Genomic DNA, 55606 nt, shown 5'->3' with positions numbered 1-55606 from the left:
GACTGGGCATCGACGACGTGGCCGGCCGCAGCGAACGCTGGCGGCCCTGGCGGTCCTACGCGCTGATCCACCTGTGGTCGTCACTCGGCCACACCGATCCCGAGCACATCGAAGAGAAGGAGTCATAGGGTGACGACGACGAGCGAGAAGACGCAGAGGACGAGCACCGTGTGGACCGTGATGCCCTCACCGATCGGTGACCTGCGGATCGTCGCGCGCGACGAGTCGATCGTCGCGATCGAGTTCAGCCCGTTCCGCGGGCTCGCCGACGGCAGGCCGATCGGCGAGCGGGCCGACGAAGACGCCCTGCTGCGTCGCGCGGTCGACCAGCTCACGGCGTACTTCGCCCGTGACCTGAAGGAGTTCGACCTCCCGCTGGCCCCGCAGGGGAGCACGTTCCAGCGTGGCGTGTGGGACCAGCTGCGGCTGATCGGCTGGGGCGAGACCGCGTCGTACGGCGAGGTCGCCCACCGGCTCGGCCACACCAACGCCGCGTCTCGCGCAGTCGGCCTCGCCAACGGGCGCAACCCGATCCCGATCGTGATCCCGTGCCACCGGGTGATCGGCGCCAACGGCTCGCTCACCGGGTACGCCGGTGGCCTCGACCGCAAGCAGCTGCTGCTCCAGCTCGAGCAGGACGCCCTGTTCTAGACGCGTCGGTCACCTGGTCGGGGCGCGTTCTGCGAGGCTGGGCCGGCCGCGACCGGCGGCCCGATGTCGAGGAGGACCGCAGTGACCAGCGCACCCTGGCTGCCCGAGGACTGGCAGCACCCGACCACCGTCCGGCTGGACGAAGGCCACCACCTGCGGCCGATCCGGGCCACCGACGTGGAGCTCGACATGCCGGCCGTGATGGGTTCGCAGGAGCGGCTGTGGTCGATCTACGGCGAGGCGTGGGGATGGCCGCCCGCGACCATGACGACCGAGCAGGACCGCGACGACCTGGCGCGCCACGAGGCAGAGATCGAGGCGCACGAGTCCTTCAACTATGCCCTCTTCGACACCGACGAGACCGAGCTGCTCGGGTGCGTCTACGTCGATCCGCCGCAGAAGGCCGGTGCGGATGCGGAGATCTCGTGGTGGGTCGTCGACCGGCTGGTCGGTGGAGCGGTCGAGCAGGCCCTCGATGCCTTCGTGCCCCGCTGGATCGCTGAGGGCTGGCCCCTCCAGCGGCCTCGGTACGTCGGCCGCGACCTGTCCTGGGCGGACTGGCTGGCTCTTCCCGACGCCGACTGAGGAGCGGACAGTGCTCAGTCGCGCTGCTCGCGCGAAGCGTTCTCCTGGGCGATCCGCCGCACCGCCAGCAGCACCGGCTCCTGGAGCAGCGTCCCGACGACGGCCGCCTCGGCACTTGCCTCACGGTCCGGCGAACGGACCGCGGCGACCTCGTGCGCGGCGACCGGTCGCATCGCCTCGGCGTACAGGTCGAGCAGCTCGTTGCTGAGCGGATGGTCCAGGCCCGCGAGGGCATCCAGCGACCGGGCCAGCAGCTCGCGCTGTGGGCTGTCCTCGCCAAGTGACCAGCGTTGGCGCTCGAGGAAGTCGTCCACGCGGCGCCTGGACTCCTCGGTCGCAGGAGCGGAGTCGGCCGTGGCGAGCCGGACGTGGGCGCTGCCGACCGCCTCGTGCCAGGAGTCGGCGCTCTCGATGTCCTCGAGGATCTGCCCGACGGTGTCGAGACGCAGCCCGGCCACCTCGGTGAGGGAGCGGATCAGACGCAGCCGCCGGACGTGTGACTCGTCGTACCGGGTGCGCGTCGCGCCGGTCGCCTGACCGTGATGGAGCAGGCCCTCGCGGAGGTAGTACTTGATCGTCGCGACACTGAGCCCGGACCGCGCGGCGAGCTCGGCCATCCACATGGGATCCATGTTGACATTGGATAGTGGAACTGTCCAATATTGGGGAGTCGCACTATCCAATGGAGGCATGATGTCCGATGAGTCCCGGATCCTCGCGGGGATCCTGTTCCTGTCCCTCGTCACCGTCGAGACCGGTGGTCTCTACCTGGTGAAGCTCTGGAAGGACGCGGCCGGCGCCACGCCGTTCCAGATCGGGTTCGCCCGCGCCGGGCACGCCCACGCGGGCGTGCTGCTCGTGCTCGGGCTGCTGGCCCAGGTGTACGTCGACCAGACCGATCTCACGGGCGTTCTCGGGTGGCTGGCCCGCTCCGGCGTGCCGGTCGCTGCGATCCTGATGCCGGCCGGCTTCTTCGCCGCGTCGGCAGGCAGGGCGCTGACCCGGCCGAACGGCTTCATCGCGGTGGTGTACGCCGGTGGGCTCGTGCTGGCCGCGTCCCTCACGACTCTCGGGGTCGGCCTCCTCGTGGCTTGAGGTGACTACTCGGCCGCTGCGCGTCGGAGCGACTCGGAGAGCCGGTCGGCCGCGGCGAGCACCGCCGGTGCGTGCATCCGGCCGGGCTGCCGCGAGAGCCGCTCGAGCGGGCCCGACACCGAGACGGCGGCGATGACCTTGCCGCTGGGGGAGCGCACCGGAGCGGAGACCGAGGCGACGCCCTGCTCGCGCTCGCCGACCGACTGTGCCCAGCCGCGCCGGCGGATGCCGGACAGGGCGGTGGCCGAGAAGGCAGCGTTCTGCAGGCCGCGGTGGATCCGCTCCGGATCCTCCCAGGCGAGCAGGATCTGCGCCGCCGAGCCGGCGCGCATGGTGAGCTGCGAGCCGACCGGGATCGTGTCGCGCAGCCCGCTCGGCCGCTCGGCGGCCGCGACGCAGACGCGGTACTCGCCCTGCCGGCGCCACAGCTGGGACGACTCGCCGGTGATGTCGCGCAGGCGTGCCAGGACGGGGCCGGCAGCAGCGAGGAGACGGTCCTCGCCGGCGGCAGCGGAGAGCTCGGCCAGACGCGGCCCGAGCACGAAGCGTCCCTGCATGTCGCGCGCGACCAGACGATGGTGCTCCAGCGCGACGGCGAGCCGATGCGCGGTCGGCCGGGCGAGGCCGGTGCCGGCGACCAGGCCGGCCAGCGTGGCGGGTCCGGACTCGAGGGCAGCGAGAACGAGGGCGGCCTTGTCGAGCACGCCGACTCCGCTAGAGTTGTCCATATACCAATACTGCCGTCTCAGATCATGGGATGCAAGAGTAGGTTGGGTCACGTTCGACGGCGAGGCGGCCACCACGGGAAAGGCCGCCGTGGAAGGGAGAGGTCATGGGCAAGACCCTGGCGGAGAAGGTCTGGGACGAGCATGTCCGTCCGCACTGCCGACGGAGAGCCCGACCTCCTCTACATCGATCTCCACCTCATCCACGAGGTGACGTCGCCCCAGGCGTTCGACGGGCTGCGCCTCGCCGGCCGCGCCGTACGCCGACCCGACCTCACCCTCGCGACCGAGGACCACAACGTTCCGACGCTGGACTGGGACAAGCCGATCGCCGACCCGGTGTCCCGCACCCAGGTCGAGACGCTGCGCCGCAACGCCGAGGAGTTCGGGGTGCGGCTGCACCCGCTCGGTGACATCGAGCAGGGCATCGTGCACGTGGTCGGCCCTCAGCTGGGCCTGACCCAACCGGGCATGACGATCGTGTGCGGCGACAGCCACACCAGCACCCACGGCGCGTTCGGCGCGATCGCCTTCGGCATCGGCACCTCCGAGGTCGAGCACGTGCTGGCCACGCAGACGCTGATGCAGGCGAAGCCGAAGACGATGGCCGTCACCGTCAACGGCAGCCTCCCGCCGGGCGTCACCGCGAAGGACCTGGTGCTCACCCTGATCACGCACACCGGCACCGGCGGCGGACAGGGCTACATCGTCGAGTACCGCGGCCAGGCCATCGAGGAGCTTTCGATGGAGGGTCGGATGACCGTCTGCAACATGAGCATCGAGTGGGGTGCGAAGGCCGGGCTGATCGCACCCGACCAGACCACGTTCGACTACCTCGAGGGCCGGCCCGAGGCGCCGAAGGGCGCCGACTGGGACGCTGCCGTCGCTCACTGGAGGTCGCTGGTCACCGACGAGGACGCGCAGTTCGACGAGGAGATCGTCCTCGACGCCTCGCAGATGACCCCGTTCGTCACCTGGGGCACCAACCCCGGGCAGGGTGTCCCGCTCGGTGGGGTCGTGCCCACCCCCGCGGACTTCGAGGAGCCGCAGGACCAGGTCGCAGCCGAGAAGGCGCTGGAGTACATGGGCCTCGAGGCCGGCACCGCGATGCGTGACATCAAGGTCGACACCGTGTTCGTCGGCTCGTGCACGAACGGCCGGATCGAGGACCTGCGCCTGGCCGCGGAGATCATCAAGGGTCACAAGGTCGACCCCGACACCCGCCTGCTCGTCGTGCCCGGCTCGGTGCGGGTGCGGATGCAGGCCGAGTCCGAGGGCCTCGACGTGATCTTCAAGGAGGCCGGCGCGGAGTGGCGCGGTGCTGGCTGCTCGATGTGCCTGGGCATGAACCCCGACCAGCTCACGCCCGGCGAGCGGAGCGCGTCGACGTCGAACCGCAACTTCGAGGGACGCCAGGGCAAGGGCGGCCGCACCCATCTGGTGTCGATCCCCGTCGCCGCGGCGACCGCCGTGCGCGGCACGCTCTCCTCGCCTGCCGACCTGGTCTCGACGGGCTCGACCACCGCTCCGGAGGCCTGAGATGGACAAGTTCCTCACCCACACCGGTGTCGCCGCTCCGCTGAAGCGCAGCAACGTCGACACCGACCAGATCATCCCGGCCGTGTACCTCAAGCGGGTCACCCGCACCGGCTTCGAGGACGGCCTCTTCGCAGCGTGGCGCAGCGACCCGGCCTTCGTCCTGAACAGGCCGGAGTACGCCGCCGCGTCGATCCTCGTCGCCGGCCCGGACTTCGGCACCGGCTCGTCGCGCGAGCATGCAGTGTGGGCGCTGCAGAACTACGGCTTCAAGGTCGTGATCTCCTCGCGGTTCGCCGACATCTTCCGTGGCAACTCCGGCAAGGCCGGTCTGCTCGCCGCGCAGGTCGACGAGAAGGTCGTGCAGAAGCTCTGGGATCACCTCGACGACCACCCGGGTGCGACGGTGACCGTCGATCTGGAGACCCGCACCGTCAAGGCGGGCGACGGACCGGACGCCATCATCGACTCCTTCGACATCGACGACTACACGCGTTGGCGTCTGCTCGAGGGCCTCGACGACGTCGGCATCACGCTGTCGCGTGAGGAAGAGATCGCGTCGTACGAAGCAACTCGTCCGAGCTGGAAGCCGGCGACGCTCTGAATCGCTGACGCGGTTCTTTTCGCTTCACCTGCGACTGACGCGTTTCGCCGAAGCAGAGTTTTCCCATCCCTGTAAGGGGAAACTCGGCCATTCATGAGATGGCGATGCCCGTTGCGCGTCAAATGCGTTTTCGTACGCCTCGGATTGCGTCGCAATTTCGCGGCGCGACACGCGCCGACATGCATTGTGGGCATGGTCACTATTGCCTAGCGTGCAAAGGGAAAGTCGAGCAAGGCGCTCGATGCCAGTCGTTCATGAAGGGGAATCCTGTGAACAAGAGTCAGTTGATCGACGCTCTTGCTGCCCGATACGAGGGCAACAAGAAGGCGGCGGCGCACGCTCTGGAGTCGGTGCTCGACACCATCACCCGCGAGGTCGCCAAGGGCGAGAAGGTCGCGATCACCGGTTTCGGGTCGTTCGAGAAGCGCGTCCGCGAGGCCCGTTGGGTGCGCAACCCCGCCACGGGACAGCGGATGAAGTCGAAGCGGACACAGGTGCCGAAGTTCAGCGCCGGTGCGGAGCTGAAGGCCGTGGTCTCGGGCGCCAAGAAGCTCCCGGCTGCTGCAGCGGCGTCCATGCCGGTCGCCGCCGTGAGCCGGACCGCCGCTGCCGCGAAGAAGACGGCGACCAAGTCCGCGTCCGCCGCCAAGAAGACCGTGGCGAAGAAGACCACGGCCAAGAAGGCGACGGCGAAGAAGGCCACGGCGAAGAAGGCACCTGCGAAGAAGGCTGCTGCGAAGAAGGCTCCGGCGAAGAAGGCCGCTGCCAAGAAGGCTCCGGCCAAGAAGACGGCGGCCAAGAAGGCCCCGGCCCGGAAGACCGCCACCAAGAAGACGGCCGCCAAGAAGGCACCTGCGAAGAAGACCGCGGCCAAGAAGGCTCCGGCCAAGAAGACCGCTGCCAAGAAGGCACCTGCGAAGAAGACGGCGGCGAAGAAGGCTCCGGCCAAGAAGACCGCCCGCAAGCGCTGACGACTGACTCGGGCATCATCGAACGGCGGCGTCCCTCAGGGGGCGCCGCCGTTCGGCTGTTCGCGGCCGTGGGAGAGCCGGCGCGATGTCCAGCCCAGGCGGTCGAGCGCAGCCGCGGTGTGGGCGCCCACCCCGAGCGCCAATGCGTCGTCGAGGTCGTCGCTGGTGTCCACGTCGAGCCGCAACGAGCTGAGCTCGCCGGCGACGTGCGCCGCGCCGCTCGCCGCGTGCGCCCGGGCCGAGTCGCGACCGAAGTGCGGGTCGAGCTCTGCCCCCGGCGGTGTCAGCAGCAGCGTGGTTCCGGTGCCGGAAGCGTCGGCCACGTAGGCGCGTCCGTCGCGGGAGAGGGCGAGCTCGAGGTCGTCGGTGCGCAGGCAGGGAAGGTCGCCGAGCATCACGGCGACACCCCGCCCCGGCATCGCGACGCGCGCCGCTGCGCGGCGCAGGGCCTGGTTCAGGTCGCCGTCTCCCTCGTCGGCGACGATCGGTACGTCGAGCTCCCGGCCGAGCTCGCGCAGCGCGGAGGCATCGCCGACGACGTACACCTCGACCAGCGGTGTCCGGCGAGCGGCACTGATCGCGTCGCGCGCGAACGCGGCCATCAGGTCGCCGCGCCCGTCGGCCTCCATCCCGGCGAGCCTGGTCTTCGCGCCGTGCCCGTTCTTGACCGGGACGAGCAGGGAGAAGCGCGGTGTCGTCACGGGACGATCCTCCCAGCCGCGTCGGTACTCTCTTCCTGCACGGGTAGAGCGGGAGGAGGAGAAGGCACATGCTGAAGGTCCGCAAGCTCCAGGAGCGGCGTGGCTGGGCCTGGACCACAGCCGTCTCGATCCTCAAGCCGCTCCTGCTCACCACGACCAAGCACGAGTGGATCGACGGAGAGAAGATCCCCGCCACCGGCGGCTGCGTGATCGCGATGAACCACGTCTCCCACATCGACCCGCTCACCCTGGGCTGGCTGCTCTACGAGCACGGCCGGCTGGTCCGCTACCTCGCGAAGGACGCACTGTTCGAGACGCCGCTGATCAAGTACATCGTCCGCGACGCCCGGCAGATCCCGGTCTCCAGGCTGACCACGAATGCGGCGAAGGCGTTCGAGGCGGCGTGCGACGCGGTGCGCGACGGCGCGTGCGTCGGTGTCTACCCCGAGGGCACCATCACCAAGGATCCCGGCGGCTGGCCGATGCGGGGCAAGACCGGCGCGGCCCGGATCGCGCTGACCACCGGCTGCCCGGTGGTCCCGATCGGGCAGTGGGGGGCGCAGGACATCCTGCCGGCGTACTCGCTGCGCTTCCACGCCTTCCCGCGACGCAAGGCCCGCTACAAGGTCGGTGACCCGGTCGATCTGAGCGACCTGCTGGGACAGCCGATCACCAACGAGGTCCTCCACGAGGCCACCGAGCGGATCATGGTGGCGATCACCGAGCTGGTCGCCGACCTGCGTGGCGAGACGCCGCCGCCCGAGCGCTTCGACCCGCGCTCCGCGGGCGTCCGGCAGATCGGCAACCCGCAGAAGGACGACACCGGTCACCACGGCAGCAAGGACAAGAAGAGGAGGCGTGCCTGATGGCCCGAGTGGCAGTCTTCAGTGCAGGGTCGTGGGGTACGGCGTTCGGGCTGGTGCTGGCCGACGCGGGCAACGACGTCACGATGTGGGCCCGTCGCGACGACGTGGTGGCCAACGTCAACGACAAGCATGAGAACACCGACTACTTCCCGGGCATCGAGCTGCCCACGCGCGTGCGGGCCACCACCAAGCCTGCGGAGGCGCTCGACGGCGCCGAGTTCGTCGTGCTGTCGGTGCCCTCGCAGACGTTGCGCGAGAACCTCGCCGAGTGGGCGCCGCTGCTGCCGGACGATGCTGTCCTCATCTCGCTGATGAAGGGCGTCGAGCTCGGCACGACGAAGCGGATGAGCGAGGTGATCGCCGAGGTCACCGGAGCCGGTCCCGACCGGATCGCGGTGGTGAGCGGGCCGAACCTCGCTCCGGAGATCGCGTCGCGCGAGCCGGCGGCGAGCGTCGTGGCCTGCGAGGACGAGCACGTCGCTCGACGGCTGCAGGCGCTGTGCCACTCACGCGCGTTCCGGCCCTACCGCAGCACCGACGTGCTCGGCTGCGAGCTCGGCGGCGCCTACAAGAACGTCGTCGGACTCGCCGTCGGCATGGCCGTCGGCCTGGGCTTCGGCGACAACACCACGGCGTCGGTGATCACGCGCGGACTCGCCGAGACCGCCCGGCTCGCGATGGCGCTCGGCGCCGACCCGTTGACGCTGATGGGCCTCGCCGGGCTCGGTGACCTGGTCGCCACCTGCTCCTCACCGCTGTCGCGCAACCGCACGTTCGGCGAGAGGCTCGGGCAGGGCATGAGCACCGAGGAGATCTACGCGAGCACCAAGCAGGTCGCCGAGGGCGCCAAGTCGTGCTCGTCGCTGCTGCAGCTCGCGCGCAACACCGGCGTCGACGCGCCGATCGCCGAGCACGTCGACGCCGTGGTCCGTGGTGAGATCAGCGCCCGCGACATGATGGACGCGTTCATCGCGCGCGACACCAAGGCCGAGCGCGACTGAGTCCGAAGGTCTGGTCAGGCCGTCGACGGCAGCGCCGCCGCCAGGTCGTCCCAGAGGTCGTCGACGTCCTCGATACCGACCGAGAGCCGAACCAGCCCCTCGGGGATCGTGACCGGTTCGGACCGCCAGCGTCGGCGACGCTCCAGGGTCGACTCGACGCTGCCCAGGGACGTCGCGTGCACCCAGAGCGACGTACCGAGGCAGAGCGCGTCGGCCGACTCGGCGTCCGCCAGCACGATCGAGACCATCCCGCCGAACCCGGGGTAGCGCACCTCCACCACCGACGGGTGCTGCTCGAACCGCCGGGCGAGCTCGGCGGCGTTGGCCTGCGCCCGCTCGACCCGCAGCGACAGCGTGCGCAGCCCGCGAAGTGCCAGCCATGCCTCGAACGGGCCCGGGATCGCACCGATGACGTCGCGCCGACCCTTGAGCACGTCGTGCAGCTCGTCGTCGCGCGTGACCACCGCGCCCATCACCACGTCGGAGTGACCGGCGAGGTACTTCGTCGCCGAGTGCACCGCCAGGTCGGCGCCGAGGTCGAGCGGTTGCTGCAGCAGGGGAGTGGCGAACGTGTTGTCGACGGCGACGCGCGCTCCCGCTGCGTGGGCGGCCGCGACGATCGCCGGGATGTCCGCGACCTCCATCGCAGGGTTCGTCGGCGACTCCACCCAGACCAGTGCCGCGTCGTCGCACGCGGCGACCACCGCCTCGGTGTCGGCGATGTCGACGAGCAGCGCACGCACCCGGCCGCGGGCCTCGAGGTCGGCGAGCTGCCTGGTGGTGCCGTTGTAGGCGTGCCGGGGCGCGACCACCGTCTCTCCGTTGCCGACGAGGTCCAGGACCGTGGCGACGACGGCGAGCCCGCTCGCGAAGGCCAGGCACCGTCCTCCCTCGAGCTCGCCGAGAGCGTCTTCGAAAGCGGTCCACGTGGGGTTCGCGTAGCGCCCGTACTCGAGGTCGCCACCGGCGACGTACGTCGAGGCCATCGTGATCGGGACGTTGAGGGGCTGGTCGGCCGCGTGGGGCGGGCGGCCGGCGTGGACGACGCGAGTGGCGGGACGCATGGGCCAAGGCTAGGCGGTCGCTCGATAGGGTCGGCCGGGTGAGTGAGCAGGGGAGTACGCCGCGCAAGCCTCGGGTCGCCGTCGTCTTCGGAGGTCGCTCGAGCGAGCACGCGATCTCCTGCGTCTCCGCCGGCGGGGTGCTGGCGGCGCTCGACCGGGACAAGTACGACGTGATCCCGATCGGCATCACGCCCGACGGCCGCTGGGTGCTCGAGTCCGGGGAGCCCGGCAGGCTCGCGCTCGGTCCGGCCGGTGAGCTGCCGTCGGTGACCAGCGACCGGGAGGTCGCCCTGCGACCGGCACTGGACTCCCCCGGAGGCCTGGTCGTGCAGGCCGCGGGCGACGTACCGACCAGCCTGGGCGAGGTCGACGTCGTGTTCCCGGTGATGCACGGACCGTGGGGCCAGGACGGCACCCTCCAGGGCCTGCTCGAGCTCGCCGGCGTGCGCTACGTCGGCGCCGGCGTGCTGTCGTCAGCGGTCGGCACCGACAAGATGTTCATGAAGCTGCTCTTCTCCGCCCAGGGCCTCCCCGTGCTGCCGTGGGTGCCGATCCGCCCGGGCGAGTGGGAGCGTGACCCGGCCGCCGTCACCGAGTCGGTGCAGGCGCTGGGCTACCCGGTGTTCGTGAAGCCCGCGCGCGCTGGCTCGAGCCACGGGATCAGCAGGGTCGACTCGCCCGCCGACCTCGGTGACGCGATCGCCGAGGCCGAGAGGTTCGACCCCAAGGTGCTGGTCGAGGCCGCGGCCGTCGACGCGCGCGAGGTCGAGATCGGTGTGCTGCAGAGCCTCGCCGGAGGTGCCCCTGAGACCAGCGAGATCGCGGAGATCCGCGTGGACGGAGCACACCAGTTCTACGACTTCGAGGCCAAGTACCTCCCCGAGGAGAACACCGTGCTCGACGTGCCCGCCGACCTGGAGTCGGCGGTCGCGGCGAAGGTGCGCGCGCTCGCCGTCCAGGCCTTCGCGGCGCTCGACGTCGAGGGCCTGGCACGCGTGGACTTCTTCGTGTTCCCGGAGGGGCGCGTCGTGGTCAACGAGGTCGAGACGATGCCGGGCTTCACCAGCACGTCGATGTTTCCGCGGATGTGGGCCGCCTCCGGAGTCAGCTATCCGGAGCTGGTCGACCGCCTGGTCCAGTTGGCGCTCAACCGGACGACCGGCCTGCGCTGAGACGGCGCGAACCGCGACGAGGATCGTCTAGGTGCACTTCCCGTGCGCGGTCGTGTGGGCCCGGACGGCGGCGTCGAGGTCGGCCATCACGTCGGCCGGGGCGTCCGGCCGGTAGTGCGCCGGGACTCGCACCTGCACCACGGGACTGCGGAAGGCCAGCGTCATCACCAGGTCGCGACCGAGGTCGTCGGCCGCGGCCACCGGGATCGACCAGCCGATGCCGTTGCGCGTGAAGCAGGGGTCGCCGGCGAAGCCCTTCGGGAGTGCCACGCCGCAGCGCAGCACGATCACCGGATCGCCCCATGCCGCGGCGTACGTGCTGCCGGTGACCGTGCGCCGGGGCTGGTCTGCCAGCTTCCCAGGCAGGGCGGCCAGGAATCTCTGGCAGCCGGCGTGCCCGGCGGCGCTCACCGGGAACCGGTCGACGGACACCGCGTCGCTGCCGCACGCCGACAGCAAGAGGCCAGCGAGCAGCATGTGCGCGACGACGCCCGCCACCCAGCGGGGTGACGGGCGTCGGGAAGTCGACAGGGCGCGGGCCGGGTCAGATGTGCACGACGGGGCAGGTCAGCGTTCGCGTGATGCCGTCGAGGGTCTGCACCTTCGCGACCACCAGCTTGCCCAGCTCGTCGACGTTGCGTGCCTCCGCGCGGACGATCACGTCGTACGGACCGGTGACGTCCTCGGCGAGGATGACGCCCTTGATGTCGGTGATCGCGGCCGCGACCTCGGCCGCCTTGCCGACGTCGGTCTGGATCAGGATGTAGGCCTGGACAACCATTGCGTCTCCCTCGTTGCGCGTGAGTGGACCGACTTGCAACCTACCGGACCCCGCTGGCCGGTGGAACACGGAGACCACGTGGCCAGCGTGGCCCCACCGGGATGGAAGAGTTGCGTCCATGACGTCCCCGACACCGGTCGCCGCCGGAGCCACCGTCGCCGACCTGGGCGAGTTCGGTCTCGTGCGACTGCTCACCGGTCGCTTCGAGCAGAACGCAGCGGTGTACGTCGGCCCGGGTGACGACGCCGCCGTGCTCCGCACCCCGAAGGGCCACGTCGTGGTGTCGACCGACCTCCTCGTCGAGGGCCGGCACTTCCGCCGCGAGTGGGCCAGTGCCGGTGACATCGGCCGCCGGGCCGCGGCCCAGAACCTCTCCGACATCAATGCGATGGGCGGTCGCGCGACCGCGCTCACCGTGGGCCTCGCCGTCCCGCGCGACCTCCCGGCGCAATGGGTGCTCGACCTGGCCGACGGCCTGGCCGAGGAGGCCGCACTGGTCGGCGCCAGCATCGTCGGCGGCGACCTGACCGCGAGCTCCGAGGTCGTCATCGCGGTGACCGTGCTCGGGGAGTGCACGGTCGCTCCGGTGCTGCGTTCAGGCGCCCAGCCGGGCGACGTGCTGGCGATCGCAGGTCGTCAGGGATGGGCAGCGGCGGGCCTCGCCGTGCTGGGCCGCGGGTTCCGCTCCCCACGGGTGCTGGTCGAGGCACACCAGCGGCCGGAGCCGCCGTACGAGGCCGGACCGGTCGCGGCGGAGGCCGGGGCGACCTCGATGATCGACGTCTCCGACGGCCTCGTGGCCGATGTCGGCCACCTCGCGGAGGACTCGGGTGTCTGCATCGACATCGACAGCTCCGCGTTCACGCTGGACGAGCCGCTGCAGGCGGTGGGCGCCGCACTCGGCGTGGACCCGATGCAGTTCGTCCTCGGAGGAGGGGAGGACCACCCGCTGGTGGCGACCTTCCCCGCACGCACCGCCCTCCCGGACGGCTTCCGCGAGATCGGCAGGGTCAGTGCCGCACAGGAGGGAGCCCCCGCGGTCACCGTCGACGGCGCCGCCTACGAGGGCGTGCCGGGGCACACGCACTTCTGAGATCCGGAGAGCAGGCTCAACCACCGGGACCACCGGGTGGTCGAGCAGCGACCGGACCACAGGTGGTCGAGCAGCGACCGGACCACAGGTGGTCGAGCAGCGAGCGCAGCGAGCGATCAGACGAGACCTGGCGACCACCGGGTGGTCGAGCAGCGAGCGCAGCGAGCGATCAGACGAGACCTGGCGAGGGTTTCGACAGGCTCAACCACCGGGGGCTCAGACATGCAAGACGGCGCGGGTGCCGCAGCACACGCGCCGTCGCAGGAGCCTCAGGTCAGCGGGTGACCTTGCCGGCCTTGAGGCAGCCGGTGCAGACGTGGAGGCGCTTCGGGGTGCCGTTGACGGTCGCCCGGACGCGCTGGATGTTCGGGTTGAAACGGCGCTTGGTGATCTTGCGCGACCACGGCCGGTTGTTGCCGAAGCCGGGCTTCTTCGCGCAGATGTCGCAGACGGCAGCCACCGGGCACTCCTTGGGTTCTGATGCGGGTCTCGAAGTCGTGAGCCCGGGCACCGCAGGCGGGTCGGGGACCGCGCCTGCTACTCGGGCAACCGAAGAAGAATAGACGACGGACGGCCCTCGGCGCGAATCGAGGACCGAGACACTAGCGTGTGACCCGCATCGTCGAGCGAGGACAGGACCCACGAGGAGACATGGGCAGCGACAGCCGGAGCGGGACCAGGACGGGCGAGCAGATCGCCACGTTCGACCTGGCTGCGGTACGCCGGTTCGCTGCCCTCTCGGTCGAGGCGCTGTCCGAGGCGCGCGAGGAGATCGACGCGCTCAACGTCTACCCGGTGCCCGACGGCGACACCGGCACGAACATGTACCTGACGATGGACGCCGCTCACGACGCCCTCGAGGAGCACCTGGCGGCCGCGGGCGAGGGTCCCGACCTCAAGGCTGCGCTGCACGCCTACGCACGCGGCGCGCTCCTCGGTGCCCGGGGCAACTCCGGAGTCATCCTGAGCCAGCTGATCGGCGCGCTCCTGCGGCGGATGGGACAGGGCGGCCCCGACGACCGGTCCGCGGACCTCCTGGCCGAGGGGATGGTGCTCGCCACCGAGGCGGCGTACGCCGCGGTCGGAGAGCCGGTCGAGGGCACCATCCTGACGGTGGCCCGCGCGGCGACGCTGGCTGCCGTGAGCCGGGCGAAGGACCCCGAGGCACATCTCGGCGACGTGCTCGCCGCGGCGGCGAACGAGGCGCGCGAAGCTCTCGCCCGCACGCCCGACCAGATGAAGCTGCTGCACGACGCCGGCGTCGTCGACGCGGGCGGGCGTGGGCTGTGCGTGATCCTCGACGCGGCCGAGACCGCGGTCACCGGCCACCGTCCCGTGGGTGCGCCCGCCACCATGGGCCGCCACGTCATCCCGCAGCCGGTCCCCACCGGTGACCTGAGTCCGGACGGCCCGGCGTACGAGGTGATGTACCTGCTCGACGCCGAGGACGACGCCATCGCCGGCCTGCGGTCGCAGCTGCAGGCGCTCGGCGACTCGCTCGTGGTCGTCGGCGGCGAGGGTCTCTGGAACGTGCACGTGCACACCGACGACGTCGGCGCGGCCGTCGAGGCCGGCATCGACGCCGGACGGCCGCGGCGGATCCGGGTAACGCACTTCGCGGAGCAGATGGTCCGCGCTCGTGAGAAGCGCGCCGAGCCCAGGGGTCGCGCGGTCGTCGCCGTCGCGGCCGGCAGCGGGCTCGCCTCGATCTTCCGCGAAGCGGGTGCCGTGGTGATCGAGAGCGTGCCGGGTCGCCGCCCGAGCACCGGCGAGATCCTCGCCGCGATCGAGGAGACCCGTGCCCATGAGGTCGTGGTGCTGCCGAACGACCCGGACTCCGTCGGGGTCGCGGGCGCCGCTGCGGCGGCGGCCGAGGAGCACGGGGACGTCCGGGTGGTGGTCGTCCCGACCCGGGCCCAGGTGCAGGGCATCGCGGCGATCGCCGTCCACGAGCCGGGGCGGCCGTTCGACTCCGACGTGGTGCACATGACGTCGGCAGCGCGCGGCACCCGGCACGGCGCGGTCACCGTCGCCTCCAAGCAGGCGATGACCACCGCCGGGCCGTGCGAGCCCGGTGACGTGCTCGGCGTGCTCCAGGGCGACTTCGCCGTCGTCGGCGACGACCTGTTCGAGGTCGGCACGGCCGTGCTCGACCGGTTGCTCGGTGGTGGCGGCGAGCTGGTCACCCTGGTCACCGGCGAGGACGGTGACGGCCTCGCCGAGCGTTGCCAGGCCTGGGTCGAGGCACACCACCCCGGCGTCGACGTGCTGGTCTACGAGGGCGGCCAGGCGCGCTACCCGCTGCTGGTGGCGGTCGAGTGACGTCGGCTCTCGAGAGGCGCTGACATGGTGCGCGTGTCCTGGGACTCCCCGCTCACGACGGTGACCGGCAAGGCCACGACGAAGGTGGTCAAGGAGACCGGCTTCGGGACGGTCGGCGAGCTGCTCAGCCACTACCCACGCAGCTACGTGGACCGCGGGCGGCTCAGCGATCTCGGCGAGCTCACCGAGGGCGACTACCTCTCCCTGGTCGGCGAGATCGTGCACTGCGAGCAGAAGAGCTACCAGGACCGACGTACCAAGCGCACGGCGTACCGGCTCGAGGTGCGGGTGAAGGCCGAGGACGGCGCCCTCGCGATGACCTACTTCGACCGCACCAAGGGCGCCTCCGACTGGCACGCGAAGGAGTACGCCGTCGGCCGGGTCGGGATGTTCTCGGGGAAGCTGAAGTGGTTCAACAACCACTGGGAGCTGAACAACCCCGACTCGCGGATGTACGTCGAGGACGGCGACGCGCTCGACGCGATGCCCGCGCTGATCCCGATCTACAAGACTCCCGGCAAGCTCACCACGTGGCAGATCGAGGAGACCGTCGGGTTCGCCCTCGAGCTCCTCGACGACTTCCCGGACCCGCTGCCCGGTGGCGTGCGCACCGAGCAGATGCTGATCGGCTTCGAGCAGGCGTTGCGCTGGATCCACCGCCCCGACGACCACCAGCAGCTGGGCGCGGCCCGCAAGCGGCTCAAGTACGACGAGGCGTTCGTGACCCAGGCGGTGCTGGCCAGGCGCCGGGCGGCCCTGCGCGCGTTCCCGGCCACCCCGCGGCCCGGCCGTGACGGCGGGCTCCTCGCGGCCTTCGACGAGCGTCTCCCGTTCACGCTGACCGACGGCCAGGCCGCCGTCGGGGCGGAGATCGCGGCCGAGCTGGCCGCCGTGCACCCGATGCACCGCCTCCTCCAGGGTGAGGTCGGCTCCGGCAAGACCTTGGTGGCGCTTCGCGCGATGCTGCAGGTCGTCGACTCAGGTGGCCAGGCGGCGCTGCTCGCCCCCACCGAGGTGCTCGCCCAGCAGCACCTGCGCTCCATCCAGGCGATGCTCGGGGACCTCGGCGAGGGTGGCCGGCTCGGCGCGGCCGACGGTGCGACACGGGTCGCCCTGCTCACCGGCTCCATGGGCACCGCAGCCCGGCGCCAGGCCATGCTCGACGCAGCCTCGGGCGACGCGGGCATCGTGATCGGCACCCATGCCCTGCTCGAGGAGAAGGTGCAGTTCTTCGATCTGGGCCTGGTCGTGGTCGACGAGCAGCACCGGTTCGGGGTGGAGCAGCGCGCCGCGCTGACCGGCAAGGCGGGCAACCCGCCGCACGTGCTGGTGATGACCGCGACGCCGATCCCGCGGACCGTCGCGATGACGGTGTTCGGGGACCTCGACACGTCCACGCTCACCGAGCTGCCGGCCGGTCGGGGCGACGTGCAGTCGACCGTCGTACCGATCCGGGCGCAGCCGACCTGGCTCGACCGTGGCTGGCAGCGGATCCGCGAGGAGGTCGGCCAGGGCCGGCAGGCCTACGTGGTGTGCTCCCGGATCGGCGACGAGCCGCCTCCCGAGGAGGGACCGGAGCTCTTCTCCGTCGAGGACCTCGCACCCGAGCTGGCCGCCGGGCCGCTGAGCGGCCTGCGGGTCGAGATGCTGCACGGGCGGATGACGCCGGACGACAAGGACCGCGTCATGCAGGCCTTCGCGGCCGGGGACGTCGACGTGCTGGTCTCGACGACCGTGATCGAGGTCGGCGTCGACGTCCCCAACGCCACGGTGATGGTGATCCTCGACGCCGACCGCTTCGGTGTCTCCCAGCTGCACCAGCTGCGCGGCCGGATCGGCCGTGGGGGTCATCCTGGGCTCTGCCTGCTCGTGACCGCGACCTCACCGGAGAGCCCGAGCATGGAGCGGCTGAGCGCGGTCGCGTCCACCCGCGACGGCTTCGCGCTCTCGCGGATCGACCTCGAGCAGCGCCGCGAGGGCAACGTCCTCGGTGTCGAGCAGAGCGGCCGGCGCTCGGAGCTGAGGCTGCTGTCGGTGCTCCGCGACGAGGACGTGATCGCCTCCGCCCGCGAGGCGGCGACGGCGTACCTCGCGCAGGATCCGGAGCTCGACGAGGCGCCCGACCTCAGGGCCGCGGTGCTGGCCGTCGAGGAGTCCGAGCAGGCCGACTTCCTGGACAAGGGCTGACGGCCGATGACGCGCATCATCGGCGGCACCGCCGGCGGCCGGCGGCTGCAGACGCCGCCCGGCGACGCCACCCGACCGACCTCCGATCGCGTGCGCGAAGCGCTGTTCTCGGCGCTCGAGGCGGAGTTCGGGACGCTGCGGGGCCTCCGCTTCCTCGACCTGTACGCCGGATCGGGCGCCGTCGCTCTCGAGGCCGCGTCGCGTGGCGCGGAGGGCGTCACGGCCGTCGAGTCCGGTCGTCGCGCAGCGCAGGTCGTCTCGGCCAACGCGGCGTCGACCGGCCTCGCCCTCGACGTGCGGCAGCAGCCGGTGGCGGCCGTGCTCGCGGCGGCACCCGTCGCGGCGTACGGCGTGGTGTTCCTGGATCCGCCGTACCCGCTGACCGCCGAGGAGGTGGCCCACGTGCTCTCGCTGCTCGTCGATCACGGGTGGGTACAGGAGGGCGGCGCTGTCGTCGTGGAGCGCTCGGCGCGTAGCGTGGAACCGGCATGGCCCGCCGGTCTGGAGCTTCGCCGGAAGAAGAAGTACGGCGAGACGGTGCTCTGGTACCTTCGGCGCCACCCGACGGGGTCCGAAAAGCCGGTGGACACCGATCCGGACGCGTTCGGAGGCGGCTCCTCCGCCGAGACGTGACAGGAGAAGACAGTGCGCAGAGCGGTCTGTCCCGGTTCGTTCGACCCGGTCACCAACGGGCACATCGACATCGTGTCGCGCGCATCCCAGCTCTTCGACGAGGTGGTCGTCGCGATCGGCGTGAACAAGTCGAAGGCCAGCGCCCGGCTCTTCTCCGCCGAGGAGCGCATCGAGATGCTCGAGAAGGCGTGCGCAGACTTCCCGAACGTCACCGTGGCCGGCTTCGACGGGCTCCTGACCACCTTCTGCGAGCAGCACGGCATCCGGGCGATCGTGAAGGGGCTCCGGGCGGTCAGCGACTTCGACTACGAGCTGCAGATGGCGCAGATGAACTCCTCCCTGGTCGACGTGGAGACGGTGTTCATCCCCACCAGCCCTGAGTACTCCTTCCTCGCCTCCTCGCTGGTCAAGGAGGTGGCGATGTACGGCGGTGACGTCTCGGCTCTCGTCCCGCCGTTCGTGCTCGAGCGGCTCCTTGCCCGTCTCGCTGAGAAGAGGGCCGAGTCAGAGGGTGGCGCGGACCGGTGAACGCGGTGAGGGGCGAGATCGACGCCCGCCTGCGTGAGCTGCGCACCGCCGTCGAGGAGGCGCGCTCGATGCCGATGTCGGCATCGGCGATGATCAACCGGGCCGAGTTCCTCGACCTGATCGCCGCGCTCGACGCCGCCATCGAGCAGACGCTGTCGCAGGCCACCGAGGTGGTCGGGGGCCGCGACGCGACCCTCGCCGCGGCGACCAGCCAGGCCGAGGAGATCGTGCGCGCCGCCGAGCTGGAGCGCGAGCGGCTGGTCTCCGAGACCGACGTCTTCCGGCTGGCCGAGAGCCGCGCGGCGGAGATCACCGAGGCGGCCGAGCGGGCGGCGGCCGAGCTGCAGGCCGAGACCGACCAGTACGTCGAGGAGAAGCTGGCGAACTTCGAGCTCACCCTCGAGCGCACGCTCGAGCTCGTCCGCCGCGGCCGGGCCAAGCTCTCCGGGGGCCACTCGCACCGGCTGGGCGACGACAGCGACGTCGACGACATCGTGCTCCCCGACCACCTCGAGCGCTGACGCCGAGCGGGCAGAAAAGCTCACCCGGAGCACGCCGAGCGGGCAGAAAAGCTCGCCCGCAGCACGCCGAGCGGGCAGAGAAGCTTCGTTCGGAACAACGCCCTGCCTTCGGCCGGCCCGGCCGCCGTCGACGTCGGCCGATCCCGGGAGCAGCGTTTGTGCCCGCTCGGCGTACCACGGTGCAGCGTTTGTGCCCGCTCGGCGTACTGCGGTGCAGCGTTTGTGCCCGCTCGGCGTACCGTGGAGCAGCGTTTGTGCCCGCTCGGCGGTCGTTTTGGCGGGGAGCGGGGGCTGCCGCTAGACTCCCGTAGGTTCTGCAGAGCCTCAACCGGAAGTGACACCGTGCGTAGCAAGCTCGACCCGAGAGCGCCGCTCGTGCTCGATACACGCGAGCTCGGCCGCCGCCCGGGGTCCCAGCGCAAGGTGTCGGTGACGGCCGAAGCCCCTGCAGAGCTCGGCATCGAGATCCTGGGCGTACCCGAGGGCTCGCCGGTCCAACTGGACCTGCGGCTCGAGGCGGTCATGGACGGGGTGCTCGCCACCGGGACGGCTTCGGCCGACCTCGAGGGCGAGTGCGCGAGGTGCCTGGAGCCGATCGAGGACAGCATCACGGTCGATCTCCAGGAGCTCTACCTCTACCAGCCCGCCGACGGGGACGACGAGGACGACGATGTCAGCCGGCTCGAGGGAGACCTACTCGACCTCGAACCGGTGCTGCGGGACGCGGTGGTGCTCGCACTGCCGTTCCAGCCGCTGTGCCAGGACGACTGTCCGGGACTGTGCGTCGAGTGTGGCGCACGCCTGGCGGACGACCCGGACCACCGGCACGACGAGCCCGTCGATCCACGATGGGCCGCGTTGGCCGATGTCGCGGCGCAGCCGGCACCAGCAGACGAAGACTGAAGCACCGACCAAGCGACCGGTCAGCACCGCTGACCCGGACAAGGAGTACACCGTGGCTGTCCCGAAGCGGAAGATGTCGCGCAGCAACACGCGCCACCGTCGCTCGCAGTGGAAGGCCGTTGCGCCCTCGCTGGTGACCTGCACCAACCCGGCGTGCGGCTCCAAGCACCTGCCGCACCGCGCCTGCCCCGAGTGCGGCCAGTACGGCGCCCGGGCCGACCGCCGGCAAGTGATCTGACAACGTCCTCTGACGCTGTCGTGACCCAGCAGCCCGACGACGCCGAGTCGTTGAAAGACCTGCGCGCTGCCCTCGGCGATCCCGTGCTGGATGCCGAGCTGCTGGAGCTTGCCCTGACCCACCGGTCGTTCGCCTACGAGAACGGCGGCCTGCCGACCAACGAGCGCCTGGAGTTCCTCGGCGACTCGGTGCTCGGAATCGTGATCACCGAGACGCTCTACACCACCCACCCAGACCTCTCCGAGGGCCGGCTGGCCAAGCTCCGGGCGGCCGTCGTTAACGCCCGTGCGCTGGCCGAGGTGGCCCGCACGATCGGGCTCGGGCCGTACATCCGGCTGGGCAAGGGGGAGGACTCGACGGGCGGCCACGACAAGTCCTCGATCCTGGCCGACACCGTCGAGGCGATCATCGGGGCGACGTACCTCTCGGGCGGCTTCGAGAGTGCCGGCCGACTGGTGCACCTGCTCTTCGACCCGCTCCTGGACGCGGCCGCCGCTCTCGGCGCCGGCCTCGACTGGAAGACGAGCCTGCAGGAGTTCTGCGCCGAGCACGACCTGGGCGTGCCGCAGTACGTGATCGAGGACGCGGGCCCCGACCACATGAAGACCTTCACCGCCCAGGTGCGCGTCGCCGAGCGGCTCCACGGCCACGGCGTGGGCCGGTCGAAGAAGGAGGCCGAGCAGCAGGCGGCCGAGTCGGCGTACCGCACGCTCGCCGACGAGCTGCCCGCGACAGCGGGCGCCGACGCCACCGGTGCCTGAGCTCCCCGAGGTCGAGGTCGTCCGGCGTGGGCTGGAGGCCCACGTGCTCGGTCGCACCGTCGAGTCGGTCGAGGTGCTGCACACCCGCCCGGTACGGCGGCACCTGCCCGGACCCGAGGACTTCGCCGCACGCCTGACCGGCCGCGTCTTCACGGCGGCCCGCCGCCGCGGGAAGTACCTCTGGCTGCCCCTCGACACCGGGGACGCGATGCTCGGCCACCTCGGCATGAGCGGCCAGCTGCTGGTCCAGCAGCCCGAGGCGCCGCTGGAGCGTCACCTGCGCGTGCGCTTCAGCCTCGGCTCCTCGAGCGGCGGACCTCCGCTCGACCTGCGCTTCGTGGACCAGCGGATGTTCGGCGGCCTGTCGTTCTCGCCGGGCGGCGCCGATCTTCCCGACGAGCTGGTGCACATCGCGCGCGACCCGCTGGACCCGGCGTTCGACGACGTGGCGTTCGTCCGCCGGGTCCGTCGCAGCGCCTCGGGGATCAAGCGGATCCTCCTGAACCAGGCCGTGGTCTCCGGAGTGGGCAACATCTACGCCGACGAGGCGCTCTGGCTCGCACGGCTGCACGGCGACCGCCCCGGACTGGGACTGCGGGTGGCCGACGTCGAGCGCGTCCTGGCCGCCGCCCGCGAGGTGATGTCCGCCGCCCTCGGCCAGGGCGGCACCTCGTTCGACGCGCTGTACGTCAACGTGAACGGCGAGAGCGGCTACTTCGACCGGTCGCTGGAGGTCTACGGCCGTGAGGGCGAGCCCTGCTCCCGGTGCGGTACGCCGATCAGGCGGGTCAGCTTCATGAACCGGTCGTCGTTCTTCTGCCCCCGGTGCCAACCGCCTCCCCGCGCCCGCCGGGCCCGGGGAGACGGTTAGCGCTCTCGGCTGGGGGTTGATACTGCATCGGTGTCCATGAGACTCTTGGAGGCGGCCCGGTCAGCGGGCCTCACCCCAAGAAATTCCTCCGGAGGACATATCCATGGCCAAGGCTCTCCTCGGCTACATGGGCGGCACCGATCCCCGCGTGACTGCCCGACTCGCTCGTGAGAACAACCTCCTCAGGCAACGGATCGCGGACCTCGAAGCCGTCGCGCTCCGGTTGCAGATGGAGAACGACACGCTCGCCTCGATGACCACCGCGTCCGCCGACGAAGAGGTCTTCGAGCCCGCCTGATCCCCGGTCCGCGTCTAGTGGACCAGCTCGCCGTCGGCCCTCGCGGCCTTCGGCAGCAGGAACGCCGCAGCGAAGCTGGCGGCGTAACAGCCGACCCCGATGACGATCAGGCCACGGATGGAGTCCGCGAACCCGTGGCCGGGAAGCAGCTGGAAGAAGACCGAGCCGAGCACCGCGACACCGAGGGCTCCGCAGAACTGCTGGACCGCATTGAGCACCCCGCTGCCGGAGCCGATCTCCTGCTCGCCGAGACCGGCCAGGATGATGTCGAAGAGCGGGGCGAAGATCGCCCCGCTGCCCAGGCCGGTGACGAAGAACCCGGGCGCCAGGTCCCAGCCGCTCGTGTCCATCCCGTGCGCGCCGATGCTGAGCCAGACCAGGCCGAGGCCGGCGGCGAGCACCAGCAGGCCGCCGTGCAGGACGCGCCGGCCGAACCTCGGTCCGAGCGCCGCACCGGAGGCCCCGGCTCCGACGGCCATCCCCAGCGCCCAGGGGGCGAGCACGACGCCCGTGTGCATCGGGGTGAAGTGCAGGCCGTACTGCAGGAACAGGTTGATGGTGAGCATGAAGCCGGACATCGCGGTGAAGAAGGTGCCCAGGAACACCAGACCGCCGACGAAGGCACGGTTGGTCATCAGCGAGCGCTCGATCACCGGGTGCGCGGTCCGGCGCTCGGACCACACGAAGGCGCCCCACAGCAGGACGCTGGCTCCCAGCATCGCGAACATCCAGCCCGGCCAGCCCTGCTCGTGGCCCTGGACCAGCGGGTAGATCAGGGTCACCGAGGCGGCGGTCAGGAGCGTCGTACCGAGCGGGTCGAGGCGGGCGCCGGGGTCGCGCTCGAGGTGGCTGTGCAGGTTCTTGGGCAGGTACCGGATCGCCAGGTACGACGCCGCGACACCGACCGGGATGTTCACCCAGAAGATCGCGCGCCAGCCGCTGCCGAGCAGGTCGGCCTTGAGCAGGAGGCCGGCGAGGATCGGACCCAGCACGGCCGCGAGGCCCATCACCGGCCCGAAGGGGATCAGTGCCTTCTGCAGGTCGTCCTCGTGGAACGACGACTTCACCATCGCCAGGCCCTGGGGGATCATCACCGCCCCGAAGAACCCCTGGGCCACCCGGGCGGCGATCAGCAGCCCCGCGCTCGGCGCGAGCCCGCAGAGGAGTGACGCCGCGGTGAACCCGACCATCCCGATCAGGAACAGCGGGCGGCGTCCGAAGAGGTCTCCGGCGCGGGCGGAGGTGATCAGGCCCACACCGAAGGTCAGGGTGTAGGCGGCCAGGACCCACTGCAGGGTGGTGTCGCTGCCGCCGATGTCGTGCCGGATCGAGGGTCCGGCGAGGTTGGCGATGGTCGCGTCGAGCAGGTCCATCACGTCGGCGACCATCACGACGACGAGGACCATCCAGCGGTAGCGGTAGCGGTAGCCGTCCGGACCGAGAAGTGCGGACGGTGCCGAGGCGGTGGCGGTGGACATGGGGGCTCCTGACGAACGGTGTTCGAGATTGACGAACACCGTTCTATCGCGAACACCGTTCGTTCGTCAAGAACAATGTTCGTTGAATGTGGTTACACTGGCGGCATGAGTGGGGACAGGACCTTCAAGCTGGGGAAGGCGGTGACCGTGACCGCTCCCGAGGAGGTCGCCGAGCAGGTGAGCGCGCTGGTATCGCGGATGCTGGGGGGCCAGAAGAGCCGCCCGCGCAAGCCGGACGCGCACGACCGGCTCTCGGCGGACCGCATCGTCACGGTCGCGGTCGAGCAGCTGCGCGAGCGCGGGTACGACGCGGTCACGATGCGCTCGATCGCCCGCGAGCTCGGCACCGGCCCGGCTTCGCTCTACGCCCACGTCGCCAACCGGGCAGAGCTCGACCAGCTCGTCGTCGGCTGGGTGTGCGGGCAGTGGCAGATCCCGGAGCCCGATCCGGACCACTGGGACGACCAGCTGCGCGCGAGCCTGATCGACATGCTCGCGCTCTACCGTGCGAACCCGGGTGTCGCCCGGTGCACGCTGGGCATGATCCCCCTGCAGCCGAGCCTGCTGATGGTCACCGAGCGACTGATCGCGCTGCTCAAGGCGGGGGGCGTCTCCGACCAGCACTGCGCCTGGTTCGTCGACGTCGCGGCGCTGTACGTGGCGTCGGTCGCCGTGGAGGAGGACATCTGGCGTGAGCGGCATCGCGGCCAGGATCGCGACGAGGCCGCCTCCGTCGAGCACCAGACCGAGGACGCGGTCGTCGCAGAGGTCCGCAAGGTCTTCCAGAGCCTGCCGGCAGAGCACTTCCCCCTGCTCTCCGCCATGGCGGAGACGATGACCACCGGTTCCGGCGACGACCGCTTCGCCTTCGGCGTCGACCTCCTCGTGAGCGGGCTCAAGGGGCTGGGCGCGGGCAGCCGATAACCCGGTGCGCCTGGGGCCCCGTCGGCCTAGGGTGCCGCGGTGACCAGGCTCGTCGAGACGATCGCCCCTCGGCGACTCGGCGTCGGCTTCCGGTGGCTGATCGCCTCGTCGTGGGCGACCAACCTGGGCGACGGGATCGCCGTCGCGGCGGGACCGCTGCTGATCGCCTCGCAGACCCACGACCCGTTCGTCGTCTCCCTGGCTGCCCTGCTCCAGTGGCTCCCACAGCTGCTCCTCGGCCTGTACGCCGGCGTGCTGGCCGATCGCCTGGACCGGCGCCTGATCGTGGTGACCGTGAACCTGGTCCGGGCCGCGGTGCTCGCCACGCTGGTCGTCGCGATCGCGTCGGACGTCGTCTCGGCACCCGTCGTGCTGGGCGCGCTGTTCACCCTGGGATGCGCGGAGGTGTTCGCGGACAACACCTCGGGCACCTTGCTGCCGATGCTGGTCGAGCGCCAGGACCTGGCGATCGGCAACGCCCGGCTGATGGGCGGCTTCATCACGCTCAACCAGCTCGCCGGCCCGGCGCTCGGCGCTGCGCTGTTCGCCGCCGGGTCCGCGTGGCCGTTCGCCACCGAGGTGGTGCTGATGCTCGCCGGCGCGGGCCTCGTGTCGCGGGTGGTGCTGCCGCCGCACGGACGTGCGCTGGAGCAGCCCGGTCACCTTCGTGCCGACATCGCGGAGGGGTTCCGCTGGGTGCGCCACCACGCCGCTGTGCGGACGCTCGTGCTGACCATCTTCACGTTCAACATCACCTTCGGCGCGGCCTGGTCCGTCCTCGTCCTCTACGCGACCCAGCGCCTCGGCATGGGTCCGGTCGGGTTCGGGCTGCTCACCACCACCTCCGCGATCGGGGGCCTCGCCGGGACCGCGTCGTACGGGTGGATCACGCGTCGGGTGAGCCTCGGCAACATCATGCGCGTCGGCCTCGTGATCGAGACGCTCACCCACCTGTCGCTGGCCCTGACGACCGAGCCGGCGGTCGCGCTCGGCATCTTCTTCGTCTTCGGCGCCCATGCCTTCATCTGGGGGACCACCTCGACGACCGTGCGTCAGCGGGCGGTGCCGTTCGAGCTGCAGGGCCGCGTCGGATCGGTCAACATGCTCGGGGTGTGCGGCGGCCTGGTGATCGGGGCCGCGATCGGCGGGCCGCTGGCCCAGCACTGGGGCGTCACGGCGCCGTTCTGGTTCGCCTTCGGCGGCTCCGCGCTGTTCGTCGTGCTCATCTGGGGACAGCTGCGGCACATCGCCCACGAGGACCCGGTGGACCGCTGAGGGCGACACGCGGGGCGTGCCGCCGTACCGTCCGTCGCTCCACGTAGTCTCGACGTTGCCGCTTCCCCCGGCAGGAGTCCCGCATAGGATCCCTGTTCGCGCCCACAGGCCTTGTGGTCAGCACTGCGTGGTCAGCACACCGGACTGAGGAGCCTCACCTTGTACCTGAAGAGCCTGACCCTGAAGGGGTTCAAGTCCTTCGCCTCCTCGACCACCCTCCAGCTCGAGCCCGGCATCACCTGCATCGTCGGACCCAACGGCTCGGGCAAGTCCAACGTCGTCGACGCGCTCGCGTGGGTGATGGGGGAGCAGGGTGCGAAGTCCCTGCGCGGCGGCAAGATGGAGGACGTCATCTTCGCCGGCACCTCGGGCCGGCCACCGCTCGGCCGCGCCGAGGTGCAGCTGACCATCGACAACGCCGACGGGGCACTCCCGATCGAGTACGCCGAGGTCACGATCAGCCGCACGATGTTCCGCAACGGCGGCTCCGAGTACGCCATCAACGGCACTCCCTGCCGCCTGCTCGACGTCCAGGAGCTCCTCTCCGACTCCGGCATCGGCCGCGAGATGCACGTGATCGTCGGTCAGGGTCAGCTCGACTCGATCCTGCACGCGACACCCGAGGACCGCCGCGGGTTCATCGAGGAGGCGGCCGGCGTCCTCAAGCACCGCAAGCGCAAGGAGAAGGCGCTGCGGAAGCTCGAGTCCACCGACGGCAACCTCACCCGCCTCGGCGACCTCCTCAGCGAGATCCGCCGCCAGCTGAAGCCGCTGGGCCGACAGGCCGAGGTCGCCCGGCGGGCACAGACCGTGCAGGCCGACCTGCGCGACGCCCGGGCCCGTCTGATGGCCGACGACCTGGCCACGGCGCGCAAGGCGCTCGAGCAGGAGCTCGCCGACGAGAGCGTGCTGGTCGCGAAGCGGGCCGAGGTCGAGGCGGAGATCGCGTCCGTGCGCGCGGCGGAGTCCGGCCTCGAGGCCGCCCTGCGCGAGGACCTGCCCGCCCTGTCCCGCGCCCAGGAGACCTGGTTCTCCCTCTCCGGCCTGCGCGAGCGCCTCCGCGGGACCGCCAGCCTCGCCGGCGAGCGGGTCCGCAACGCCCAGCAGGTCGCCGACGAGCGGGTGCCCTCGGGCCGTGACCCCGACGAGCTGGAGGCCGAGGCCGAGCGCGTGCAGGTGGAGGAGACCGGGATCCTCGAAGAGGTCGCGCAGAACCGCACGGCTCTCGAGGAGGCCGTCACCGACCGGCAGGCTGCCGAGCAGCGCTTCACCGACGAGGAGCGCCGCATCGCCGGGCTCCAGCGCGCCGCCGCCGATCGCCGCGAGGGCCTGGCCCGCCTGCACGGCCAGGTCAACGGCCTGCGCAGCCGTGCGGCCGCCGCCGAGGACGAGGTCGCCCGGCTGGCGGAGGCGCGTGCCGATGCCCTCGCCCGCGCCGAGCGCGCCCAGCAGAGCTTCACCTCCCTGGAGACCCGGGTCGCCGGGCTCGACGCCGGCGAGGAGGGACTCGACGCCGAGCACGAGGCGGCCAGTGGCCTGCTCGGCGACATCGAGGACCGGCTCGCCAAGCTGCGCGAGGAGGCACAGACCGCGGAGCGGGAGCGCGGTGCCCTCGTCGCGCGCAAGGAGGCCCTCGAGCTCGGCCTGAACCGCAAGGACGGCGCGGGCGCGCTGCTGGCCGCCTCCGGATCGGTCTCGGGGCTGCTCGGGTCGGTGGCTGCACTGCTCAGCGTGCGCACCGGTTACGAAGCCGCTCTCGCCGCTGCGCTGGGCAGTGCGGCCGATGCTGTCGCCGTCCGCGACGTCGACGCCGCGATCTCCGCCATCGGGCACCTGAAGTCCGACGACCTCGGTCGTGCGGGGCTGCTCCTCGGCGGCGGGCCCGCGACGCAGGACAGCTGGCCGGTCCTGCCCGCCGGTGCCGTCTACGCCATCGATGTCGTCGAGTGCCCCGAGGACCTGCGACCGGCGTTGTCACGCCTGCTGTCGAAGGTGGCCGTGGTCGACGACCTGGCCGCCGCCCGCACGCTGGTCGCCGAGGTGCCCGACGTGACCGCCGCGACGCTCGACGGCGACCTGCTGGGAGCCCACTTCGCCTCGGGTGGCTCCTCGAGCCAGCCCAGCCTGATCGAGGTTCAGGCTGCCGTCGACGAGGCCGGAGAGGCCCTGGCCCGCGCGAGCCACGAGCTCGAGCGGCTCACCTTCGCACTTGCCACGCTGGAGTCCGAGCGCGAGGACGCCTCCCGCCGCGTCGACGTCGCGCTCGCCAAGCTGCACGAGTCCGACGCCGCCCTCGCCGCGGTGGCCGAGGAGCTCGGCCAGTACGGCGCACAGGCGCGCTCCGCCAAGGCCGAGGCGGCGCGCCTGGAGCAGGCGATCGCAACAGCGAAGGAGTCCCACAGCACCAACCTCGCCGGGCTGGCCGAGCTCGAGGAGCGGCTGGCGCAGGCAGAGGCTTCCGACGACGACGAGCCGGACACCGACGAGCGCGAGCGACTGGCCGAGGACGCCAGGTCGGCGCGGGCGCGGGAGATGGAGTCCCGGCTCGCCCTGCGCACTGCCGAGGAGCGTGCCCGGGCCCTCCACGGCCGGGCCGACGGCCTGCGCAACGCCGCTCGGGCCGAGCGCGAGGCCAGGGCACGGGCGATCGCGCGCCGCGAGCAGCTGCTCCGCGAGGGGCGGGTGGCCGAGGCAGTCGGGCGCGGGGTCGCCGTCGTACTGGCGCGGCTGGAGGAGTCCATCGAGCTCGCAGCGATCCAGCGCACCGGCATCGAGCGCGGCCGGGCCGGTCGAGAGCAGCAGCTCGTCGCTGCCCGCGAACGCCTGCGTGAGCTCGGCACGACCCTCGACGAGCTGGTGAACTCCGTCCACCGCGACGAGATGGCCCGCACCGAGCAGCGCATGCGCATCGAGCAGCTCGAGGAGCGCGCGCTCGAGGAGCTCGGGCTCGACGCCGACTCCCTGGTCGCCGAGTACGGTCCCGACCAGCTGGTCCCGCCGGTCGACGTCGAGCGCGGTGACGACGTCGCCGAGACCACCGAGGACGAGGCGCCGGCTCCGTCAGTGCCCTACGACCGCGACGAGCAGCTCAAGCGGCTGCGCGCAGCGGAGCGGGCCCTGGCCCAACTCGGCAGGATCAACCCGCTGGCCCTCGAGGAGTTCTCGGCGCTGGAGGAGCGGCACAAGTTCCTCACCGAGCAGCTCGAGGACCTCAAGCGGACGCGGCGCGACCTGCTCGACATCGTCCGCGAGGTAGACGAGCGGGTCGAGCAGGTCTTCACCGCGGCGTACGCCGACGTGACCAAGGCGTTCGACGCCACCTTCTCGCGCCTGTTCCCGGGCGGCGAGGGCCGGCTCGTGCTCACGAACCCCGACGACATGCTGACCACCGGCATCGAGGTCGAGGCCAGGCCGCCGGGCAAGAAGGTCAAGCGACTCTCGCTGCTCTCCGGCGGCGAGCGCTCGCTGGTCGCGGTCGCGTTCCTGGTCGCGCTGTTCAAGGCCCGGCCGTCGCCGTTCTACATCCTCGACGAGGTCGAGGCGGCGCTCGACGACACCAACCTCGGCAGGCTGCTGGAGATCTACGAGGAGCTGCGCGAGAACTCCCAGCTGATCGTGATCACCCACCAGAAGCGGACGATGGAGGTCGGCGACGCGCTCTACGGCGTCTCGATGCGCGGCGACGGCATCTCCGCGGTGATCTCCCAGCGGCTCCGCGAGTCCGAACCCGCGTGAGCGACGACGCGGGGGCACGGAGAGCGGCGGGACCGACGCGGGCCGACTACGTCGTCTGGCGCCGGGCCACGACCCGGTGGGCCGACGACGACGTCTACGGCCACATGAACAACGCGCGCTACTTCGAGCTGATCGACACCGCCGTCAACGCCCACCTCGCCGAGGCCACCGGCACCGACATCCGCGCGTTGCCGGCCGTCGGGGTGGTCGCGGAGGTCTCGTGCCGCTACTTCCGCGAGGTCGGCTACCCGGAGCCGATCGACCTCGGGCTCGTCGTGGACCGGGTCGGCATCTCGTCGGTCGTCTACCGGATCGGGATCTTCCAGGGCCCGGGCGACGAAGCCGCGGCCGAGGGCCGGTTCGTGCACGTCTACGTCGAGGCGACCGCGGACACCGGCCGCGGCAGCGGCCGGGCGAGCACCCCGATCCCGGACGCCATCCGGGCGGTCGTCGAGCCGCTGGTCGTTCCGGGGACGGGCCGGGAGTAGGCACGGTTTGGTGGAACCCGTGAGAATGGGTACACCGCCTGGACTCTCTCGGTAAGGACCTCGCTGACATGGTCGTGCTCGTGCTCCTGATGCTGGTGATCCTGCTGGTCGCCGCCGCGGTCGTGATCTACGTCGCCTACCCGCACCGTGGCGAGGAGGTCCCGGTGGCGCCGTGGCTGGGCGACGTGATGCAGCGCGGCGTGGAGACGGTCGGCGACCTCCTCGACGCTCCTTCCGCGGACAGCGACCGGGAGCACACCCACCGCTGAGGGCACGGCGGTCGGACGGGCCGCCCTCTGGTTGGATTGCCGCATGGCCTTTCCCGTGCTGATCATCCTCATCGCGGTCGTCGCGCTCCTGGCGATCGGGCTCGTCGTCGGGCTGCTCGTCCGGGGCGGCCGGCGTACGTCGGCGCCCGTTCCCCGGCCGACAGTCGCGGACGCACGCGAGGGCGTCCCGCCGCAGGCTCCGGCGCCAGTGGCGGAGGAGCCTCGATCGGCCACTCCGACGCTCGAGCGGCCGGAGGGTACCGCCAGCCGGCTGGTCCGGCTGCGGCAGCGACTCGCCGGCTCGCAGGGTGGCCTCGGTCGCGGCCTGCTCTCGCTGCTCTCGCGCGACCGGCTGGACGACGACACCTGGGAGGACATCGAGGACACGCTGATCACGGCCGACGTCGGCGTCGGGCCGACCGGTGAGCTGGTCGAGCGGCTCCGCACCCGGTTGCGGGTCGAGGGCGGGTCGACCAGCGACGTCCGCTCGGTGCTCCGCGAGGAGCTGCTCACGCTCGTCGACCCGAGCATGGACCGCAGTCTCCACCTCGACGGGGAGCACCCTGCCGTCGTCCTGGTCGTCGGCGTCAACGGCTCGGGCAAGACCACCTCCGTCGGCAAGATCGCCCGGGTCCTGGTCGCCGAGGGCCGGTCGGTGCTGATGGGCGCGGCCGACACGTTCCGGGCCGCCGCGACCGAGCAGCTGACCACGTGGGGACAGCGCGTCGGCGTCGAGGTGGTCGCCGGGCCCGAGGGCAGCGACCCGGCCAGCGTCGCCTTCGAGTCGGTCCGCGCGGGCATCGACGCGGGGACCGACGTGGTGCTCGTGGACACTGCCGGCCGGCTGCAGAACAAGGCCGGGCTCATGGACGAGCTCGGCAAGGTCAAGCGGGTCATCGAGAAGCAGGTGCCGGTGCGCGAGGTCCTGCTCGTCCTCGACGCGACCACGGGCCAGAACGGCCTGGTCCAGGCACGGGTCTTCAGCGAGGTGGTCGACGTCACCGGGATCGTGCTCACCAAGCTCGACGGGTCGGCGAAGGGCGGGATCGTCGTGGCGGTGCAGCGCGAGCTCGGCGTACCGGTCAAGCTGGTCGGTCTCGGCGAAGGGCCCGACGATCTCGCGCCCTTCGATCCCGAGGCGTTCGTCGACGCCATCCTCGGCGAGTCGCCGGCCGACCAGGCGTGAGTGCGGTCAGGCCCCGGACCGGGCGCCGATCCCGTCGAACATGAAGTCCACGAGCTCCTCCGCCTCGTCGACCGAGGGGACATCGCGCTCGATGATCGCGTAGAGGATCATCATCCCGGCGAACCAGTCCACGGCGAGGTCCATCCGGAAGTCCGGCCGCAGCTCCCCGCGGGCGATCCCGCGCCGTAGCATCACCCGGGCCGCCTCCTCCTGGGCCTCGAAGGCAGCCGTGTACAGGGCGCCGATCCGGCGGTCACGCAGGGACTCGGCGCAGGTCATCCGCATGTAGGACCGTCCGGTCTCCGACGCCGAGAACTCCAGTGCCAGCCGGGTCGCCATCACCAGGTCGTCGCGCACGTTCCCGGTGTCCGGGATCGGCAGCTGGGTGCTGTAGAGCTGCTCGAGCGCCGCGAACGCCAGGTCCTCCTTGCCCGCCCAGCGCCGGTAGACGGTCGCCTTCCCGGCCTTGGCCATCGCCGCGACCTCGTCGACGGTCATGTTGTCGAAGCCGCGCTTGAGGATCAGCTCCGCCGCGGCGGCGAGGATGCGCTCGTCGGCGCTGGAGTCGCGAGGTCGGCCCTTGCGCCGGGCAGGAGCGGCTGGCTCCTCCGGCTGCGCAGGGCCCGCAGACATGGACACGTGGAAACCGTAGGGCTCCCGTCAAGCAACCGGGTGGCAAACACCCAGAAATGACCCAGTTGGGATGGCGCGCTTTGCCCCTCTTTGTCGCTCGTTCACATGTTCGTAACACAGTCGCCGAAGGTGTCACGGAACCGAAACGAGCGGGCACGGCTCCGCGAAACCTCGACGCACGAGTCTTTCCTGCGACAGCGTGGCTGGCCCTGGCCCCGACACCGTCGTCCGGCATCCAGGCCCGTCGCTGACTCTCTGCTCGCTCACCAATGGAGGTCCGATGGACGGCTATTACGCCTGGATGATCGTCGCCACAGCACTCGTGCTGATGATGACGACGCCCGCGCTGGCCTTGTTCTACGGCGGCATGAGCCGCTCGAAGTCCGTGCTCAACATGATGATGATGTCCTACGTCGCCCTGGCGGTCGTCGGCATCGTGTTCGTTCTCTGGGGCTGGTCGATGGGCTGGGGCGGTGACGGCGTCGGCAACGGGAACGGGAAGCTGATCGCCAGCCCGTTCAGCATGTTCGGCCTGGACGGTGTCGGTCACGGCAACTACATCTACGTGCTCTTCCAGCTGACCTTCGCGGCCATCACCGCGGCGCTGATCTCCGGGTCCATCGCCGACCGCGTGAAGCTGTCGTCCTGGATCGTCTTCATCGTCGGCTGGGTGACGCTCGCGTACTTCCCGATCGCCCACAACGTGTGGGGTGGTGGCTGGCTGTACAGCAAGTTCCCGAACCTCGACTACGCGGGCGGCACCGTCGTGCACATCAACGCCGGTATCGCCGGCGGCGTGCTCGCGCTCATCATCGGCAAGAGGATCGGCTGGCCCAAGGAGCCGATGCGGCCGCACAACCTCACCCTCACGATGATCGGTGCGGGCCTGCTCTGGTTCGGCTGGTTCGGCTTCAACGTCGGATCGATCGTCTTCACCTCCGACTCGCTCAAGGACCCGGCCAAGTTCTCGGCCCAGTTCTACTCCGAGACCGGCGTGACCTTCATGAACACGACGCTCGCCACGATGGCGGCCATGCTCGGCTGGCTCCTCGTCGAGCGGTTCCTGCACGGCAAGGCCACCTCGCTCGGCGCCGCATCCGGTGTGGTCGCCGGCCTGGTCGCGATCACGCCCTCCTGCGGTGCGGTCAACACGGTCGGTGCCCTCATCATCGGTGCCCTCGCAGGCATGGTCTGCGCCGTGGCCGTCGGCATGAAGTTCAAGCTGGGCCTGGACGACTCGCTCGACGTCGTCGGCGTCCACCTGGTCGGCGGCATCCTCGGTGCGCTGGCGATCGGGTTCCTCGGGACCGACAAGTCCCCCCAGGGCGTGGACGGGCTGTTCGGGAAGATGAACGGCCTGTTCTACGGCGGCGACCTCACGCTCCTGTGGCACCAGTTCATCGGCGTGCTGTTCACGCTGGTCGTCTCCGGTGTGGTCACGCTCGCGCTCGGCCTGGCGATCAAGTACACGATCGGCTGGCGGGTGCCGGCCGAGGACGAGGTCGAGGGCATCGACTTCGTGCTGCACGGCGAGACGGCGTACGACCTCGGGACGTCCACCAGCCGCTTCGGCAAGGTCGGGACCACCGGCGCCATCAAGGAAGGTGTCACCGCATGAAGCTCGTGACCGCGGTGATCAAGCCGCACAAGTGGGAAGAGGTCCGCGAGGCCCTCGAGACCTTCGGCGTGACCGGCATGACCGTCAGTGAGGTCAGCGGCTACGGCCGGCAGAAGGGCCACACCGAGGTCTACCGCGGCGCGGAGTACGACATCGCGCTGGTGCCGAAGATCCGCATCGAGATCGTCGTCGACGACGGCGACGTCGCCGACGTCACCGACATCGTCGTGAAGGCGGCGCAGACCGGCCGGATCGGTGACGGGAAGGTCTGGGTCTCCTCGATCGACAGCGTGATCCGGGTCCGCACCGGTGAGCGCGACGAGGCGGCGATCTAGCCAGGAGCAGACACACGGGCCGGCAGGGTCGGTGGGCATCTCGCCCACTGACCCTGCTGGTGTGCCGTAACACGCCTGTAACGAACGGGGGACACAGTGACCGGCCATGACGTCCCTCACCGACGCCCATATCGGCCTGCCCGCGCTTGCCTCGGACCTCACCAGGATCAGTGCCGGCGACACCGCCTGGCTGCTGGCGGCCTCCGCCCTGGTGCTGCTGATGGCGCCGGGGCTGGCCCTGTTCTACGGCGGCATGGTGCGCTCCAAGAGCGTGCTGAACATGATCATGATGACCTTCGGGGCGCTGGCCGCGATCACGGTCGTCTGGGTGCTGGTCGGCTACTCGCTGGCGTTCGGAGACGACGTCGCGGGCGGGCTGCTCGGCGACCCGTTGCAGCACTTCGGCCTCGAGTCCCTGGTGCGGTCGTCGGCCGACAGCTGGCTGACGGTCCCGGTGATCCTGTTCGCGGTCTTCCAGGGACTCTTCTGCGTGATCACCGGTGCGCTGGTCTCCGGCGCGATCGCCGACCGTGCCCGCTTCGGGGCCTGGATCGTGTTCGTGTCCGTGTGGACCGTGCTGGTCTACGCGCCGGTCGCCCACTGGGTCTTCGACCTCGACCACGACGGCCACTCCGGTGGCTGGCTGGCGAACAAGGTCGGGCTCGTGGACTTCGCCGGCGGAACCGCGGTCGAGATCTGCTCCGGCGGCTCGGCCCTCGCGCTGGCGCTGGTCGTGGGGCGACGGGTCGGCTTCGGCAAGGACCCGATGCGGCCGCACAACCTCACCCTGGTGATGCTCGGCGCTGGGCTGCTGTGGTTCGGCTGGTTCGGCTTCAACGCCGGCTCGGCGCTCCGGGCCGACCACACCGCGGCCGTGGTCTTCGCGACCACCCTGTGCGCGGGTGCCGCGGGCTCGCTGGGATGGCTGGCGCTCGAGCGGCTGCGCGACGGCCACGCGACCTCGCTCGGCGCTGCCTCGGGGCTGGTCGCGGGGCTCGTCGCGATCACGCCGAGCTGCTCGTCGCTCTCCCCGCTCGGCGCGCTGCTGATGGGTGCGGCGGCGGGTGCGATCTGTGCGCTCGCGGTGGGGCTGAAGTACCGCTTCGGGTACGACGACTCGCTGGACGTCGTCGGCGTCCACCTCGTCGGCGGGCTGGTCGGGACGCTGGGCATCGGGCTGATCGCGACGGCGGCGGCGCCGGCCGGGGTCGACGGCCTGCTCCACGGCGGCGGCGCCGACCAGCTGGGCAGGCAGGCGCTCGGTGCGGGCGTCGTACTCGCCTACGCGTTCGTGGTCTCGGGCATCATCGGACTGGTGGTCGACCGGCTGGTGGGCCTGCGGATCGACGAGGAGCACGAGGTGACCGGCATCGACCTCGTCGTGCACGCCGAGACGGCCTACGACCTGCACGCGACAGCCGGGGCCCGGACCTCCGGGTTCCTCGGGCACCAGGACAGCCAGTGACCACCGAACACGACCGAGAGGACGCGCCATGAAGCTGGTGACCGGAGTGATCAAGCCGCACAAGTGGGAGGACGTCCGCTCCGCGCTCGAGACGATCGGCGTGACCGGGATGACGGTGAGCGAGGTCAGCGGCTACGGCCGGCAGAAGGGCCACACCGAGGTCTACCGCGGCGCCGAGTATGACATCGCCCTGGTGCCGAAGATCCGGCTCGAGATCGTCGTGGACGACCAGGACGTCGACGCGGTCGTCGACGCGATCGTGGCGTCGGCCCAGACGGGCCAGATCGGTGACGGCAAGGTCTGGATCTCGCCGGTCGAGACCGTGGTCCGGGTCCGCACCGGCGATCGCGACGAGCTCGCGATCTGATGAGGCCGCACGGGACGTGCCCGCGACCGGCTCGAGACCGGCCAGGGCCGTGACGGCGACCGACAGGGCAGCCCGTGCCGCCGAGGCCGACGCCCTCTGCCAGAAGGCCTACGAGTCGGTGGGCGCCCCCGAGACGGGAGTCGCCCTGGTCGCGGTCGGCGGCTACGGGCGGGAGGAGCTCGCGCCCTACAGCGACCTCGACATCGTGCTGGTGCACGACGAGGGCGTGGCGGCAGGGGACTGGGCCGGTCAGATCTGGTACCCGCTGTGGGACTCGGGGTTCAAGATCGACCACTCGGTGCGCTCGGTCCCCGAGGTGCTCCAGCAGGTCGCCTCGGACCTCAAGGTCGCGCTCGGGATGCTCGACGTCCGGCACCTGGCCGGGGACCCGAACCTGACGCTGCGCCTGCGTACGGCGATCCTGGCCGCCTGGCGCCGGGACGCGAAGGCCCGGCTCCCCGAGCTGCAGGAGCTGGTCCGCGACCGCAACCGGCTCCTCGGTGAGCTCGCCCACAACTCCGTGCCCGACCTCAAGGAGGCGACCGGCGGCCTGCGCGACGCGACCGTGCTGAAGGCGCTGGTCGCCACCTGGCTCGTCGACGTGCCGCACGGCGAGCTGGAGAGCTGCCGGCAGGCGATGCTCGACGTGCGGGACGCGCTGCACGCCGTCGCCGGCCGGGGCAACGACCGGATAGCGCCCGAGCAGTGGGCGGACATGGCTCCACTGCTCGACCTTGCCGACGCGGCTGCCGTCCAGCTGCACGTGCGGACCCTGGGTCGGCGGATGACCCACCTGTCACGGCTCACGTGGCGGCGGGTCGACGCCGTGCTCCGGCGACCGCCGAGGGCCAACGCGGGCAGACGGCCGCAGCTCGAGGCGATCGGCGGCGGGCTGGCGGTCGCCTACGAGGAGATCGTCCTGGACCGCGACGCGCGCCCGACGAGCGACCCGCTCCTGCTCCTGCGGGCCGCTGCCGAGGCGGCGGAGCGCGACCTGGTGCTGGAGCCGACCACGACGGCCCGGCTGGTGTCCGACGTACCTCCGCTGCCCGAGCCGTGGCCGGCCGAGGCCCGGGACCTCCTGGTCCGGCTGCTGGCCGCCGGGCCGGGGCTGCTGCCGATCTGGGAGACCCTCGACGAGACCGATGCGCTGGAGACCTTCCTGCCCGAGTGGGAGCGGGTCCGCTTGCTGCCGCACGCGTCCACCGTGCACCGGTTCACCGTCGACCGGCACCTCGTCGAGACCTGCATCGAGGCATCGGCGCTGATCCGGCGCGTGTCCCGACCCGACGTGCTGATGGTGGCGGCGTTGCTGCACGACATCGGCAAGGGACAGCTGACCGAGCACTGCGTCGCCGGTGAGCCGATCGCCCGGGACATCGCCCGGCGGATCGGCTTCGACGATCGCGAGACCGAGCTCGTCGCGAGCCTGGTGCGCTGGCACCTGCTGCTGCCGGAGACCGCGACGACGCGCGACGCGGAGGACCCCGCGACCGTCGAGCTGGTCACCAGCCGGATCCACGACAGAGAGGAGCTCGAGCTGCTGTTCGCGCTCACCGAGGCAGATGCGAAGGCGACGTCTGAGAAGGCCTGGACGTCGTGGCGGGCCTCGCTCGTGCGCAGCCTGGTACGCCGGAGCGCGGCCGAGCTGTCCGAGGTGTCCGCGGACGCGACCGAGGAGGAGACCTCGCGCCGCGAGCTCACCATCCCCAAGCAGGTGCGCAAGGACCCGAGGAAGGTCGCCGTGACCGTGGAGGAGTCGGCCGACGGGGCGGTGGTGACGGTGATCTCGGGCGACCGGGTCGGCCTGCTCGCCGATGCGGCGGCCATGCTCGCCCTCCAGAAGGTCTCGGTCCGCGCGGCTCGTGCCTGGACGATGGACGACTACGGCGTCTCGGTCTGGCACGTCGATCGCACCGGCCTCGATGCCGCGGTCCTGCGGGAGCGCCTCGAGGCGATCGCCGACGGTCGGATGGATCCGTCGAGCCGGCTGCGTCCGAGCAGTGCGAGCACCCTGGCACCGACGGTCGTCGTACGCGCCGAGGCGTCCGACCGTGCCACGGTGCTCGAGGTGCGCGCGGCCGACCGGCCCGGGGTCGTGCACCTCGTGTGCGCCGCGCTCGCCCGGCTGGAGCTGACGGTGACCTCCGCCCACGTGGACACCCTCGGGCCGCAGGCGGTCGACGTGTTCTACGTCCAGGAGGCGCAGGCGGGGGCGCTCAGCGACACGCGGGCGGCCGATGCGGCCCACGCCGTACGTGCGGCGCTCAGCGGTCCGGGCGAATCCTGAGCCGGCCCCCGATGCGTCGCGCGTCCAAGGGCAGTGGCGTGCTCGTCTAGGCTTGCGACCGGGCCATTCCGCCGTACGAGCCGAGGAATCACTTGTTCACCACGCTTTCCGACCGCCTGTCCGAGACCTTCAAGAGCCTGCGCGGCAAGGGCCGGCTCTCCGAGGCGGACATCGACGCCACCGCGCGCGAGATCCGGCTCGCGCTGCTCGAGGCCGATGTGGCGTTGCCCGTGGTCAAGGACTTCATCGCCGCCGTCAAGGAGCGTGCGCGAGGCGAGGAGGTCAGCCAGGCGCTGAACCCGGCCCAGCAGGTCGTCAAGATCGTCAACGACGAGCTCGTCACGATCCTCGGCGGGGAGACACGGCGGCTCCGGTTCGCCAAGACGCCGCCGACGGTGATCATGCTCGCCGGCCTCCAGGGGTCGGGCAAGACCACGCTCGCCGCGAAGCTCGCGCTCTGGCTGAAGGAGCAGGGCAACAGCCCGTTGCTCGTCGCCGCCGACCTGCAGCGGCCCAACGCGGTCAACCAGCTGCAGGTCAACGGCGAGCGCGCCGGCGTCACCGTGTTCGCCCCCGAGCCGGGCAACGGTGTCGGTGACCCCGTCGAGGTGTCGCGTCAGGGCCTCGCGGAGGCGAAGCGCACGTTGCACGACGTGGTGATCATCGACACCGCGGGCCGGCTGGGCATCGACGAGGAGCTGATGCGCGAGGCGGCGAACATCCGCGACGCGGTCAGCCCCGACGAGATCCTCTTCGTCGTCGACGCGATGATCGGCCAGGACGCCGTCAACACCGCGCAGGCCTTCCTCGACGGTGTCGGGTACGACGGCGTCGTCCTCACCAAGCTCGACGGCGACGCACGCGGCGGCGCCGCCCTGTCGATCGCGAAGATGACCGGCAAGCCGGTGATGTTCGCGTCCGCGGGCGAGAAGCTCACCGACTTCGACCTCTTCCACCCCGACCGGATGGCCGGACGCATCCTCGACATGGGCGACCTGCTCACCCTGATCGAGCAGGCCGAGAAGACCTTCGACGCCGAGCAGGCCGCCAAGGCAGCGGCGAAGCTGCAGGACGGCGAGTTCACGCTCGACGACTTCCTCGAGCAGATGCAGCAGGTCCGCAAGATGGGCTCGCTGACGAAGATGCTCGGGATGCTCCCCGGGATGGGCCAGTTCCGTGACCAGCTCGAGAACTTCGACGAGCGCGAGATCGACCGGATCCAGGCGATCATCCAGTCGATGACGCCGACCGAGCGGGCCAACCCGAAGATGATCGACGGCTCGCGCCGCGCCCGCATCGCGAAGGGCGCGGGTCGCACCGTCGCCGACGTGAACCAGCTCGTCGACCGCTTCTTCGAGGCCCGCAAGATGATGCAGCAGATGGCCCGCGGAGGCATGCCCGGCATGCCGGGGATGCCCGGCATGGGCCTGGGCAAGAAGGCGAAGGGGCGCCAGGCGCCGCAGCAGAAGAAGGGCAAGGGCGCGCGCCGCAGCGGCAACCCGGCGAAGGCTGCCCAGCAGTCGCAGCAGGAGGCGGCGCCGGCCGGCTCGGCGTTCGGCCTGCCCGCCGAGCTCCCCGAGGACTTCGACCCCAGCCAGCTCCCGGACCTCTCCAAGTACCTCAAGTAGTCGCCGAGCGGGCAGAAAAGCACCGCGGAAGGGCGCCGAGCGGGCAGAAAAGCAGCGCAGGAGTACGCCGAGCGGGCAGAAGTGCCGATCCTGGCGACGGCTCACTCGGCTGCCCTCGCTGGTTGCCGCGACGGGCGATCTGGTCTGAGAAGCGTTTGTGCCCGCTCGGCGTACCGCCGCGAAGCGTTTGTGCCCGCTCGGCGTCCCGGCGCGGGTCGGCTAACGTCGCCGGCATGGCGATCGAGAGGTTCCGAGGAGTCGTCCTGCCCGCCGGCGAGACCGCCGACCTGTACGTCGTGGATGGCCGCGTCACCTGCGAGCCGCAGGCCGGCGCCGACACGGTTGCCGAGGGGTGGATCGTGCCCGGGCTGGTCGACGCGCACAACCACCTGGGGTTGGAGGACGAAGGCGCGGTCGACGACGCGACGACCGAGGAGCAGGCGGTCGCCGACCGTGATGCCGGCGTGCTGCTCCTGCGCGACTGCGGGTCACCTGCGGACACCCGCTGGGTGTACGAGCGCGACGACCTCCCGCGGCTGATCCGCTGCGGACGGCACATCGCCCGCACCAAGCGGTACCTCCGCAACTACGCCCACGAGATCGAGCCCGACGAGCTCGCCGAGTGCGTCGCCCGCGAGGCGGGTGGCAGTGACGGCTGGGTGAAGCTCGTGGGGGACTGGATCTCCCGCGAGAACGGCGACCTCGCGCCGTCGTTCCCGGACGAGGCGGTCGCCGTGGCCATCGCGGTGGCGCACGACAACGGCGCGAAGGTCACGGCGCACTGCTTCGGCACCGGCTCGCTGTCGCCGCTCCTCGACGCGGGCATCGACTGCATCGAGCACGGCACCGGGCTCACCGAGGCGCACATCGCGCAGATGGTCGCCCAGAGTGTCGCCCTGGTGCCGACGGTGCAGCAGACGGCGAAGTTCCCCGAGTACGTCGCCGCCGCGAGCGAGCGGTTCCCGGCGTACGCCACGACGATGGAGGGACTGTTCCGGCAGCGCCGCGACGTCCTGATGGCGGCGTACGAGGCAGGCGTGGAGCTGTACGTCGGCAGCGACGGTGGCGGGTCGTCCCGCCACGGGTGCCTCGAGGAGGAGATGCGCGCGATGGTCGAGATGGGGCTGCCTGCCGACTACGTGCTCGGCGCCGCATCGTGGCGCGCGCGCGAGTGGCTGGGATGGAACCCGACTCTCGAGGAGGGCGCTCCGGCCGACTTCGTCGTGTACCCGCGTGACCCACTCGCGGACCTCGGCGTCCTCCGCGAGCCGACCTGCGTCGTGCTGCGGGGGAGGGTCGTCGCGTGAAGGTCGACGTCGAGGTCGAGACGGTGATCCGGCGTCCGCGCGCCGAAGTCGCAGCGTACGCCGGCGATCCCTCGAACGCACCGCAGTGGTACGCGAACATCCGCTCGGTCCAGTGGCAGACCGATCCGCCGCTGCGGGTGGGCTCGCGGATGGACTTCGTGGCCCAGTTCCTCGGCCGCAGGCTCGCGTACACCTACGAGGTCGCCGAGCTCGTACCTGGAGAGCGACTCGTGATGCGGACGTCCGACGGGCCGTTCCCGATGGAGACGACCTACACCTGGTGCGACGTCCCGGAGGGCACCCGGATGACGCTGGGGAACCGTGGGACGCCCAAGGGATTCGCACGCTTCACCGCTCCGGTCCTCGAGCGCGCGATGATCCGGGCGACCCGCAAGGACCTGGCGAGGCTCAAGGAGCTGGTGGAGGGCTCGGCGGCCGGCTGAGGGCCGCCCGGGACGCGATTTCACGTGGCCGCGGGCTTCTGGCAGAATGGCGCGCTGAGTCGCAGCAGCCGAGGGACCCTCTCATCCCGACGCGGCAGCGCCCTTCGAGTGGCCGACCCGGTCCCCACCTGGTCTGCGGTCGCTCGCCCACCACAGAACATCCAAGGAGACACCACTAACGTGGCCGTCAAGATTCGCCTGAAGCGCATGGGCAAGATCCGTCAGCCCTACTACCGCGTCGTCGTCGTCGACGCCCGCAAGAAGCGGGACGGTCGTGTGATCGAGGAGATCGGCAAGTACCACCCGAAGGAGGAGCCCTCGTTCATCCAGGTCACCTCCGAGCGGGCCCAGTACTGGCTGGGTGTCGGCGCGCAGCCGACCGAGGCCGTCGAGGCCCTCCTCAAGATCACTGGTGACTGGCAGACGTTCAAGGGCCTCCCCGGCACCGAGGGCACCCTGCGGGTCGCCGAGCCGAAGCGGGACAAGACCGAGCTGTTCAACGAGGCGCTCAAGGACGCGGCCAGCGAGCCGAAGTCCGAGGCGGTGACCAAGAAGGCAGCCGCCAAGAAGACCGCCAAGAAGGCAGCGCCCGCCGAGGCCAAGGCCGACGAGGCTCCTGCCGACGAGGCTCCTGCTGCCGAGGCTCCGGCCGAGGAGGCACCCGCTTCGGAGGCACCCGCTTCGGAGGCTCCCGCTGCCGAGGCACCCGCTGCCGAGGCTCCGGCCGAAGAGGCGCCTGCTTCGGAGGCTCCCGCTGAAGAGTCGGCCGCTGACGCCCCCGCCGAGGCTGCTGCCGACGAGGCACCCGCGGCCACCGACGAGGCCTGACCGCGATGCTGGCCGAGGCGCTCGAGCACCTGGTCCGTGGCGTGGTCGACCACCCCGACGACGTCACGGTGCGCGACAAGGAGCTGCGTCGCGGATCGATCCTCGAGGTCCGGGTCAATCCCGAGGACCTCGGCAAGGTGATCGGCCGCGGCGGCCGCACCGCCACCGCGTTCCGCACCGTCATCTCGGCGCTGGCCGGTCGGGGTGGCGCTCGGGTCGACTTCGTGGACGTGGACCGCAGGCGCTAGCCGGAGGGCCGCGTCCGCGAAGCAGACGGCACAGCGTGGACGTGGACCGCAGGCGCTAGCCGGAGCCCGCGTGGCTCGACCAGCGGGCAAGCCACAATGGGCACCGACTCCTCCGAGTCGGTGCCCGTTGTCATCCCAGGGAAGGTGAGCGTGGACGACTACCTCGTCGTGGGCCGGATCGCCCGCCCGCACGGCCTCAAGGGCGAGGTCGCGGTCGAGCCGCGCACCGACGAGCCCGACCGCAGGTTCGCGGCCGGTGCGCGGCTGCAGACGGAGCGGAACCGTCCCGGCGCGCGCACGCACGAGGCGCTGACCGTCGCCGGCAGCCGGTGGCACTCCGGCAGGCTGCTCGTCACCTTCGAGGAGATCCCCGACCGGACCGCCGCCGAGGAGGCTCGCGGCACCGTGCTCGTCGTACCGGTCGACCCGGAGGAGACCCCGGAGGACCCCGACGAGTTCTACGACCACCAGCTCGTCGGCCTCGCGGTCGAGGACAGTCGGGGCGAGCGGCTCGGCACCGTCGTCGCCGTCGCCCACGGCACCGGGCAGGACCTGCTGCACATCGACGTCGACGGCGTGGAGGTGCTGTTCCCCTTCGTCGCCGCGCTGGTCCCGGCGGTCGACGTACCGGGCGGGCGGATCGTGGTCGACGACCGTCCAGGCCTGCTGCGACCGGACGCCTCGTGAAGATCGACGTCGTCACGATCTTCCCGGACTACCTGGCGCCGCTGGAGCTGTCCCTCGCCGGCAGGGCACGCGAGCGCGGCCTCCTCGACGTCCGGGTCCACGACCTGCGGGACTGGACCCACGACCGGCACCGCACCGTCGACGACACGCCGTACGGCGGCGGCGCCGGCATGGTGATGAGGCCGGAGCCGTGGGGCGAGGCGCTGGACGCGGTGGCGCCCGATGCCGCGACGCTCGTCGTCCCGACGCCGTCCGGGGTGCCGCTGACGCAAGCGGTCGCCGAGGAGCTCGCGACGCACGAGCACCTGGTGTTCGCGTGCGGACGCTACGAGGGCATCGACCAGCGCGTCCTGGACCACGCGGCGACGCGCCTGCAGGTGCGCGAGGTCTCGCTCGGCGACTACGTCCTCAACGGCGGCGAGGTCGCGGCGCTCGTCGTGATCGAGGCGGTGGCGCGGCTGCTGCCGGGCTTCATGGGCAATGCCGACTCCATCGTCGAGGAGTCGCACCAGGACGGCCTGCTCGAGTACCCCGTCTACACCAAGCCGCCCGAGTGGCGCGGCCTGGCGGTGCCCGACGTCCTGCTCTCCGGCGACCATGCCCGGATCGCGGCCTGGCGGCGCGATCAGGCGTTGCGTCGTACGGCGGAGCGCCGACCCGATCTCCGGCACCCCTCCGAGCTCCTCGACGACCTCGAGATCAGGCCGGTCGAAGCTGCGGACGCCGGCGAGCTGTTCACGTTGCAGCGTGCGTGCTGGGTCCAGGAGCAGCAGGCCAACCCCGGCGTCGTGATCCCGGCGCTCGAGGAGACGTACGCCGACCTGAAGCGCTGGATCGCCACCGACACCGTCCTGGTGGTGCGCTCGGCCGGCCGCCTGGTCGCCGCGGTGCGCGCCCGGCTCCACGAGCGGCCCGACGGCGCCGTCTGGGACATCGGCCGGCTGATGGTCGCGCCCGACCTGCAGGGCCGGGGGCTCGGTCGCCGGCTGCTGGAGCTGATCGAGCAGGTCGCCCCCGAGAGCGCCGGCCGATTCGAGCTGTTCACGGGGAGCGGGAGCCTGCAGAACCAGAAGATGTACCGGAAGGCCGGCTACCGGCTACGCGGGGAGATCGAGCCGGGCGTCGTCGTCCTGACCAAGCCGCGACCGGCCGATTTCCGTTAGACCCCCGACCTCTGGCAAACTTGCTCCTTGGCCCAGTCGGCCACGATCGTCCGGAGTCCGATCCCGGAGATCCGCGTGAGCACCTGCCACAGGGGGCGCAGCGCGAGGCCACCTGACTGGCCGACACCGATCCAACACTGTCCGCGGCTGACCTGTGGCACTCGCGAGGAGACATCATGACCAACGTCATCGACGCGCTGTCCGCAGGCACCCTGCGCGACGACGTCCCGGCCTTCCGCGCCGGCGACACCGTCAAGGTCCACGTCAAGGTCGTCGAGGGCAACCGCTCGCGCGTCCAGCTCTTCCAGGGCGTCGTGATCCGGGTCCAGGGCTCGGGCGTCGGCCGGACGTTCACGGTCCGCAAGGTCTCGTTCGGCGTCGGCGTCGAGCGCACCTTCCCGCTGAACTCCCCGATCTTCGAGAAGATCGAGATCGTCACCCGTGGTGACGTCCGCCGCGCGAAGCTCTACTACCTGCGCAACCTCCGTGGCAAGGCTGCCAAGATCAAGGAGCGTCGCGAGGCCTGATGTCCCGCCACGCTCTTCAAATGCACCGAGCGTTGGGACACACGGTTAGGCTCCGCACGTGACTGACCCCTCTGCGGCGAGCTCCGCGACCGCCGAGAAGGACAAGAAGGAATCGCTGCCGGTCTGGCAGGAGAGCCTGCTCCTCCTCGCCATCGCGCTGGTGCTCGCGGTCGGGATCAAGTTCTTCTTCGTCCAGGCGTTCTACATACCGTCCCCGTCGATGGAGCCGCTGTTCATCAAGAACGACCGGATCCTGGTGCAGAAGGTCTCCTACTGGGGCGACAAGGGCCCCAAGCGCGGTGACATCATCGTGTTCAAGGACCCGGCCCACTGGCTGAGCAGCGACGAGACGCGGACCGCGAGCAACCCGGTCACCAAGACGCTCGAGGCGGTCGGCCTCTACCCGTCCGGTGGCCACCTGGTGAAGCGGGTCATCGGCATCGGCGGCGACCGGGTCAAGTGCTGCGACTCCGAGGGCCGGGTCACCGTCAACGGCAAGGCGCTCGACGAGAAGTCCTACCTGCCGAAGGGGACGCTGCCGTCGGAGGACACCTTCGACGTGCGGGTCCCGGAGGGCCACCTCTGGGTGATGGGGGACAACCGCGGCGACTCGGCCGACTCCCGGTTCCACATGGGCCAGCCCGGCGGCGGGTTCGTGGCCGACGACCTGGTCGTCGGCAAGGTCTGGGCCCTCATCTGGCCGTGGAAGCGCGCAGAATGGATCCACACGCCCGACACGTTCAAGGCGATCCCGAACCCCTGACGAGCACCTGATGAGCCTCCACCGATGAGTCCCGTGCCTCGCGGCTCCACGATCCGGCGCGATGCCGGGTTGTACGGCTACGAGCGCGCCCTGCGCCGCGCCGGTCTGGCGCCGGTGGCAGGGGTCGACGAGGCCGGGCGTGGTGCCTGCGCCGGGCCTCTGGTCGCGGCCGCGGCGATCCTGCCGGAGGGCAAGGCCGGCCTGGTCCCCGAGCTGAACGACTCCAAGCTGCTCACGGCCAAGGCGCGCGAGCGCTGCTACGCCCAGGTCACCCGCCGGGCGCTGGCCTGGTCGGTCGTGGTGGTGGAGTCCGAGGAGTGCGACCGGCTCGGCATGCACGTCGCGAACGTCGAGGCGCTGCGACGGGCCCTCGCCAGGCTCGACGTGCGGCCGGCGTACGTGCTCACCGACGGGTTCCCCGTCGACGGGCTCGGCGTACCGGGGCTGGCGATGTGGAAGGGCGACCGCGTCGCCGCCTGCATCTCGGCAGCATCGGTGATCGCCAAGGTCACCCGCGACCGGATCATGACCGAGCTGCACCAGCAGTGGCCGGAGTACGACTTCGCCACGCACAAGGGCTACATCACCGACGAGCACTCCGAGGCGCTGACCGAGCACGGTCCGTGCCCGATCCACCGGATGAGGTTCGTCAACGTACGCCGCGCCGCGGGCATCTGCGACGAAGCACCGATCAGCCTCGAGCCGCAGCTCGAGCTCGACCTATTGGATTCAAGGGAAGGTCTGCGATGAGCGCTGAGGACCTCGAGAAGTACGAGACCGAGATGGAGCTGACGCTCTATCGGGAGTACCGCGACGTCGTCGGCATCTTCAAGTACGTCGTGGAGACCGATCGGCGCTTCTACCTGTGCAACCAGGTCGACGTGAAGGCCCGCACGGAGGCCGGCGACGTCTTCTTCGAGGTCTCCATGACCGACGCCTGGGTGTGGGACATGTACCGCCCGGCCCGTTTCGCCAAGAACGTCAAGGTGCTGACCTTCAAGGACGTCAACGTCGAGGAGCTCAACAAGGCCGACGACCTCGAGCTGCCGAAGCCCTGAGGCTCAGCGGTCCAGGGCGGGATCGCTCGGAGGCAGGTCGGCGTTGTTTGACCCGGTGTAAACGAGCGACATCGTCGACGGGTTGCCGCGGAAGTCGACGTCCTTGACGACGACCAGTGAGTCCATCGCTCCAGCGCCGTTGCCCCGGAATCCGAGGACGGCGCTCGCGGCGTCGATGGTGCCGGTCACGGATCCGGCTCCGTTGCCCTTCAGCTCGATGTCAGAGGTGTTGTTCCGATCGGCGACGATCGAGAAGCCCTTCATCGGCCCGGTCGTCGGCGGGTGGATGGAGAGGGTGGCCTGGCCGGTGTAGGTCATCGAGCCACCTGCCTGGCCTCCGGACGCGCAGGGGGTCGGGGCGGGTGAGGTGCCGCAGGCGAAGTACAGGGTGACGCCGGCGGTGGCGTTGATGGAGTTCTGTCCGGACAGGTGAAGGTCGCCGGTGATGACGTAGAGACCGGGCTGGAGCACGCAGTTGTTGCCGATGGTGGGGCTCTGGTAGAAGCCCGGGCCCTGCGTGCAGATACTGGCCTTCAACCCGGCCGGGACGTTGAACCAGCTGTTCGCGGCGCTCGGCAGCTGCACGCCGGCCAGCGGGTCGACCAGCGTCGGACTACCGGTGGTCGCGGCAGGGCTGATGTTGCCCGCGGCGGTGCCCTGCACCTGCACGCTGCCGCCGGTGACCGCCACGGCACCGTTGTTGGCGGTGCTCAGGTTCCCGTTCGCCTGGACACTGGTCCCGGCGACGGTGATGTTGCCGTTCTGGATCGTGTGGGTCATGTTGGCGCCGAGCATGCACAGACCGCAGTTACTCAGGGCGCCTACAGTGACCGTTGCGCGCGCTCCGGACGCCACCGGTACGTCGGAGATGCCGGCCGAGTTCCCGAGACCGGTCTTGACGTGCCGAGCGGGCAGATTGACCCACACGTGGCGCCCGATCGCGTCGATGGAGATGCACGTGGGATAGGTCGGGACGCTCGTGAAGCCGGTCGGCGGTGTGTCGCAGGTTGCCCAGTCCGCTGCAGTGAGGTCGAAGTTCGCCTCGGCGTACTGCTTCGCGGCGGCAGCCGCGTCGGGCTTGCACCCGGAGCTCGGGGTCGACGTGCCGTCCGAGCACTTGCCCGACGTCGGGTAGAGCACGTTGACCGCGGCCAGGGCAGCTGCGTCCGCCGCGTTCTGCGATTGCCGGCGTGTGTCACGGGCAAGCCCGAGGTCGACGACCAGTGCGGCAATGACGAACAGCGCCACGGCACACAGTGCCACGAGGACTGCGACCGCCCCGTCCTCCCGGGAACGAGCGGACGACGCCCGGCGCCGGGCGGGCATCAGCACCATCCCCAACCGGGGCTGCTCGCGGGCGCTGCGTCCTGGGTGTTCGTCCAGGTCCCTGCCTGCGTCACCTGTTCGATCGACATCTGGGTCTTCGAGAGGATCCAGCCACCGTGCGGCATCGGCAGCAGGCCGATCACGCCGTCGGAGTGGACCATGGCGCAGACCACGACCGGCTTGCCCTTCTGCCAGTTCGTGGCGTCGACCTTGACCAGCGGGGACCCGGTGATGGCCCCGATCTCCTTGCCGGTCGAGCAGCGAAGCTGGACGGAGTTCGCCCCCGTCGTACATCCGGACTGGAAGGAGAAGCTCTCGACGACCGCCTGGCGCACCGCCTCACGCACGCCCTGCCGGGTGCTGAGCGAGTCGTTGAAGTAGAGCCCGTACTGGATGATGCCGAAGACCAGGAGGAACAGGATGCTGCTGACCAGGGCGAACTCGACCGCCGCGGCCCCACTCTCGGTGCGCGGCCACGACGGTCGGGACAGACCGCGCCGGAGTCCCGGTTCGACCACGTTCCCGACCCCCCGCCGTTCCGTGACGCGCGGGCGCTCCCACGTCGCTCGCGTGTCCGACCTGAGTCGGATCTGGTCGACCAGTCTCTCGGGCACGGAGCGTCAGGGCATCGACCGTTCGGCTCGGATGCGGCGGTTGGGAGGATCGTCCGATTCGGAACCATCGGTCAACGAACGCTGACCGTTCGGAGGCTCCGTCTAGACCATTGGTCCCAAACCCGGTACCTGCAGGGCAATTCGTCGTTATTGTGAACAACCGCGGCTGTCATGCGCCCGGTGCCGGGAAGCAGCGACACAGAAGTATGGGGGAAGAGTGATGGGCGCAAGGGCTTCTCGAGACGACGGCGGTACCGCCGCAGTCGAGTTCGCCCTGATCTCGATTCCGTTCATCCTGCTCGTCTTCGGGATGATCCAGTACGGCTGGTTCTTCTACGTGGCCCAGACGACCGGCGGCGCCGCGAGCAACGTCGTACGCCGCCTCCAGGTGGGCGATTGCTGGAGCGGAAACCAGGCCCTGACTCTCGCCCAGAACCAGGCGCCGATGGTGAGCAGTGTCGACAAGAACCCGTCGGCGATGCCCACCACCAGGGGCACGGACATCACGATCACGCTGACGGCCGACGGCAGCATCCTCGGACTGATCCCCATGCCCCACAACGGCCAGATCACCAAGACCGTGCATGCTCGACTCGAGGACACGGATACGAGCGGGTCATGCAGCTGAATCGGAGAGCGCGCGACGAGCGCGGAGCGTTCGCGGTGATCTTCGGTCTGATGATCGTGCTGCTGGTGTCGGTCGCTGCGCTCGGCATGGACCTCGGCAACGCGATCTCGCGCAAAACCGACACGCAGAACCAGGCGGATTTCGCCGCCATCGACGCGGGCCAGGCCAACCCCCTGGCGATCGCTGCGGGCGCCGCCGGATCGATCGTGCCGGCCGCCGTCACCGCGCAGGTCGCCGCATCGCTGAACAGCAACCAGCCGGAGGACGACGACCGCGCCTGCTGGGTGGACAACAACTGCGTGACGACTGCGCAACTGACCGACTGCCCGGCAACGCCCACCGTAGCTTGCCTGGTCAACGGTGAGGTGCGGTTCACCGCCCGGGGCCGGCTCCAGGTCACAGCCCCGCGGACCTCGGTCAACTTCAGCTTTGCGAAGGTGTTTGGCGTCGACGGCACGGACGTTCAGTCGAGGGCCACCGTCGGTGTGTTCAGCCCGGGCCCCCGGATCTTCCCGATGTTCGCGGTCTCTGGGTGCGACTGGGGCCAACAGGCGCTGACCGATCCCGCGTCCGGCTCAACGGCTGTGCCGCCCTTGGCGTTCGACGGCGACAGTGACAGCCAGAACAAGGTCATCGACGGGAGCCTGGTCGTCAAGGACTCCGCGGCGAACACCGTGGCCGCGCTGCCCCTCAACTCGACCGGCAACACCATGCTCATCAACTCCACGGCGTGGAAGAACCTGACCAAGTTCGGATTCTTCCGTGGCGACGACACCAGTCCCGCCGCAGTCGTCGAACAACCCGTGTTCTGGTCCGCCTCGGACAGCACCCAGACGCCGCTGGTGACGCCGTACACCACGAATGCCGGGGGCCAGCTCGGGATGAACATCCCCAACTCGGTCGCCCAGGTCGAGACGACCTGGTACGTGCGGGCGTTCAACAACGGCTCGGGGAAGTGGACGCCTCGGTCCGAGGCTCAGCCCTTGGCTGTCGGGCGCACCGTCCTCGAGTGCGACTCTGATCCGACGGCCGGCAACTTCGGCACGATCAAGCTGCCGCGCACCGACGTGCCGACGGCCCAGCAGCTGTACAAGAACATTGCGAACGGCCTGCAGGATCCCCTCCACCTGGTGGTGCACGACTGGGCGAGGACCCACACCGCCTCGCCCCCGGGCACCTGCGTCGACGGAGTGAACTTCGCCGTGGTGTCGACCGGTGGCGGCGCCACCCCGCTGAAGCCCGACACGAACTGCGTGGACACCGTCACAGGCGTCACGACCGGCGACGCCGACCAGGGTTTCATCATGTACAACTCGGGCCACGGCCTGCTGACGACCGCACCGACGCATACCGGATGCGCCCCCGGGGGCGGGAGCGCGAGCCGGACGGTGCACCTGAGTGGCCGCGACTACACGATCAACAACGACACGCTCAGCTGCTACCTGCTGCCCGGTAAGCAGCTCGCTGACGTGCAGAGCTCGACGTACAGCGGTGGGCCGGCGTTCACCGCCGACCTGCTCAACTCGCCGCGCGTCGGCTACGTGCCGGTCTTGAAGGTCGCCCCGTCGGGCGGTTCCAACAAGTACTCGATCATCGACTTCCGGCCGGCGTTCATCACCGACGAGAAGCCAGGGACGGCCGCGAGCGCCAGCAATGGCATCATGGTCAACAGCAGCGGCATCACGCAGATCAAGGTGTTCTTCTTCAATCGGGAGGCCCTGCCTCAGGACGGCGACATCCCGTTGATCGATTTCCTCGGAGTCGGGAACCCGATCGTCCACCTCGTCGACTGAGTCCAAGTCCGAGCGGCTCACGTGGCGGCTGTGGCCATATTTCGAAAACCGATCTAAAACGGACATTTGCCACTATTCTGCCTATATGGTCAATTGCGGGCGGGTACCGGTGGCAAGCCGCACACGTGTGCACCACGGGCGTGCGCAACACGGGGCCGCTGCGGTCGAGTTCGCGCTGGTGATGATGCCGCTGCTCGTGCTGCTCTTCGGCGCGGTCCAGTACGGCCTCTACTTCTGGTCGATGCAGGGTGGCAGCGACATCGCCCGGAGCGCGGCGCGGATGGCAGCTGTCGGCGACACGGCGACGAAGACCTGCACGGCGTTCAGGTCCGCCGTACGAGGTCAGGTCGACGGCGTGAGCGGCACTGGCTCCACGGCGACGGTCACTCGTTCCTACGCCGACACGGACTCCGAGGGTGAGGGACTGACCGAGGGCGACACCGTCCGGATCTCCGTGCAGTTCAAGAGCGTTGACATGCACTTCCCGTTCGTTCCGTTCATCCATGACGGCCTGGTCACCTCGACGGCGGAAGCCCGGATCGAGCGCTACGACCGCGACCACCCGCCCGAGGGGTGCTCATGATCTGGCGGCGCGCGCGCACGCGCACGGAGCGCGGGACGGTGGCCATCATGGTCGCGCTGCTCTCGGTGCTGCTCTTCGGCTGCGCAGCCCTCGCGGTCGACCTCGGCAACGCCTGGGCCCGCGGGCGGGCCGTCCAGAAGCAGGTCGACGTGAGTGCCCTCAGCGCCGGATGGATGCTGCCGATGACCGCGACCAACAAGCTGACGATCGCCGGCAAGGTCGCCGGCTTCCTCAGCGACGCGGACAACCGCGCGCAGGGCCAGGCGACGGTCACCGGCGCACAGCTGGTGGACAACGACCTCACCAACGGCGAGGTGATCTTCCAGAACAACGACGGGACGCCCTGCTCCGACAAGTGCACCCAGATGCGGGTCCTCGCACCGCAGGCCGAGGTCGACTTCGGCTTCGCGTCGGTCATCGGTATCGACAAGACCCACGTGCAGCGAGAGGCGACCGTCAGGGTCGTCTCCTCGCTCCTCCCGTCGAAGAAGGGCATCCCGTTCTGGCTGCCCACCGGGTGCGGATACGGTCCGACGCAAGCCGACACCACGCAGGGTGGCAGCCTGCCCAGCGCGACGCCGACCGCCACTCCCACGGCGACGGCCACTGCTACGGCCGCACCGCGGTTCGTCCCCGACCCGGCCCAGGTGGGCGGCCACACGCTCAACGGTGCAGCGGTCACGGATGTCGGCTTCGGCGGGACCACTCAGGTCAACGGGTACAGCGTCAGCGGCCTGAGTGGCGGCGGCGTCAAGAAGATCACCCTGCGTGCCTACCCGCCGAGCGGGACGGCGTACGTCGACTTCGCTGCCCAGACGATCAGCGGCAGCGGCCTCAGCCTGCCGCAGTTCCAGGTGAGCGGGTTCGACGTGTCGGCGATCGCGGGCGACTGGTACGTCTACGCGCTCGCGGAGAAGAACAACTCGTTCACCTACTCGAGCAACCATCTGGTGATCCGGGTCACGGGCGGTCCCGCGCCTACGGCCACGCCATCGGCGACGCCGACAGCCGTCGACACCGGCATCTCCGTGGGCTGCCTCGGGCAGGAACGTGGCAACTTCGGCCAGCTCGACAGCCCCCGCCACGAGGGCGGCTCGAAGCAGACGCGGTTCGCCCGCAACATCGCCTTGGGCATCGACCACCGGCTCGTCGAGTACAAGTTCCCCGACGCGGTGGCAGAGCGCAAGCAGTGCGACGAGCCGGCGAGCCCGCTCCCCGGCTCGCAGCTCGACGACACCGCCCGGAACGGCAACAACTGCATCGTCGGCGACACCGGCAACGACGGTCCGAAGACGTACGACGGACTCGTCGCCGGGCTCGGCGACGGCACTCCCGGACGCCTCGATGTCGCCCACGGGCACACCAGCTGCCCGGGCCGCAGCGACGTCACGATGGACGCACACGTCATCAACAACGACGTGCTCTCGTGCTACCTGCGCGATCACGCCACGCTCGCCGACATCACCTCGGCGACCGGGGTGACCACGTCGATGCTCGACGCGGCGGTGATGGACTCGCCGCGGTTCGTGTGGATGCCGGTGGTCTACGCCTCCGACCGGGCACAGAAGAGCTTCCAGCCGATCAGGCAGTTCGTCCCGGGCTTCATCACCGACGAGACGCAGACCACCGCTGCCACGAGTGCGAACGGGCTGGAGATCAACGGCAATTCCGTCAAGGTGCTGCACGTGTTCACCTTCAACCGCGACGCCCTGCCCACCGAGGAGGAGTCCGAGACCACCGACTACGACCCGTCCCTGGGAGGTGCGATCGTCCGACTGGTCGGCTGAGGGACTGGTCTACCTCAAACTAGACCAAAGCGGACATTTCCTACCAATTCCCTTATTCTCTGCTAGCACGGGGGAGAGGGAGACATGGGGATGTTCACTGCACGATCGTGCCGGTCCGAGCGTGGTGCCGTCGCCGTCGAGTTCGCGCTGATCTTTCCGGTGGTGTTCGCGGCGATCTTCGGGGTCATCCAGTACGGCACCTACTTCTGGGGTCGTTCCACGGCGGCGGCGAGTGCGCGCGAGTCCGCCCGCCAGCTCGCGGTGGGCACCAAGTGGGCGTGTACCCAGACCCAGGCGGTGGGCAAGGCGAGCAGCGCTGGCAAGAACGTGGCGGTGGCGATGCGTTACCTGAACGCCAGCAACACTGCCGTCGTCGGTGACCTGGTCGAGGTCACCGTCACGGCCGAGACCCTGGCGCCCACGTTGCTGCCGATCCCCGGCGGCGGCCGGATCACCGAGGTGGCCACCGCTCGGGTCGAGAACATTCCGCCCAGCGCCCTGGACTGCTCATGAGCACCCGAGGCGCGGGGCGCACCGAGCGAGGTGCTGCAGCAGTCGAAGCGGGACTGGTCATCTCGTTCTTCCTGATCCCCCTCGTGCTCGGGATCATCAGTTACGGCAGCTACTTCTGGCAGGCCCAGAAGGTCGAGCCGCTGTCGAGCCGGCTGCCCCTGCAGAACATCGTCGGCACCTTCAACTGCGCCCAGCTGATCGACCGCGTGAAGACCACGGTCAAGAATGCCCTTCCGTCTATCACCGGGCTCGTGGACTCCGACCTTCCGCTGAGCGCGATCGGCGTCACGGTGGTCGACGCGCTCCCGACGGTCGGAGTCGACGTGTCTGTGTCGATCGGCCTGCAGACGTCATTCGACCTCGGCGGGCTTGTCCCGCTTCCCAACGGAGGAAAGCTCTTGTCCGAAGCGACGTACCGGCTCGACAACGTCAAGCTGACCACGGCGGGCTGCTGACATGATCAGGCGACTTCTCGATCGACGCGATGACCAGAGTGGCCTCATCGCGGTCATGACCGCGATCACCGCGACCGCGATGCTCGCCGCCGGCGCGCTCGCCGTTGACCTCGGCAACACCTGGGCCCGTCGCGGCAACCTGCAGGGTCAGGCCGACCAGGCTGCAGTGTTCGCGGCGCACTACCTCCCGGCGTACGACGACGCGGGCAAGCTCCAGGTCGCGAAGGCGGCCGCCTACTACATCGTCTGCAACGAGGTCTACGGGCAGACCGAGGTGGATACCACCATGCCCAGCTGCCCGAGCTCCCCCGAGTCAGGCAGCTCCGCGTTCAACTCCTACGCCAGCCGGCTCCTGTCCGCCGGGAACGTGACGTTCCCCAGCATCGATGGCGGGACCGGCACCTACGTGCAGGTCACCACGCCTGCCGCCAAGATCGACTTCGGACTGGGAGCCGTGGCGGGCCGGTCCGGTTCGATGCAGACGAAGACAGCCACCGCACGCGTGGGTTCACCAGGCTCCGTCACCCCGATGTCGCTGTCGCTGAACTGCCTGCTCAGCGCGGCCATGAACCTCCCCGGCGGCATCGGCAACGCGCTGACCGGCATCCTGCCGCTGAACTACATCGCCCCGGGGCCGATCAAGATCGACAACGTCGTCACCAAGTGGCCGACGTCGATGAGCACCTCGAACTCGATCGCAGTGAACGTGCCGAGCGTGACGTCGGCGATCCAGGGGATCGACCCTGGACCGGTCACCTGGACCGGCAACGGGTGGGGCACCGTGGTGCTCGGCCTCGGACCGGCGATCAGGCTCGTCTTCGCGCAGGGCGACCAGACCGGCGCCACTGTCGCGTCGCTGCCGTACTCGGACCTGACGCCGGTGAGCCTGCTCAGCCTGCTGGGCACCGGAGTGGCCCCCATCCCGACGGCGGTCTTCAACAAGGTCGGCACGTGGAAGGTGCGGGTGGGCGTCAAGGCGGTGGGCTCGTCGAACTACGTGTACTCGAAGACCGATGTCGAGTTCAACGTCCAGCTTCCCGGCGTGACCCAGGACCTCCTCGGCTGTGCCCGCCTGCTGAAGACCC

General features: G+C 70.5%; 60 protein-coding genes and 1 pseudogene (2 of these 61 cut by a window edge). 50 read left to right on the top strand and 11 right to left on the bottom strand.

Annotated elements, in window-relative coordinates; translation table 11 throughout:
• The 3 genes from ACVW00_RS13540 to ACVW00_RS13530 all read left to right on the top strand — a co-directional run.
• A protein-coding gene (locus ACVW00_RS13540; RefSeq protein WP_457111423.1) for a DNA-3-methyladenine glycosylase 2 family protein crosses the window boundary here: on the top strand, positions 1–128 show its end. 1345 nt of this gene lie to the left of the window's left edge; the window shows 128 of its 1473 coding nt (coding positions 1346–1473); its start codon lies beyond the left edge, outside the window; its stop codon occupies positions 126–128.
• A 1-nt stretch (position 129) separates the two neighbouring features.
• The gene (locus tag ACVW00_RS13535) at positions 130–651 is read left to right on the top strand and encodes a methylated-DNA--[protein]-cysteine S-methyltransferase (protein ID WP_457111422.1); all 522 of its coding nucleotides are present in this window, start codon (positions 130–132) and stop codon (positions 649–651) included.
• Positions 652–732: 81 nt separating this feature from the next.
• Complete coding sequence (locus ACVW00_RS13530; RefSeq protein WP_457111421.1) at positions 733–1236, top strand: GNAT family N-acetyltransferase; 504 nt, start codon at positions 733–735, stop codon at positions 1234–1236.
• A gap of 14 nt (positions 1237–1250) precedes the next feature.
• Here the strand turns inward: ACVW00_RS13530 and ACVW00_RS13525 are convergent, their stop codons facing one another.
• The gene (locus ACVW00_RS13525; protein WP_457111420.1) at positions 1251–1868 is read right to left on the bottom strand and encodes a MerR family transcriptional regulator; all 618 of its coding nucleotides are present in this window, start codon (positions 1866–1868) and stop codon (positions 1251–1253) included.
• 58 nt (positions 1869–1926) lie between these two features.
• On the opposite strand from ACVW00_RS13525, the gene ACVW00_RS13520 reads away from it, so the two are divergent.
• Positions 1927–2331: a hypothetical protein gene (locus tag ACVW00_RS13520; protein ID WP_457111419.1), complete on the top strand. Its 405-nt coding sequence runs from the start codon at positions 1927–1929 to the stop codon at positions 2329–2331.
• A gap of 5 nt (positions 2332–2336) precedes the next feature.
• On the opposite strand, the gene ACVW00_RS13515 is transcribed toward ACVW00_RS13520, so the two are convergent.
• Positions 2337–3059 (bottom strand): IclR family transcriptional regulator, encoded by a 723-nt coding sequence (locus ACVW00_RS13515; RefSeq protein ID WP_123222047.1) that lies wholly within the window; start codon positions 3057–3059, stop codon positions 2337–2339.
• A gap of 104 nt (positions 3060–3163) precedes the next feature.
• Between ACVW00_RS13515 and leuC the strand changes: the two are divergent.
• The 3 genes and pseudogenes from leuC to ACVW00_RS13500 all read left to right on the top strand — a co-directional run bounded on the left by leuC (position 3164) and on the right by ACVW00_RS13500 (position 6167).
• A pseudogene (gene leuC, locus ACVW00_RS13510) lies at positions 3164–4595 on the top strand (3-isopropylmalate dehydratase large subunit).
• Position 4596: 1 nt separating this feature from the next.
• On the top strand, positions 4597–5196 hold the full coding sequence (leuD, locus tag ACVW00_RS13505; RefSeq protein WP_457111418.1) for a 3-isopropylmalate dehydratase small subunit: 600 nt from the start codon (positions 4597–4599) through the stop codon (positions 5194–5196).
• 269 nt (positions 5197–5465) lie between these two features.
• Positions 5466–6167, top strand: a complete 702-nt coding sequence (locus ACVW00_RS13500) for an HU family DNA-binding protein (protein ID WP_457111417.1) — start codon at positions 5466–5468, stop codon at positions 6165–6167.
• Between the two features lie 35 nt (positions 6168–6202).
• Here the strand turns inward: ACVW00_RS13500 and cofC are convergent, their stop codons facing one another.
• Positions 6203–6868, bottom strand: coding sequence for a 2-phospho-L-lactate guanylyltransferase (gene cofC / locus ACVW00_RS13495; protein WP_457111416.1), 666 nt, complete (start codon positions 6866–6868; stop codon positions 6203–6205).
• Between the two features lie 68 nt (positions 6869–6936).
• Here cofC and ACVW00_RS13490 point away from each other — a divergent pair, with 68 nt between their 5' ends.
• Positions 6937–7734, top strand: a complete 798-nt coding sequence (locus ACVW00_RS13490) for a lysophospholipid acyltransferase family protein (RefSeq protein WP_457111415.1) — start codon at positions 6937–6939, stop codon at positions 7732–7734.
• Positions 7734–8735, top strand: a complete 1002-nt coding sequence (locus ACVW00_RS13485) for an NAD(P)H-dependent glycerol-3-phosphate dehydrogenase (RefSeq protein ID WP_457111414.1) — start codon at positions 7734–7736, stop codon at positions 8733–8735. The genes ACVW00_RS13490 and ACVW00_RS13485 overlap by 1 nt, the downstream gene beginning before the upstream one ends.
• A 14-nt stretch (positions 8736–8749) precedes the next feature.
• On the opposite strand, the gene ACVW00_RS13480 is transcribed toward ACVW00_RS13485, so the two are convergent.
• A complete protein-coding gene (locus ACVW00_RS13480) occupies positions 8750–9799 on the bottom strand; it encodes a trans-sulfuration enzyme family protein (RefSeq protein ID WP_457111413.1) in 1050 nt (349 codons plus the stop codon).
• 38 nt (positions 9800–9837) lie between these two features.
• On the opposite strand from ACVW00_RS13480, the gene ACVW00_RS13475 reads away from it, so the two are divergent.
• Positions 9838–10971 carry a D-alanine--D-alanine ligase family protein gene (locus tag ACVW00_RS13475; protein WP_457111412.1) on the top strand — a complete coding sequence of 378 codons (1134 nt, stop codon included), beginning with the start codon at positions 9838–9840 and terminating at the stop codon, positions 10969–10971.
• A 27-nt stretch (positions 10972–10998) separates the two neighbouring features.
• On the opposite strand, the gene ACVW00_RS13470 is transcribed toward ACVW00_RS13475, so the two are convergent.
• Together ACVW00_RS13470 and ACVW00_RS13465 are read right to left on the bottom strand one after the other, a co-directional pair.
• Positions 10999–11469, bottom strand: a complete 471-nt coding sequence (locus ACVW00_RS13470; protein WP_457111411.1) for a DUF3515 family protein — start codon at positions 11467–11469, stop codon at positions 10999–11001.
• Positions 11470–11515: 46 nt separating this feature from the next.
• Complete coding sequence (locus ACVW00_RS13465; protein ID WP_457111410.1) at positions 11516–11752, bottom strand: Lrp/AsnC family transcriptional regulator; 237 nt, start codon at positions 11750–11752, stop codon at positions 11516–11518.
• Positions 11753–11870: 118 nt separating this feature from the next.
• Here ACVW00_RS13465 and ACVW00_RS13460 point away from each other — a divergent pair, with 118 nt between their 5' ends.
• Positions 11871–12845, top strand: coding sequence for a thiamine-phosphate kinase (locus ACVW00_RS13460; RefSeq protein WP_457111409.1), 975 nt, complete (start codon positions 11871–11873; stop codon positions 12843–12845).
• A 274-nt stretch (positions 12846–13119) separates the two neighbouring features.
• On the opposite strand, the gene rpmB is transcribed toward ACVW00_RS13460, so the two are convergent.
• A complete protein-coding gene (gene rpmB, locus ACVW00_RS13455) occupies positions 13120–13305 on the bottom strand; it encodes a 50S ribosomal protein L28 (protein ID WP_457111408.1) in 186 nt (61 codons plus the stop codon).
• A gap of 191 nt (positions 13306–13496) precedes the next feature.
• Here rpmB and ACVW00_RS13450 point away from each other — a divergent pair, with 191 nt between their 5' ends.
• From ACVW00_RS13450 to ACVW00_RS13405, 10 genes are all read left to right on the top strand, one after another.
• Positions 13497–15167, top strand: coding sequence for a DAK2 domain-containing protein (locus ACVW00_RS13450; protein WP_457111407.1), 1671 nt, complete (start codon positions 13497–13499; stop codon positions 15165–15167).
• 24 nt (positions 15168–15191) lie between these two features.
• Complete coding sequence (locus ACVW00_RS13445; protein ID WP_457111406.1) at positions 15192–17354, top strand: ATP-dependent DNA helicase RecG; 2163 nt, start codon at positions 15192–15194, stop codon at positions 17352–17354.
• A gap of 6 nt (positions 17355–17360) precedes the next feature.
• Positions 17361–17987 (top strand): 16S rRNA (guanine(966)-N(2))-methyltransferase RsmD, encoded by a 627-nt coding sequence (gene rsmD, locus ACVW00_RS13440; protein WP_457111405.1) that lies wholly within the window; start codon positions 17361–17363, stop codon positions 17985–17987.
• A 12-nt stretch (positions 17988–17999) separates the two neighbouring features.
• Positions 18000–18515: a pantetheine-phosphate adenylyltransferase gene (gene coaD, locus ACVW00_RS13435; RefSeq protein WP_457111404.1), complete on the top strand. Its 516-nt coding sequence runs from the start codon at positions 18000–18002 to the stop codon at positions 18513–18515.
• Positions 18512–19036, top strand: a complete 525-nt coding sequence (locus tag ACVW00_RS13430; RefSeq protein ID WP_457111403.1) for a hypothetical protein — start codon at positions 18512–18514, stop codon at positions 19034–19036. Before coaD ends, ACVW00_RS13430 begins: the two co-directional genes overlap by 4 nt.
• A 342-nt stretch (positions 19037–19378) precedes the next feature.
• The gene (locus ACVW00_RS13425; protein ID WP_457111402.1) at positions 19379–19939 is read left to right on the top strand and encodes a YceD family protein; all 561 of its coding nucleotides are present in this window, start codon (positions 19379–19381) and stop codon (positions 19937–19939) included.
• A gap of 52 nt (positions 19940–19991) precedes the next feature.
• Positions 19992–20177 carry a 50S ribosomal protein L32 gene (gene rpmF / locus ACVW00_RS13420; protein ID WP_457111401.1) on the top strand — a complete coding sequence of 62 codons (186 nt, stop codon included), beginning with the start codon at positions 19992–19994 and terminating at the stop codon, positions 20175–20177.
• A 20-nt stretch (positions 20178–20197) separates the two neighbouring features.
• Complete coding sequence (gene rnc / locus ACVW00_RS13415) at positions 20198–20938, top strand: ribonuclease III (protein ID WP_457111400.1); 741 nt, start codon at positions 20198–20200, stop codon at positions 20936–20938.
• Complete coding sequence (mutM, locus tag ACVW00_RS13410) at positions 20931–21809, top strand: bifunctional DNA-formamidopyrimidine glycosylase/DNA-(apurinic or apyrimidinic site) lyase (protein WP_457111399.1); 879 nt, start codon at positions 20931–20933, stop codon at positions 21807–21809. Before rnc ends, mutM begins: the two co-directional genes overlap by 8 nt.
• 103 nt (positions 21810–21912) lie before the next feature.
• Positions 21913–22107 (top strand): hypothetical protein, encoded by a 195-nt coding sequence (locus ACVW00_RS13405; protein ID WP_457111398.1) that lies wholly within the window; start codon positions 21913–21915, stop codon positions 22105–22107.
• 14 nt (positions 22108–22121) lie between these two features.
• Here ACVW00_RS13405 and ACVW00_RS13400 read toward each other — a convergent pair whose 3' ends face one another.
• Positions 22122–23585: an MFS transporter gene (locus ACVW00_RS13400; protein WP_457111397.1), complete on the bottom strand. Its 1464-nt coding sequence runs from the start codon at positions 23583–23585 to the stop codon at positions 22122–22124.
• A gap of 105 nt (positions 23586–23690) precedes the next feature.
• Between ACVW00_RS13400 and ACVW00_RS13395 the strand changes: the two genes are divergently transcribed.
• From ACVW00_RS13395 to ftsY, 6 genes are all read left to right on the top strand, one after another.
• On the top strand, positions 23691–24509 hold the full coding sequence (locus ACVW00_RS13395; RefSeq protein ID WP_457111396.1) for a TetR/AcrR family transcriptional regulator: 819 nt from the start codon (positions 23691–23693) through the stop codon (positions 24507–24509).
• A gap of 39 nt (positions 24510–24548) precedes the next feature.
• On the top strand, positions 24549–25784 hold the full coding sequence (locus ACVW00_RS13390; RefSeq protein ID WP_457111395.1) for an MFS transporter: 1236 nt from the start codon (positions 24549–24551) through the stop codon (positions 25782–25784).
• Positions 25785–25943: 159 nt separating this feature from the next.
• Complete coding sequence (gene smc / locus ACVW00_RS13385; protein ID WP_457111394.1) at positions 25944–29519, top strand: chromosome segregation protein SMC; 3576 nt, start codon at positions 25944–25946, stop codon at positions 29517–29519.
• Positions 29516–30007: an acyl-CoA thioesterase gene (locus ACVW00_RS13380; protein ID WP_457111393.1), complete on the top strand. Its 492-nt coding sequence runs from the start codon at positions 29516–29518 to the stop codon at positions 30005–30007. The genes smc and ACVW00_RS13380 overlap by 4 nt, the downstream gene beginning before the upstream one ends.
• 68 nt (positions 30008–30075) lie before the next feature.
• Positions 30076–30276: a hypothetical protein gene (locus ACVW00_RS13375; protein ID WP_457111392.1), complete on the top strand. Its 201-nt coding sequence runs from the start codon at positions 30076–30078 to the stop codon at positions 30274–30276.
• A 43-nt stretch (positions 30277–30319) separates the two neighbouring features.
• Positions 30320–31462, top strand: a complete 1143-nt coding sequence (gene ftsY / locus ACVW00_RS13370) for a signal recognition particle-docking protein FtsY (protein WP_457111391.1) — start codon at positions 30320–30322, stop codon at positions 31460–31462.
• 6 nt (positions 31463–31468) lie between these two features.
• On the opposite strand, the gene ACVW00_RS13365 is transcribed toward ftsY, so the two are convergent.
• Positions 31469–32095: a TetR/AcrR family transcriptional regulator gene (locus ACVW00_RS13365; RefSeq protein ID WP_457113113.1), complete on the bottom strand. Its 627-nt coding sequence runs from the start codon at positions 32093–32095 to the stop codon at positions 31469–31471.
• Between the two features lie 280 nt (positions 32096–32375).
• Between ACVW00_RS13365 and ACVW00_RS13360 the strand changes: the two genes are divergently transcribed.
• The 16 genes from ACVW00_RS13360 to ACVW00_RS13285 all read left to right on the top strand — a co-directional run bounded on the left by ACVW00_RS13360 (position 32376) and on the right by ACVW00_RS13285 (position 46822).
• Positions 32376–33713 (top strand): ammonium transporter, encoded by a 1338-nt coding sequence (locus tag ACVW00_RS13360; RefSeq protein WP_457111390.1) that lies wholly within the window; start codon positions 32376–32378, stop codon positions 33711–33713.
• Complete coding sequence (locus tag ACVW00_RS13355; RefSeq protein ID WP_457111389.1) at positions 33710–34048, top strand: P-II family nitrogen regulator; 339 nt, start codon at positions 33710–33712, stop codon at positions 34046–34048. The genes ACVW00_RS13360 and ACVW00_RS13355 overlap by 4 nt, the downstream gene beginning before the upstream one ends.
• A gap of 106 nt (positions 34049–34154) precedes the next feature.
• Positions 34155–35513 (top strand): ammonium transporter, encoded by a 1359-nt coding sequence (locus tag ACVW00_RS13350; RefSeq protein WP_457111388.1) that lies wholly within the window; start codon positions 34155–34157, stop codon positions 35511–35513.
• Between the two features lie 28 nt (positions 35514–35541).
• Positions 35542–35880 carry a P-II family nitrogen regulator gene (locus ACVW00_RS13345; RefSeq protein WP_457111387.1) on the top strand — a complete coding sequence of 113 codons (339 nt, stop codon included), beginning with the start codon at positions 35542–35544 and terminating at the stop codon, positions 35878–35880.
• 49 nt (positions 35881–35929) lie between these two features.
• A complete protein-coding gene (locus tag ACVW00_RS13340; protein ID WP_457111386.1) occupies positions 35930–38170 on the top strand; it encodes a [protein-PII] uridylyltransferase in 2241 nt (746 codons plus the stop codon).
• Positions 38171–38262: 92 nt separating this feature from the next.
• A complete protein-coding gene (gene ffh / locus ACVW00_RS13335; protein WP_457111385.1) occupies positions 38263–39798 on the top strand; it encodes a signal recognition particle protein in 1536 nt (511 codons plus the stop codon).
• Positions 39799–40031: 233 nt separating this feature from the next.
• Positions 40032–41105: an amidohydrolase family protein gene (locus tag ACVW00_RS13330; RefSeq protein ID WP_457111384.1), complete on the top strand. Its 1074-nt coding sequence runs from the start codon at positions 40032–40034 to the stop codon at positions 41103–41105.
• Complete coding sequence (locus ACVW00_RS13325; RefSeq protein ID WP_457111383.1) at positions 41102–41548, top strand: SRPBCC family protein; 447 nt, start codon at positions 41102–41104, stop codon at positions 41546–41548. Before ACVW00_RS13330 ends, ACVW00_RS13325 begins: the two co-directional genes overlap by 4 nt.
• A 180-nt stretch (positions 41549–41728) precedes the next feature.
• The gene (rpsP, locus tag ACVW00_RS13320) at positions 41729–42376 is read left to right on the top strand and encodes a 30S ribosomal protein S16 (RefSeq protein ID WP_457111382.1); all 648 of its coding nucleotides are present in this window, start codon (positions 41729–41731) and stop codon (positions 42374–42376) included.
• Positions 42377–42381: 5 nt separating this feature from the next.
• The gene (locus ACVW00_RS13315) at positions 42382–42624 is read left to right on the top strand and encodes an RNA-binding protein (protein WP_457111381.1); all 243 of its coding nucleotides are present in this window, start codon (positions 42382–42384) and stop codon (positions 42622–42624) included.
• A gap of 150 nt (positions 42625–42774) precedes the next feature.
• Entirely contained in the window at positions 42775–43311 is a 537-nt protein-coding gene (gene rimM / locus ACVW00_RS13310) for a ribosome maturation factor RimM (RefSeq protein WP_457111380.1), read from the top strand.
• Positions 43308–44474 carry a tRNA (guanosine(37)-N1)-methyltransferase TrmD gene (trmD, locus tag ACVW00_RS13305; protein WP_457111379.1) on the top strand — a complete coding sequence of 389 codons (1167 nt, stop codon included), beginning with the start codon at positions 43308–43310 and terminating at the stop codon, positions 44472–44474. The genes rimM and trmD overlap by 4 nt, the downstream gene beginning before the upstream one ends.
• Positions 44475–44650: 176 nt before the next feature.
• The gene (gene rplS / locus ACVW00_RS13300) at positions 44651–45001 is read left to right on the top strand and encodes a 50S ribosomal protein L19 (RefSeq protein ID WP_457111378.1); all 351 of its coding nucleotides are present in this window, start codon (positions 44651–44653) and stop codon (positions 44999–45001) included.
• A 58-nt stretch (positions 45002–45059) separates the two neighbouring features.
• Positions 45060–45764, top strand: a complete 705-nt coding sequence (gene lepB / locus ACVW00_RS13295) for a signal peptidase I (RefSeq protein WP_457111377.1) — start codon at positions 45060–45062, stop codon at positions 45762–45764.
• Between the two features lie 24 nt (positions 45765–45788).
• Entirely contained in the window at positions 45789–46514 is a 726-nt protein-coding gene (locus ACVW00_RS13290; protein WP_457111376.1) for a ribonuclease HII, read from the top strand.
• Positions 46511–46822 carry a DUF2469 domain-containing protein gene (locus tag ACVW00_RS13285; RefSeq protein WP_457111375.1) on the top strand — a complete coding sequence of 104 codons (312 nt, stop codon included), beginning with the start codon at positions 46511–46513 and terminating at the stop codon, positions 46820–46822. The genes ACVW00_RS13290 and ACVW00_RS13285 overlap by 4 nt, the downstream gene beginning before the upstream one ends.
• A 3-nt stretch (positions 46823–46825) precedes the next feature.
• Here ACVW00_RS13285 and ACVW00_RS13280 read toward each other — a convergent pair whose 3' ends face one another.
• Both ACVW00_RS13280 and ACVW00_RS13275 read right to left on the bottom strand, forming a co-directional pair.
• Positions 46826–48148, bottom strand: coding sequence for a pilus assembly protein TadG-related protein (locus ACVW00_RS13280; RefSeq protein ID WP_457111374.1), 1323 nt, complete (start codon positions 48146–48148; stop codon positions 46826–46828).
• Complete coding sequence (locus ACVW00_RS13275; protein WP_457111373.1) at positions 48148–48666, bottom strand: TadE/TadG family type IV pilus assembly protein; 519 nt, start codon at positions 48664–48666, stop codon at positions 48148–48150. The genes ACVW00_RS13280 and ACVW00_RS13275 overlap by 1 nt, the downstream gene beginning before the upstream one ends.
• Positions 48667–48982: 316 nt before the next feature.
• Here ACVW00_RS13275 and ACVW00_RS13270 point away from each other — a divergent pair, with 316 nt between their 5' ends.
• The 7 genes from ACVW00_RS13270 to ACVW00_RS13240 form a co-directional block, all read left to right on the top strand.
• Complete coding sequence (locus tag ACVW00_RS13270) at positions 48983–49390, top strand: TadE family protein (protein WP_457111372.1); 408 nt, start codon at positions 48983–48985, stop codon at positions 49388–49390.
• The gene (locus ACVW00_RS13265) at positions 49381–51183 is read left to right on the top strand and encodes a pilus assembly protein TadG-related protein (RefSeq protein ID WP_457111371.1); all 1803 of its coding nucleotides are present in this window, start codon (positions 49381–49383) and stop codon (positions 51181–51183) included. The genes ACVW00_RS13270 and ACVW00_RS13265 overlap by 10 nt, the downstream gene beginning before the upstream one ends.
• Positions 51184–51292: 109 nt before the next feature.
• A complete protein-coding gene (locus ACVW00_RS13260) occupies positions 51293–51766 on the top strand; it encodes a TadE/TadG family type IV pilus assembly protein (RefSeq protein WP_457111370.1) in 474 nt (157 codons plus the stop codon).
• The gene (locus tag ACVW00_RS13255; RefSeq protein WP_457111369.1) at positions 51763–53553 is read left to right on the top strand and encodes a hypothetical protein; all 1791 of its coding nucleotides are present in this window, start codon (positions 51763–51765) and stop codon (positions 53551–53553) included. Before ACVW00_RS13260 ends, ACVW00_RS13255 begins: the two co-directional genes overlap by 4 nt.
• A gap of 90 nt (positions 53554–53643) precedes the next feature.
• Positions 53644–54066: a TadE/TadG family type IV pilus assembly protein gene (locus tag ACVW00_RS13250; RefSeq protein WP_457111368.1), complete on the top strand. Its 423-nt coding sequence runs from the start codon at positions 53644–53646 to the stop codon at positions 54064–54066.
• Complete coding sequence (locus ACVW00_RS13245; protein ID WP_457111367.1) at positions 54063–54521, top strand: TadE/TadG family type IV pilus assembly protein; 459 nt, start codon at positions 54063–54065, stop codon at positions 54519–54521. Before ACVW00_RS13250 ends, ACVW00_RS13245 begins: the two co-directional genes overlap by 4 nt.
• A 55-nt stretch (positions 54522–54576) precedes the next feature.
• Positions 54577–55606: the 5' portion of a hypothetical protein gene (locus ACVW00_RS13240; protein WP_457111366.1), read on the top strand. The gene runs 911 nt beyond the window's last position; 1030 of the gene's 1941 nt are visible here — the first part of the coding sequence; the start codon lies at positions 54577–54579; its stop codon lies beyond the right edge, outside the window.

The sequence above is a fragment of the Marmoricola sp. URHA0025 HA25 genome (genome assembly GCF_054059435.1).
This window is presented reverse-complemented; position numbering and strand designations above follow the sequence as displayed.

Coding starts and splice junctions, on each gene's coding strand:
- ACVW00_RS13525 (WP_457111420.1), bottom strand. CDS start 1,868: ATGGATCCCATGTGGATGGCCGAGCTCGCCGCGCGGTCCGGGCTCAGT.
- ACVW00_RS13520 (WP_457111419.1), top strand. CDS start 1,927: ATGATGTCCGATGAGTCCCGGATCCTCGCGGGGATCCTGTTCCTGTCC.
- ACVW00_RS13515 (WP_123222047.1), bottom strand. CDS start 3,059: ATGGACAACTCTAGCGGAGTCGGCGTGCTCGACAAGGCCGCCCTCGTT.
- leuD (WP_457111418.1), top strand. CDS start 4,597: ATGGACAAGTTCCTCACCCACACCGGTGTCGCCGCTCCGCTGAAGCGC.
- ACVW00_RS13490 (WP_457111415.1), top strand. CDS start 6,937: ATGCTGAAGGTCCGCAAGCTCCAGGAGCGGCGTGGCTGGGCCTGGACC.
- ACVW00_RS13485 (WP_457111414.1), top strand. CDS start 7,734: ATGGCCCGAGTGGCAGTCTTCAGTGCAGGGTCGTGGGGTACGGCGTTC.
- ACVW00_RS13480 (WP_457111413.1), bottom strand. CDS start 9,799: ATGCGTCCCGCCACTCGCGTCGTCCACGCCGGCCGCCCGCCCCACGCG.
- ACVW00_RS13465 (WP_457111410.1), bottom strand. CDS start 11,752: ATGGTTGTCCAGGCCTACATCCTGATCCAGACCGACGTCGGCAAGGCG.
- ACVW00_RS13460 (WP_457111409.1), top strand. CDS start 11,871: ATGACGTCCCCGACACCGGTCGCCGCCGGAGCCACCGTCGCCGACCTG.
- ACVW00_RS13450 (WP_457111407.1), top strand. CDS start 13,497: ATGGGCAGCGACAGCCGGAGCGGGACCAGGACGGGCGAGCAGATCGCC.
- ACVW00_RS13445 (WP_457111406.1), top strand. CDS start 15,192: ATGGTGCGCGTGTCCTGGGACTCCCCGCTCACGACGGTGACCGGCAAG.
- rsmD (WP_457111405.1), top strand. CDS start 17,361: ATGACGCGCATCATCGGCGGCACCGCCGGCGGCCGGCGGCTGCAGACG.
- ACVW00_RS13405 (WP_457111398.1), top strand. CDS start 21,913: ATGGCCAAGGCTCTCCTCGGCTACATGGGCGGCACCGATCCCCGCGTG.
- ACVW00_RS13400 (WP_457111397.1), bottom strand. CDS start 23,585: ATGTCCACCGCCACCGCCTCGGCACCGTCCGCACTTCTCGGTCCGGAC.
- ACVW00_RS13395 (WP_457111396.1), top strand. CDS start 23,691: ATGAGTGGGGACAGGACCTTCAAGCTGGGGAAGGCGGTGACCGTGACC.
- ACVW00_RS13375 (WP_457111392.1), top strand. CDS start 30,076: ATGGTCGTGCTCGTGCTCCTGATGCTGGTGATCCTGCTGGTCGCCGCC.
- ftsY (WP_457111391.1), top strand. CDS start 30,320: ATGGCCTTTCCCGTGCTGATCATCCTCATCGCGGTCGTCGCGCTCCTG.
- ACVW00_RS13365 (WP_457113113.1), bottom strand. CDS start 32,095: ATGTCTGCGGGCCCTGCGCAGCCGGAGGAGCCAGCCGCTCCTGCCCGG.
- ACVW00_RS13360 (WP_457111390.1), top strand. CDS start 32,376: ATGGACGGCTATTACGCCTGGATGATCGTCGCCACAGCACTCGTGCTG.
- ACVW00_RS13355 (WP_457111389.1), top strand. CDS start 33,710: ATGAAGCTCGTGACCGCGGTGATCAAGCCGCACAAGTGGGAAGAGGTC.
- ACVW00_RS13350 (WP_457111388.1), top strand. CDS start 34,155: ATGACGTCCCTCACCGACGCCCATATCGGCCTGCCCGCGCTTGCCTCG.
- ACVW00_RS13345 (WP_457111387.1), top strand. CDS start 35,542: ATGAAGCTGGTGACCGGAGTGATCAAGCCGCACAAGTGGGAGGACGTC.
- ACVW00_RS13330 (WP_457111384.1), top strand. CDS start 40,032: ATGGCGATCGAGAGGTTCCGAGGAGTCGTCCTGCCCGCCGGCGAGACC.
- ACVW00_RS13315 (WP_457111381.1), top strand. CDS start 42,382: ATGCTGGCCGAGGCGCTCGAGCACCTGGTCCGTGGCGTGGTCGACCAC.
- rplS (WP_457111378.1), top strand. CDS start 44,651: ATGACCAACGTCATCGACGCGCTGTCCGCAGGCACCCTGCGCGACGAC.
- ACVW00_RS13290 (WP_457111376.1), top strand. CDS start 45,789: ATGAGTCCCGTGCCTCGCGGCTCCACGATCCGGCGCGATGCCGGGTTG.
- ACVW00_RS13285 (WP_457111375.1), top strand. CDS start 46,511: ATGAGCGCTGAGGACCTCGAGAAGTACGAGACCGAGATGGAGCTGACG.
- ACVW00_RS13280 (WP_457111374.1), bottom strand. CDS start 48,148: ATGCCCGCCCGGCGCCGGGCGTCGTCCGCTCGTTCCCGGGAGGACGGG.
- ACVW00_RS13270 (WP_457111372.1), top strand. CDS start 48,983: ATGGGCGCAAGGGCTTCTCGAGACGACGGCGGTACCGCCGCAGTCGAG.
- ACVW00_RS13265 (WP_457111371.1), top strand. CDS start 49,381: ATGCAGCTGAATCGGAGAGCGCGCGACGAGCGCGGAGCGTTCGCGGTG.
- ACVW00_RS13255 (WP_457111369.1), top strand. CDS start 51,763: ATGATCTGGCGGCGCGCGCGCACGCGCACGGAGCGCGGGACGGTGGCC.
- ACVW00_RS13250 (WP_457111368.1), top strand. CDS start 53,644: ATGTTCACTGCACGATCGTGCCGGTCCGAGCGTGGTGCCGTCGCCGTC.
- ACVW00_RS13245 (WP_457111367.1), top strand. CDS start 54,063: ATGAGCACCCGAGGCGCGGGGCGCACCGAGCGAGGTGCTGCAGCAGTC.